This window comes from Mucilaginibacter sp. SJ (assembly GCF_028993635.1).
GTDB lineage: Bacteria > Bacteroidota > Bacteroidia > Sphingobacteriales > Sphingobacteriaceae > Mucilaginibacter.
The window spans coordinates 6167932-6225602 of the sequence record NZ_CP118631.1; the positions used below are offsets into that span (position 1 = coordinate 6167932).

The 57671-nt window shown below is 42.3% G+C and carries 52 protein-coding genes (2 of these 52 only partly in view); 27 read left to right on the plus strand and 25 right to left on the minus strand.

The features are described from left to right. On the plus strand, positions 1-627 hold the 3' portion of the coding sequence (locus MusilaSJ_RS25335; RefSeq protein ID WP_274987544.1) for an SDR family oxidoreductase. It extends 189 nt beyond the left edge of the window; the window shows 627 of its 816 coding nt (coding positions 190-816); its start codon lies beyond the left edge, outside the window; the stop codon is at positions 625-627. A gap of 62 nt (positions 628-689) precedes the next feature. Here the strand turns inward: MusilaSJ_RS25335 and MusilaSJ_RS25340 are convergent, their stop codons facing one another. Beyond that, a complete protein-coding gene (locus tag MusilaSJ_RS25340) occupies positions 690-1637 on the minus strand; it encodes an ion channel (protein WP_274987545.1) in 948 nt (315 codons plus the stop codon). Between the two features lie 475 nt (positions 1638-2112). Between MusilaSJ_RS25340 and trpD the strand changes: the two genes are divergently transcribed. The 3 genes from trpD to trpA all read left to right on the plus strand — a co-directional run bounded on the left by trpD (position 2113) and on the right by trpA (position 5794). Beyond that, positions 2113-3102: an anthranilate phosphoribosyltransferase gene (trpD, locus tag MusilaSJ_RS25345; RefSeq protein ID WP_274987546.1), complete on the plus strand. Its 990-nt coding sequence runs from the start codon at positions 2113-2115 to the stop codon at positions 3100-3102. Positions 3103-3105: 3 nt separating this feature from the next. Beyond that, complete coding sequence (locus MusilaSJ_RS25350; protein ID WP_274987547.1) at positions 3106-4914, plus strand: bifunctional phosphoribosylanthranilate isomerase/tryptophan synthase subunit beta; 1809 nt, start codon at positions 3106-3108, stop codon at positions 4912-4914. Positions 4915-5023: 109 nt separating this feature from the next. Beyond that, positions 5024-5794, plus strand: coding sequence for a tryptophan synthase subunit alpha (trpA, locus tag MusilaSJ_RS25355; RefSeq protein ID WP_274987548.1), 771 nt, complete (start codon positions 5024-5026; stop codon positions 5792-5794). A gap of 258 nt (positions 5795-6052) precedes the next feature. Here trpA and MusilaSJ_RS25360 read toward each other — a convergent pair whose 3' ends face one another. Both MusilaSJ_RS25360 and MusilaSJ_RS25365 read right to left on the minus strand, forming a co-directional pair. After that, positions 6053-6673 carry an L-threonylcarbamoyladenylate synthase gene (locus MusilaSJ_RS25360; protein WP_090533076.1) on the minus strand — a complete coding sequence of 207 codons (621 nt, stop codon included), beginning with the start codon at positions 6671-6673 and terminating at the stop codon, positions 6053-6055. 455 nt (positions 6674-7128) lie between these two features. Next, on the minus strand, positions 7129-7671 hold the full coding sequence (locus tag MusilaSJ_RS25365; RefSeq protein WP_090533071.1) for a YceI family protein: 543 nt from the start codon (positions 7669-7671) through the stop codon (positions 7129-7131). A 185-nt stretch (positions 7672-7856) separates the two neighbouring features. Here MusilaSJ_RS25365 and MusilaSJ_RS25370 point away from each other — a divergent pair, with 185 nt between their 5' ends. Further along, positions 7857-9491 (plus strand): FMN-binding glutamate synthase family protein, encoded by a 1635-nt coding sequence (locus tag MusilaSJ_RS25370; protein ID WP_274987549.1) that lies wholly within the window; start codon positions 7857-7859, stop codon positions 9489-9491. 147 nt (positions 9492-9638) lie between these two features. Here MusilaSJ_RS25370 and MusilaSJ_RS25375 read toward each other — a convergent pair whose 3' ends face one another. Continuing rightward, the gene (locus MusilaSJ_RS25375) at positions 9639-10124 is read right to left on the minus strand and encodes a nuclear transport factor 2 family protein (RefSeq protein ID WP_274987550.1); all 486 of its coding nucleotides are present in this window, start codon (positions 10122-10124) and stop codon (positions 9639-9641) included. A gap of 318 nt (positions 10125-10442) precedes the next feature. Here MusilaSJ_RS25375 and MusilaSJ_RS25380 point away from each other — a divergent pair, with 318 nt between their 5' ends. The 3 genes from MusilaSJ_RS25380 (at position 10443) to MusilaSJ_RS25390 (ending at position 12992) form a co-directional block, all read left to right on the plus strand. Then, on the plus strand, positions 10443-10859 hold the full coding sequence (locus tag MusilaSJ_RS25380) for a hypothetical protein (protein WP_274987551.1): 417 nt from the start codon (positions 10443-10445) through the stop codon (positions 10857-10859). 51 nt (positions 10860-10910) lie between these two features. Then, entirely contained in the window at positions 10911-11504 is a 594-nt protein-coding gene (locus MusilaSJ_RS25385; protein WP_090533063.1) for a penicillin-binding protein activator LpoB, read from the plus strand. Between the two features lie 63 nt (positions 11505-11567). After that, positions 11568-12992: a COG3014 family protein gene (locus tag MusilaSJ_RS25390; protein WP_274987552.1), complete on the plus strand. Its 1425-nt coding sequence runs from the start codon at positions 11568-11570 to the stop codon at positions 12990-12992. Between the two features lie 341 nt (positions 12993-13333). Here MusilaSJ_RS25390 and phnN read toward each other — a convergent pair whose 3' ends face one another. Genes phnN through MusilaSJ_RS25405 form a run of 3 tightly spaced genes read right to left on the minus strand, consistent with a single transcriptional unit; the run spans position 13334 to position 14968 of the window. Continuing rightward, on the minus strand, positions 13334-13891 hold the full coding sequence (gene phnN, locus MusilaSJ_RS25395; RefSeq protein ID WP_274987553.1) for a phosphonate metabolism protein/1,5-bisphosphokinase (PRPP-forming) PhnN: 558 nt from the start codon (positions 13889-13891) through the stop codon (positions 13334-13336). A 57-nt stretch (positions 13892-13948) separates the two neighbouring features. Beyond that, on the minus strand, positions 13949-14746 hold the full coding sequence (locus MusilaSJ_RS25400; RefSeq protein WP_274987554.1) for an endonuclease/exonuclease/phosphatase family protein: 798 nt from the start codon (positions 14744-14746) through the stop codon (positions 13949-13951). 48 nt (positions 14747-14794) lie between these two features. Beyond that, a complete protein-coding gene (locus MusilaSJ_RS25405; protein WP_274987555.1) occupies positions 14795-14968 on the minus strand; it encodes a hypothetical protein in 174 nt (57 codons plus the stop codon). A gap of 68 nt (positions 14969-15036) precedes the next feature. On the opposite strand from MusilaSJ_RS25405, the gene MusilaSJ_RS25410 reads away from it, so the two are divergent. From MusilaSJ_RS25410 to MusilaSJ_RS25420, 3 genes are all read left to right on the plus strand, one after another. After that, entirely contained in the window at positions 15037-15702 is a 666-nt protein-coding gene (locus tag MusilaSJ_RS25410; RefSeq protein ID WP_274987556.1) for an O-methyltransferase, read from the plus strand. A gap of 204 nt (positions 15703-15906) precedes the next feature. After that, positions 15907-16413 carry a GbsR/MarR family transcriptional regulator gene (locus MusilaSJ_RS25415; RefSeq protein WP_274987557.1) on the plus strand — a complete coding sequence of 169 codons (507 nt, stop codon included), beginning with the start codon at positions 15907-15909 and terminating at the stop codon, positions 16411-16413. 72 nt (positions 16414-16485) lie between these two features. Beyond that, positions 16486-16857, plus strand: a complete 372-nt coding sequence (locus MusilaSJ_RS25420; protein WP_274987558.1) for a hypothetical protein — start codon at positions 16486-16488, stop codon at positions 16855-16857. Positions 16858-16935: 78 nt separating this feature from the next. Here MusilaSJ_RS25420 and MusilaSJ_RS25425 read toward each other — a convergent pair whose 3' ends face one another. Further along, positions 16936-17298 carry a response regulator gene (locus tag MusilaSJ_RS25425; protein ID WP_274987559.1) on the minus strand — a complete coding sequence of 121 codons (363 nt, stop codon included), beginning with the start codon at positions 17296-17298 and terminating at the stop codon, positions 16936-16938. A 1064-nt stretch (positions 17299-18362) separates the two neighbouring features. Continuing rightward, positions 18363-18719 carry a response regulator gene (locus MusilaSJ_RS25430; protein WP_274987560.1) on the minus strand — a complete coding sequence of 119 codons (357 nt, stop codon included), beginning with the start codon at positions 18717-18719 and terminating at the stop codon, positions 18363-18365. Positions 18720-19080: 361 nt separating this feature from the next. Here MusilaSJ_RS25430 and MusilaSJ_RS25435 point away from each other — a divergent pair, with 361 nt between their 5' ends. From MusilaSJ_RS25435 to MusilaSJ_RS25455, 5 genes are all read left to right on the plus strand, one after another. After that, entirely contained in the window at positions 19081-20397 is a 1317-nt protein-coding gene (locus MusilaSJ_RS25435; protein ID WP_274987561.1) for a gluconate:H+ symporter, read from the plus strand. Between the two features lie 5 nt (positions 20398-20402). Then, positions 20403-21224 carry an alpha/beta fold hydrolase gene (locus MusilaSJ_RS25440; RefSeq protein ID WP_274987562.1) on the plus strand — a complete coding sequence of 274 codons (822 nt, stop codon included), beginning with the start codon at positions 20403-20405 and terminating at the stop codon, positions 21222-21224. A 106-nt stretch (positions 21225-21330) separates the two neighbouring features. Further along, positions 21331-21681, plus strand: coding sequence for a YMGG-like glycine zipper-containing protein (locus MusilaSJ_RS25445; protein WP_274987563.1), 351 nt, complete (start codon positions 21331-21333; stop codon positions 21679-21681). A 157-nt stretch (positions 21682-21838) separates the two neighbouring features. Further along, positions 21839-23053: a BamA/TamA family outer membrane protein gene (locus MusilaSJ_RS25450; RefSeq protein WP_274987564.1), complete on the plus strand. Its 1215-nt coding sequence runs from the start codon at positions 21839-21841 to the stop codon at positions 23051-23053. A gap of 123 nt (positions 23054-23176) precedes the next feature. Further along, positions 23177-24400, plus strand: coding sequence for a multidrug effflux MFS transporter (locus MusilaSJ_RS25455; RefSeq protein ID WP_274987565.1), 1224 nt, complete (start codon positions 23177-23179; stop codon positions 24398-24400). Positions 24401-24502: 102 nt separating this feature from the next. Here the strand turns inward: MusilaSJ_RS25455 and MusilaSJ_RS25460 are convergent, their stop codons facing one another. Together MusilaSJ_RS25460 and MusilaSJ_RS25465 are read right to left on the minus strand one after the other, a co-directional pair. After that, a complete protein-coding gene (locus tag MusilaSJ_RS25460) occupies positions 24503-24910 on the minus strand; it encodes a hypothetical protein (RefSeq protein ID WP_274987566.1) in 408 nt (135 codons plus the stop codon). Between the two features lie 147 nt (positions 24911-25057). Then, the gene (locus MusilaSJ_RS25465) at positions 25058-25216 is read right to left on the minus strand and encodes a hypothetical protein (protein WP_274987567.1); all 159 of its coding nucleotides are present in this window, start codon (positions 25214-25216) and stop codon (positions 25058-25060) included. 286 nt (positions 25217-25502) lie between these two features. Between MusilaSJ_RS25465 and MusilaSJ_RS25470 the strand changes: the two genes are divergently transcribed. Continuing rightward, positions 25503-27392 (plus strand): SPFH domain-containing protein, encoded by a 1890-nt coding sequence (locus MusilaSJ_RS25470; protein ID WP_176628347.1) that lies wholly within the window; start codon positions 25503-25505, stop codon positions 27390-27392. A 406-nt stretch (positions 27393-27798) separates the two neighbouring features. Here MusilaSJ_RS25470 and MusilaSJ_RS25475 read toward each other — a convergent pair whose 3' ends face one another. Both MusilaSJ_RS25475 and lpdA read right to left on the minus strand, forming a co-directional pair. Next, positions 27799-28638, minus strand: a complete 840-nt coding sequence (locus tag MusilaSJ_RS25475) for an MBL fold metallo-hydrolase (protein ID WP_274987568.1) — start codon at positions 28636-28638, stop codon at positions 27799-27801. Positions 28639-28891: 253 nt separating this feature from the next. Next, positions 28892-30283, minus strand: coding sequence for a dihydrolipoyl dehydrogenase (gene lpdA / locus MusilaSJ_RS25480; protein ID WP_274987569.1), 1392 nt, complete (start codon positions 30281-30283; stop codon positions 28892-28894). Between the two features lie 398 nt (positions 30284-30681). Here lpdA and MusilaSJ_RS25485 point away from each other — a divergent pair, with 398 nt between their 5' ends. Then, on the plus strand, positions 30682-34011 hold the full coding sequence (locus MusilaSJ_RS25485) for a TonB-dependent receptor (RefSeq protein WP_274987570.1): 3330 nt from the start codon (positions 30682-30684) through the stop codon (positions 34009-34011). A 188-nt stretch (positions 34012-34199) separates the two neighbouring features. On the opposite strand, the gene MusilaSJ_RS25490 is transcribed toward MusilaSJ_RS25485, so the two are convergent. Beyond that, positions 34200-34889 carry a sterol desaturase family protein gene (locus MusilaSJ_RS25490; RefSeq protein WP_274987571.1) on the minus strand — a complete coding sequence of 230 codons (690 nt, stop codon included), beginning with the start codon at positions 34887-34889 and terminating at the stop codon, positions 34200-34202. Positions 34890-34907: 18 nt separating this feature from the next. After that, positions 34908-36089 (minus strand): AIR synthase related protein, encoded by a 1182-nt coding sequence (locus tag MusilaSJ_RS25495; protein ID WP_274987572.1) that lies wholly within the window; start codon positions 36087-36089, stop codon positions 34908-34910. 500 nt (positions 36090-36589) lie between these two features. Between MusilaSJ_RS25495 and MusilaSJ_RS25500 the strand changes: the two genes are divergently transcribed. Continuing rightward, positions 36590-38284: a chloride channel protein gene (locus MusilaSJ_RS25500; protein ID WP_274987573.1), complete on the plus strand. Its 1695-nt coding sequence runs from the start codon at positions 36590-36592 to the stop codon at positions 38282-38284. A 346-nt stretch (positions 38285-38630) separates the two neighbouring features. Here the strand turns inward: MusilaSJ_RS25500 and MusilaSJ_RS25505 are convergent, their stop codons facing one another. Beyond that, positions 38631-40805, minus strand: coding sequence for a glutamine synthetase III family protein (locus tag MusilaSJ_RS25505; protein ID WP_274987574.1), 2175 nt, complete (start codon positions 40803-40805; stop codon positions 38631-38633). Between the two features lie 599 nt (positions 40806-41404). Here MusilaSJ_RS25505 and MusilaSJ_RS25510 point away from each other — a divergent pair. From MusilaSJ_RS25510 to MusilaSJ_RS25520, 3 genes are all read left to right on the plus strand, one after another. Further along, on the plus strand, positions 41405-43012 hold the full coding sequence (locus MusilaSJ_RS25510; protein ID WP_274987575.1) for an ammonium transporter: 1608 nt from the start codon (positions 41405-41407) through the stop codon (positions 43010-43012). Positions 43013-43307: 295 nt separating this feature from the next. Then, a complete protein-coding gene (locus MusilaSJ_RS25515; RefSeq protein WP_274987576.1) occupies positions 43308-44348 on the plus strand; it encodes an outer membrane beta-barrel protein in 1041 nt (346 codons plus the stop codon). A gap of 72 nt (positions 44349-44420) precedes the next feature. Next, positions 44421-45020: a DUF4468 domain-containing protein gene (locus MusilaSJ_RS25520; protein ID WP_274987577.1), complete on the plus strand. Its 600-nt coding sequence runs from the start codon at positions 44421-44423 to the stop codon at positions 45018-45020. A gap of 136 nt (positions 45021-45156) precedes the next feature. Here MusilaSJ_RS25520 and MusilaSJ_RS25525 read toward each other — a convergent pair whose 3' ends face one another. After that, positions 45157-46467: an ammonium transporter gene (locus MusilaSJ_RS25525; RefSeq protein ID WP_274987578.1), complete on the minus strand. Its 1311-nt coding sequence runs from the start codon at positions 46465-46467 to the stop codon at positions 45157-45159. 153 nt (positions 46468-46620) lie between these two features. After that, positions 46621-46977 carry a hypothetical protein gene (locus MusilaSJ_RS25530; RefSeq protein WP_274987579.1) on the minus strand — a complete coding sequence of 119 codons (357 nt, stop codon included), beginning with the start codon at positions 46975-46977 and terminating at the stop codon, positions 46621-46623. Between the two features lie 296 nt (positions 46978-47273). Between MusilaSJ_RS25530 and MusilaSJ_RS25535 the strand changes: the two genes are divergently transcribed. Then, on the plus strand, positions 47274-48113 hold the full coding sequence (locus tag MusilaSJ_RS25535; protein WP_274987580.1) for an energy transducer TonB: 840 nt from the start codon (positions 47274-47276) through the stop codon (positions 48111-48113). A 524-nt stretch (positions 48114-48637) separates the two neighbouring features. Here the strand turns inward: MusilaSJ_RS25535 and MusilaSJ_RS25540 are convergent. The 5 genes from MusilaSJ_RS25540 to MusilaSJ_RS25560 form a co-directional block, all read right to left on the minus strand. After that, positions 48638-49678, minus strand: a complete 1041-nt coding sequence (locus MusilaSJ_RS25540) for a hypothetical protein (RefSeq protein ID WP_274987581.1) — start codon at positions 49676-49678, stop codon at positions 48638-48640. Between the two features lie 184 nt (positions 49679-49862). Continuing rightward, positions 49863-50345, minus strand: coding sequence for a YybH family protein (locus MusilaSJ_RS25545; RefSeq protein WP_274987582.1), 483 nt, complete (start codon positions 50343-50345; stop codon positions 49863-49865). A gap of 276 nt (positions 50346-50621) precedes the next feature. Next, positions 50622-51491 carry a subclass B3 metallo-beta-lactamase gene (bla, locus tag MusilaSJ_RS25550; protein ID WP_274987583.1) on the minus strand — a complete coding sequence of 290 codons (870 nt, stop codon included), beginning with the start codon at positions 51489-51491 and terminating at the stop codon, positions 50622-50624. A gap of 287 nt (positions 51492-51778) precedes the next feature. Beyond that, positions 51779-52420, minus strand: a complete 642-nt coding sequence (locus tag MusilaSJ_RS25555; RefSeq protein ID WP_274987584.1) for a hypothetical protein — start codon at positions 52418-52420, stop codon at positions 51779-51781. A gap of 12 nt (positions 52421-52432) precedes the next feature. Beyond that, positions 52433-52606 (minus strand): hypothetical protein, encoded by a 174-nt coding sequence (locus MusilaSJ_RS25560; protein WP_274987585.1) that lies wholly within the window; start codon positions 52604-52606, stop codon positions 52433-52435. Positions 52607-52754: 148 nt separating this feature from the next. Here MusilaSJ_RS25560 and MusilaSJ_RS25565 point away from each other — a divergent pair, with 148 nt between their 5' ends. Beyond that, on the plus strand, positions 52755-53492 hold the full coding sequence (locus MusilaSJ_RS25565) for a hypothetical protein (protein WP_274987586.1): 738 nt from the start codon (positions 52755-52757) through the stop codon (positions 53490-53492). Positions 53493-53585: 93 nt separating this feature from the next. Here MusilaSJ_RS25565 and MusilaSJ_RS25570 read toward each other — a convergent pair whose 3' ends face one another. Then, positions 53586-53795, minus strand: a complete 210-nt coding sequence (locus MusilaSJ_RS25570) for a hypothetical protein (RefSeq protein WP_274987587.1) — start codon at positions 53793-53795, stop codon at positions 53586-53588. Positions 53796-53828: 33 nt separating this feature from the next. Then, positions 53829-54239 carry a hypothetical protein gene (locus MusilaSJ_RS25575; RefSeq protein WP_274987588.1) on the minus strand — a complete coding sequence of 137 codons (411 nt, stop codon included), beginning with the start codon at positions 54237-54239 and terminating at the stop codon, positions 53829-53831. 799 nt (positions 54240-55038) lie between these two features. Between MusilaSJ_RS25575 and purL the strand changes: the two genes are divergently transcribed. The 3 genes in view from purL to MusilaSJ_RS25590 are tightly spaced (at most 11 nt apart) and all read left to right on the plus strand, a layout consistent with a single transcriptional unit that may run on beyond the window. Beyond that, on the plus strand, positions 55039-57261 hold the full coding sequence (gene purL, locus MusilaSJ_RS25580; RefSeq protein WP_274987589.1) for a phosphoribosylformylglycinamidine synthase subunit PurL: 2223 nt from the start codon (positions 55039-55041) through the stop codon (positions 57259-57261). Continuing rightward, on the plus strand, positions 57261-57650 hold the full coding sequence (gloA2, locus tag MusilaSJ_RS25585) for an SMU1112c/YaeR family gloxylase I-like metalloprotein (RefSeq protein WP_274987590.1): 390 nt from the start codon (positions 57261-57263) through the stop codon (positions 57648-57650). The genes purL and gloA2 overlap by 1 nt, the downstream gene beginning before the upstream one ends. A gap of 11 nt (positions 57651-57661) precedes the next feature. Continuing rightward, positions 57662-57671, plus strand: the 5' end (the start) of a protein-coding gene (locus tag MusilaSJ_RS25590; protein ID WP_274987591.1) for a hypothetical protein. Its footprint extends 425 nt past the window's final position; only the first 10 of its 435 coding nucleotides appear in the window; it begins with the start codon at positions 57662-57664; its stop codon lies off the right edge, out of view.

Below are 57671 nucleotides of genomic sequence, written 5' to 3' on the forward strand. Positions count from 1 at the left end.
GTAACCAATGAAGATGATTGCGCTCAGCTTATTAAACAAACCCTTATTACTTTTGGTAAAATTGATGTATTGATCAACAACGCGGGCATCACTATGCGCGCCCTGTTTAAGGATGTAAAAGTGGATGTGCTAAAACAGGTGATGGACGTTAATTTTTGGGGAATGGTTAACTGCGTCAAATATGCCCTGCCCGAAATTACTAAAACCAAAGGCAGTATAGTAGGTATATCATCTATAGCAGGGTATAAAGGTTTGCCCGGCCGTTCAGGTTACTCGGCATCGAAATTTGCCATGAACGGGTTTTTAGATTCATTAAGGATCGAAAACCTTAAAACAGGGGTACATGTATTAACAGCCTGCCCCGGCTTTACGGCATCAAACATACGCAATACCGCTTTGAACAGCGAAGGCAAACAGCAAGGCGAGAGCACCCTTGAAGAACAAAAAATGATGAGCAGTGATGAGGTGGCCAAACATATTGTTGATGGCATTGAAAACCGGGCCCGCACATTAACCCTCACCGGCCAGGGCAAACTTACCGTAGCCCTGAGTAAATTTATCCCGGCATTTTTAGATAAAATGGTTTATAAGCATTTTACCAAAGAACGGGATCCGTTACTTCGTTAGTCATTTTTTCATTAGGTCATTAAGTCATTTTTTGTTCGTCGAGCGATAAAATGACTAATGACTTAATGACCGACCATATCAAATGCGCTTATCTTGCTCAAATCCAATACAACGCGGCCTGTTTCATCGCGCTCAAAGGCTGGTTTAAATTTAGCGTCCCATACAAAATCGTCGTACTGGTATGACGTACGGGAATGGATGGTTTGCGAAAAGGTATCGTCGAAAGTTTTCAGGATTACCGAAAGGCCGGCTTGCCTGCGTTCAAGCTCCTCAGGTGTGATATCTTTAATCGGGCTGTTTTCATCAAGCGGGTGAACTACTGTCCAGTTCAGGGTTAAAATACTAACGCGGGTTCGTTCCAGTTCGAGCTGGAAGAATTTACGTACGGTTTTGCCGTTTTCCTCGTCGTTATAGCTGAAAACAACTTCCATTTCCAGGTCGATGAGGATGTTTCTGCGTTCGTTGGCCAGGCGAAACATCAAACCTTTACCGCCATCGCGATAGGGTGCGATAAGCACATTGCGGCTATACATGATCTTGGCCGAGGGACGCGAAAAACGGCCATAAAGTAAACCTGTTGCTAAAGCAAAGGCCAGCAGTCCCATCATTGATTCGAGGGCCGCGATAGTATTGGGGATTATTCCCCTCGGGCTAATATGGCCATAGCCTACCGTAGATATCGTTTGCGCGGAAAAAAAGAAGGAATCCATAAAACGGTCAAAATCGGTATGACCGCTTTTACCGTCAAGCACATCGGGCCCCAACGAAAAATAAATGAGCGCGAAAATAATGTTTACTATAAAATAGCAGCTAAAAACAATGAACCAAAACTTGCGCCAGCTCATGGTAATGAGCGAGTGGTAGTTGTTTGATGTAGTAAAAAACGGAAGGCCGGTACGTTTTACATTGATAGTGCCATCCTTATTTATGACCGGCTGGCTTTTAATAACCGGCTGGGTACCAAAACCAAGATCATCTTCGGGATTAATTTTCTCTTTATGTATAGACATGAGGCCAATTAGTGAATTATTGAATTAGTGAGTTAGTGAATTTTTGATCGAACACGGGCAATACCGCGAACCCGATAAATCAACAGCTAAAATATAAATTTAAGTAATCTGGGGGGCTTTCCAGATTAATTCACTAATTCGCTAACTCATTATTTCATTAACTGATCTTAAATCACTAATTCAATAATTCACTAATTGATTTCACTATCTGTTTGTTTTTATAAAAACTATTTACATATTTGTGCCAACAAGTAACAATGACAAAATTAAACAACAATTGGTGGTGGCTTAACGAGTAATCGTAAGGCAATTCCATGTTTGTTTAAAAGATATATTCAAAAAGGGTTGCCATACGGCAACCCTTTTTTTATGCTTCGCCCCCTAACCCCCTAAAGGGGGAACGATTAGCGCGGGGCACGATAAATTATAATTAAACTATACCAACTCCCCCTTTAGGGGGCCGGGGGGCGAGCAAATGAAACAGATACTTAATCATCTTTTTGAACACAAAACCTTTAGCAGGGAACAATCAAAAGGCATTTTGATAAACATTGCGCAGGGTAGGTACAATAACGCGCAAATGGCGGCCTTCATGACAGCCTATTGTATGCGAAGCATTACCGTTGAAGAACTGGAAGGCTTTCGTGATGCCATGCTGGAGCTTTGCCTGCCTGTTAACCTGGAAACCGATGGCCTCATTGACCTTTGCGGTACCGGAGGCGATGGTAAGGATACTTTTAACATTTCAACGCTTGCTTCATTTGTTGTAGCAGGCGCGGGGTATAAGGTGGCCAAGCATGGTAACTATGGGGTATCATCGGGCTGCGGTTCATCAAATGTGATGGAGTACCTGGGTTATCAGTTTACCAACGATATTGACAAGCTGAAACGGAGTGCCGAGGAAGCTAATATCTGTTTTCTGCACGCGCCATTGTTTCACCCGGCTATGAAAACCGTTGCGCCTATCCGCAGGGAACTGGGTGTTAAAACTTTCTTTAATATGTTAGGGCCAATGGTTAACCCGGCGAAGCCAGATAATCAATTGGTAGGGGTGTTTAACCTGGAGCTTGCCCGGGTATACGCTTACCTTTACCAAAAATCAACTACAAAATATACCATCATAAACGCCCTGGAAGGCTATGACGAAATTTCATTAACCTGCGATTTTAAGACCTTTTCGGCAGATGGTGAAAAGATCAACAGTGTGGAAGACCTCGGTTTTGAAAAGCTCGATCCTAAAGAGATCATTGGTGGTGACACTGTTGAGGCTTCTGCAGTTATATTCAGCAATGTGCTTAAAGGCAATGGCACCCCAGCCCAAAATAACGTGGTACTGGCTAACGCCGCGCTGGCCATTAAAACCATCGGCCCTGAAAAAACTTTTGGTGATTGTTTTTATGAAGCCGAAGAAGCATTGTTAAGCAAAAAAGCGCTGAGGAGTTTTAATACTTTATTACAAAACTAAAGCATGAAAATAAAGGTTTGCGGTTTAAAACATCCTGAAAATATTAATGCGGTTGCTGCTTTACAGCCCGACTATGTAGGCTTTATTTTATATGGCAAATCGCCACGCTATATGGCAAACCTGGCGACAGATGCGTTGCAAACTATACCCGCCTCTATCCAAAAAACGGGTGTTTTCGTAAATGAAAGCTCTGAAAATATTGATCGCCTGGTCACTGAATATGGCTTTAACGCGGTTCAGCTGCATGGCGATGAAAGTCCGGAATTTTGCGCTGCTTTTAAAGGTAGGGTAACCGTGATCAAAGCTTTTGGTATTAACGAAGATTTTGATTTTGAACAGTTAAAAGATTATGCCAACAATATTGATCTTTTCCTGTTCGATACCAAAACAAAGGAATACGGCGGCTCGGGTAAAACTTTTGACTGGGCCATCCTTGACCAATACAAACTGGACATTCCCTTCTTTTTATCAGGAGGGGTGGGGCTTGAAAATATAAAAGAGGTTAAAAACATCACACACCCTCAATTTTATGGGGTTGACCTTAACAGCAGGTTTGAAATTGAGCCGGGTTTAAAGAATATCGAAAAATTAAAAGAGGCATTTAAAATCATCAAAAATAAAACACAACAAATGAAATACGGAGTTAACGAACAAGGTTATTATGGCGATTTTGGGGGAGCATATATCCCCGAAATGTTATATCCTAACGTAGAGGAATTAAGGGAGCAATACCTTAATATCATAAATGATGATGATTTTAAAGCCGAGTTTGACGATCTGCTTAAAAACTACGTCGGCCGGCCTTCTCCATTGTATCATGCCAAAAGGTATTCGGAGAAATATGGCGCTAACATCTTCTTTAAACGCGAAGACCTCAACCATACCGGCTCGCATAAGATCAATAACGCCATAGGGCAAATCCTGTTAGCAAAACGGCTGGGCAAAAAGCGTATCATTGCCGAAACCGGCGCAGGCCAGCATGGGGTGGCAACCGCTACCGTATGCGCGCTCATGAATATTGAATGCGTTGTGTACATGGGCGAAATTGACATGGTGAGGCAGGCGCCAAACGTGGCCCGTATGAAAATGCTTGGCGCTAAGGTTGTACCCGCCACATCTGGCAGTAAAACACTTAAAGACGCTACCAACGAGGCCCTGCGCGATTGGATAGGCAACCCGGTTGATACACATTATATCATCGGTTCTGTAGTTGGCCCGTATCCTTATCCGGATATTGTGGCCCGTTTTCAGGCTATCATATCGCAGGAAACAAAGGCCCAGTTGCTTGAGCAAACCGGCAAGGAGTTACCGCAATATGTGATGGCTTGTGTAGGCGGGGGCAGCAACGCTATGGGGATGTTTTATCATTTTATAGAGGATGAGGCTGTAAAACTGGTTGCTGTTGAAGCGGCAGGTAAAGGCGTAAATAGTGGTGAATCGGCCGCCACAACAGCTTTGGGCGATGAAGGGGTGCTGCATGGCAGCCGTACCATATTGATGCAAACCGAAGACGGACAGGTGGTTGAGCCTTATTCAATTTCGGCGGGACTGGATTATCCGGGTATAGGGCCGCAGCACGCACATTTGTTTAAAACCGGCCGCGGGCAATATGTAAGTATTACCGATGAGGAGGCTTTGCAGGCAGGTTTACTTTGCTGTCAGCTGGAAGGGATTATCCCGGCTATTGAAACAGCCCATGCTTTGGCCCAGTTAGAGAAAATGAAGTTTGAGGCCAACGATAATGTGGTGATCTGCATTTCGGGCAGGGGAGATAAGGACCTGGATACGTATATTAATTATTTCGGGTACTAATTGGTTCATAGTTGATGGTCCATAGACCATAGCTGATCCGTGAAAAAAATCAACAATAAAAAATAAAACCATGGACTATGGTCTATCGTCCATAGACAAATAAAATACAATGAACCGTTTAAACAAACTTTTTGCATCAAAAAACAATAACCTGTTATCTATATACTTTACCGCCGGTTACCCAGCGCTGAACACTACAGTTGATATTGCCGAAGCCCTTGAAAAATCAGGTGCCGATTTCCTGGAGATCGGTTTCCCTTATTCTGATCCGGTGGCTGATGGCCCAACTATTCAGCATAGTTCAGAGTGTGCTCTGGAAAATGGCATGAGCCTTAAAGTTTTGTTTGAAGAGCTTGCCGAACTACGCAGCAGGGTAAGTATTCCTATTTTGCTTATGGGCTATTTTAATCCCATTGCACAGTATGGTGTTGAACGGTTTTGTAAAAAAGCTGCCGAAGTAGGTGTTGACGGCATTATTGTACCCGATCTGCCGATCTATGAATATGAAAAAATGTACTCGTCATATTTTATCGATAACGGCCTGAGCAACATATTCCTGGTAACTCCGCAAACATCTGAAGAGCGCATCCGCAAAATTGATGAACTGAGCAACAGCTTTATCTACCTGCTGTCGTCATCAACAATAACGGGCTATAACCTGAAACTGAGTGATAGCGTTGAAGAATATTACAAACGCATTACCGCGATGAAGCTAAAGAATCCAACCATTATTGGTTTTGGTATTACCGATAGCAGCAGCTTTGCCAAAGCATGTAATTATGCCAATGGGGCAATTATAGGAAGCAAATTTGTGAAGCTTTTAGGCGAGGAAGGTTATATGGATAAGATTGATGGATTTGTGAGGGGGATAAGGCCGTAAAAAAATATACACCGGTCGATGAATATTAATGAATAAAACCGAATGTCATTTCGACGAACCGGTTGTGGAAAATGTGTGAAGGGGGGAGGAGAAATCTTATACGCCTTGATCTAAAACATGTGTACGGCTCTACAGGGCGTAGGAGATTTCTCTTTCGCCCCAGCGCCGATGCCCAGCTGCTCAATCGAAATGACATTTTCTTTTAGTTAAAGATGTGTTCACATAGTAGTGCAATGCCCTGTAATATTTAAGGCTTTTCTACAAATACAACTCCAAATCGCCTTTACCTTCACGAACAATATCAAAGTCGCCGGTAGTGCAATCAACTATGGTTGATGGGATGTTGTCGCCATAACCGCCATCAATTACAATATCCACCAGGTCTTCATATTTTTCGTGGATCAGCTCCGGATCGGTTGAGTACTCGATAATATCGTCGTCATCCCTGATAGATGTAGAAAGTATCGGATTACCTAACACACGCACAATTTCGCGGGCTATATTATTGTCGGGCACCCTGATACCAACCGTTTTTTTGTTGGAGCTGAGCATTTTGGGAACCATATGACTGGCATTGAATATGAATGTAAATGGCCCCGGCAACGCCTTTTTTAGTACGCGGAAAGTAGTATTGTCAATCGGTTTGATGTAATCAGAAATATGGCTCAGATCATAGCAAATGAATGAGAAGTTGGCCTTTTCGGGTTTGATATTCCTGATCTTACAAATGGCTTCAATAGCACGGTGGTTGGTAATATCGCAGCCCAAACCATAAATGGTATCGGTGGGGTATATAATCAGGCCGCCTTTTTTTAACACCTCAACCACCTGCTCAATAGCCTTTGGATTAGGGTTTTCGGGATATATTTTAATTAGCATAAGTATAAGAACAAATATAGCGCTACTTGGTTTAAAAACAGCGGCAAAACGTGCTTTAAATCACGTTATTATGATCGAAGAGACACGGTGGAATTTCAGATAGTAGATAGGAGGCACCTACGGAGCCAGCATTGTTTTATCTTATCACCTACAAACACGATACTCCTACGGAGTGCTTTGTTAAGTTTTTAACACTCCGTGGGAGTATCGTGTTTGTAGCAAAATAATAGATCAATTTATGGCTCCGTAGGTGCCACCTGTAATAAAAGCGATGCTTTTCGAATAATCTTGCTGTATTTAAAGATCGTTAAAAACCCAAAAAGCCATTCGCGTTAAACGAATGGCTTTGTTATTTGAATTTAACCTGCTTGCTGCTTCAATAATGCCGTGTTGTTTGGATCCTTTAACAACAGCGGCATTTTAAAAGTTAAAACACAGCAACAGTATTAAAACAATTAAGCTTGTTTAGTGAACTGTATGTTGATTAACAATTTAATGTCTTCGCCAACTACAATTGAACCGGCTTCAGTTACGCCGTCCCAGGTTAAACCGAAATCTTTACGGTTAATTTTACCGCTGATTTCGAAACCAGCTTTGGTATTGCCATAAAAGTCGGCAGCCGAACCACCAAATTCTACGTCGAGCGTTACCGGTTTGGTTTGATCTTTAATGGTAAGGTTGCCTTTCAATTCATATTCTTCATCATCAGTTTTGGTGAATGAAGTTGATTTGAAAGTGATCTGAGGATATTTTTCGGCGTCAAAAAATTCGGCCGATTTCAAGTGCTCGTCGCGTTGTGTCTGGTTGGTATCAATGCTGTTGATATCTAAAGAGAAATCAATTTCAGCATTTTCAAAATCATCATTATCAGTTAATAACTCACCGTTAAAGCTTTTGAAAAAACCACTCACGGTTGAAATAACCAGGTGTTTAACTTTAAATTGTACTTCTGAGTGCATAGGGTCAATAACCCATTTTGTTGCTGTTTCTGTTGCCATGATTTTTATTTCTTTTTTGTTGATACAAAGATAAGTACAAAAATAGATGTTTAAACATGTATTTTTACTTTGTGACTTTAAAACGACATTGAGTAAGTTTCTTAACCACAAATTTGCCCTATTGTTTAAATTATAAATCTATTTTTATCAAACTTAATAGCCGCTTCATATAAAATTAACTATCCATGAGAAAGCTCTTCGTTGTTTCGTTCTTTATCATATTCAGTATGCTTGCTTTGTGGACTGTCATCTGGCCACCCGCTGCATGGTCGTTTCTGTTCATGGGGCCTGTATATCTTATCGGCTTTTATGATATGGTACAGCCCAAACACAGTATTGTGCGTAATTACCCGGTGTTTGGCCACCTGAGGTATTTGATGGAAGAACTTAGGCCTAAAATATACCAGTACTTTATTGAAAGCGATACCAACGGTACGCCTTTTAACCGTCAAAACAGGAGTGTAATTTACCAGCGAGCCAAAAAAGTTGATGACACCCGTCCCTTTGGTACCGAGCTTGATGTTTATGATAATGGCTACGAATGGCTTAACCATAGCATAGCGGCAATTGATCACCATAAATTAAATATGGATCCCCGTGTAAAGGTCGGCGGGGCGGCCTGTACGCAGCCTTATATGGCCAGCGTATTCAATATTTCGGCTATGAGCTTTGGTTCGTTGAGTATGAACGCCATACTGGCCCTTAACGGCGGTGCAAAACTGGATAACTTTGCCCATAACACCGGCGAGGGGGGATTAAGCGATTACCACTTGCAACCAGGCGGCGATATCATTTGGCAAATAGGCACCGGCTATTTCAGTTGCCGCCATAAGGATGGTACTATGAACTACGATGCCTTTGCCGAACGCGCAGTGCTTCCACAAGTGAAAATGATCGAGATCAAGCTGTCGCAAGGAGCAAAGCCTGGTCATGGGGGGATATTGCCCGCTGCCAAGGTAACACCTGAAATTGCGCGGATCAGGCTGGTGGAGATGGGGAAGGATGTGGTTTCGCCACCGTACCATACCGCGTTCACCAATCCATTGGAGCTGATGGTATTTATTCAAAAGCTTCGGGATCTTTCAGGCGGCAAGCCAGTCGGGTTTAAATTGTGCGTTGGTCATAAAAGCGAGTTTTTAGCTATTTGCAAGGCTATGGTCAAAACAGGCATTACTCCCGATTTTATTACTGTTGATGGGGGCGAAGGCGGCACCGGCGCTGCCCCGCTTGAGTTCAGTAACTCGGTAGGGATGCCGCTGCGCGAGGCTTTGGCTTTTGTTTATGACGCGCTGACCGGGTTCGATCTTAAAAAACATATCAAGCTTATAGCATCGGGAAAAGTAGCCACGGGTTTTGACCTGGTCAAAAATTTTGCCCTCGGTGCCGATATGTGTAACAGCGCCCGTGGCATGATGTTCGCCCTGGGATGTATCCAGGCGCTTGAGTGTAACAGCAATACCTGCCCTACCGGCGTGGCCACACAGGATAAAAGCCTGATGAAGGGCCTGGTAGTGGATGATAAAAAAGTACGTGTGGCTAATTTCCACCGGCAAACGGTGAGCAGCGCCATTCAGATGATAGGTGCCGCGGGTTTAAGCAAACCGTGCGACCTGCACCGCATGTATATTTATCGCCGTGTTAACCACAGCCAGATCCTCACTTATGGCGAGCTGTTCCCTTACATCCCCAAAGGCAGTTTGTTAAATACACCTTATCCGGCATCGTTTGAGTTTGACATGGCCATCAGCAGCGAAAATACGTTTGTGCCTGATTATAGCGGGATTACAAATGTTGACTACAGCAATGTGAGTTCGTATTGAAGAAATTTTAAGGTTGATGATCAGAGGTTAATTAAAAACGGTGCAATTGCAGCTTTAAGCACGAACGCTTTAACCGGCTATAGTTAAATTCAACAGCCCTGCGCTTGAGAGGGGAATTGAAAACTCTTAACGGATCTGTTAGCATAACTAATGTCCGACACTCACCACCCTTGTCACTTTCCACAGCCCATCCTTATACTGCCAAATGTGTACAAATTTCATCAGGCCGATTACTGGTTGTCCGTTTTCGGTATGTGTGAAACGATGTGTACCCATTTCAATAGCGCCAAAGCCGGGCATGGGGTAAACCTCAAGCGTTTCTTTAAGCAGGTCGCGGCGCAGGTCGGCGGCTTGTTTGTTCTCGAAAATTCCTTTAAAGCCGGCCATGGTGCCGTCATAACCAGTTACGCCCTTACCATCGTTATAGAATTCAACATCGGGCGCAAACAGCGTTTTCATCACTTCTAAATTACGGCTGTTAAAGGCGTTGAACATTACACTATCCATGTGTGCGATGGTGTTAAATAACTGCTGGTCTTTTGGTTTAAACGCCTTGGTTTGCGCGTTGGCAACCGAGGCAGACAGTATCGCAGCAAAGCCAATAATGAACAGGGTATAGGTTGATTTTTTCATGATATGATAGAGCGTCTAATAATTAATTCACATAAAATAATTATATAATGTTAATAAACAGAATGTTAAGTTTTCGGCTTTGTGCGTTCAGTTTTTAGCTTTATATAAATGTATTAAATATATCATCATGACGCGCCACCATGGCCGATAGTGACAGTAGTACCGACCATTTTCATGGTGAAAAAAACTGTATAATGCTACTGCAATTCATAATTAAGTAAAAATGCTCCCGATTAACATAATTTAACGGTTTATGCCCGGCGCCGGTGTAATATTTGGACTGCATTTTACGTAACTTTACTTATTAAATTAAGCGCAATGAAAAGGAATATCTTTATGATAGGCTTGATGCTTTTAGGCGGTTTGTTTAGCGGCGCCCTAAAAGCCCAGGAAACAGCATCGCTGGTTGCCGATCAAAATCCACGCTACATGGAAAGCCAGGCAAAATATATCAGGGTTGCCGATACCCTGAACAGCCTGCACGGGGTAACCATACAAAATACTTACAAAGCTTACGATTGGTATGAAGCCAAACTGGAACGCCGCCGTCAAAACCGCGCGTGGCGGCATGAGGAACGCATGAACGGATATTATGATTATTCACCGTCATGGGGCTTATATGGCGGCTACTCTTATTCTCCATTTTTAAACTATGGATGGGGCAATCGCTGGGGCGGCTATTATGGTGGCCGCTGGGGTGGCCGTACAAGCATCGGTATCGGTTTTGGCTGGTAACAAATTAAGCGGCAATCAATCTAACACATCATAATTTATAATATACTACAAATGAAATTTAACAGGATTTTAACAGTTGCTGCAATAGCAGTTTCAGGGATTTTTATAGCCTCATGTTCAAGGCAGGTTACACGCGTTAGCACGGATCAAACTATTGATGTTAGCGGCAACTGGAATAACAGTGACGCACGAATGGCAGCCGATGAGCTTACCGGCAAAATTTTAGGTGCTAACTGGATAGATACTCACCTTAACGAGCACCAGGGTAAACGCCCGGTAGTTATAGTTGGCTTTGTACAAAATAAAAGCCACGAGCATATCGATGCCGAAACATTCTTAACCGATATTGAGAGCTCATTCATCCAATCGCAAAAAGTACGTTTAGTGCAGGGCGGTAAAAAACGTGATGAGTTACGCGCCGAAAAGGCCGATCAGCAAACAAACGCTACGGTATCAAGCATGAAAAAATTTGGCCTGGAAAATGGTGCCGATTATATACTGCAGGGTTCAATCAATTCAATAGTTGATTCGCATAAACGCCAAAAAGTTGTTTACTACCAGGTAAATCTGGAGCTTACCAACATTCAAACAAATGAAGTGGTTTGGATAGGCGAAAAGAAAATTGCCAAATACGTTAAAAACTAAAGCTGGTAAACATCATTGCCCTGAACATGGTACGCCCGTGTTCGGGGCAGTTTGCATTTAATAATGATCAACTTACGTACGCATATTCTCCGGGTATTTTCTTTTATCGGGCTGATGCTTTTTTTATCGGCGTGTTCAACCTATAATCAAAGCGTTGCGCCTTATTATAAAAATGTATCGGCCGGTAATTATCCCCAGGCCGAGAAGGAGCTCGATAATAACAGCCTCATTCAAAAGCCCCGAAATAAGCTCCTTTACCTGATGGAGAAGGGGAGGATCTGCCATTTGAAAGGCGAGTACGAAAATAGTAACAACTACTTTAACCAGGCCGATCAGTTGCTTGATGAAGGTTTGACCAGCGCGTCTGACGCCGCTGTTGGCGTTTTGCTTAATTCAGCATCGCAAAGGTATAAAGGAGAGGATTTTGAAAAGTTCATGATCCATTATTATAAGGCGCTCAATTATTTGTACCTGAATAAAACAGAGGATGCTATTGTTGAAGCCCGTCGTATTACTCTACAGGCTCAGGAACAGGGCGATAAGTATAACAATAAAGACAGCCGTTACTCAAACGACGCGTTTTCGCTGACGTTGCAGGGGATGTTGTATGAAAGCAACAACGATGTAAACAATGCATTTATATCATACAGGAACGCGGCGGAGATCTATCTTAAAAGTCCTGATAAAACTTATTACGGTACCCCGATGCCCGTTGAACTGGAAGAAGACGTGATCCGCACGGCCAAGCTAAACGGCTTCACAACTGAAGCTGACCAGTTTGAAACAACCTTTGGCATTAAATATGAACCTGTAAAACCATCGGAAGGCGGTGAGCTGATATTTTTTTGGGAGAACGGCCTTGCCCCGGTAAAAACGCAGGTCGACCTGTTTTTTAGCCTGATCCGTAATAGCAACGGCGACTTGTTTTTTACGGATGCTGCCGGAGGCCTGGTAATTCCCTTTAATTACGACGGTGACAGGAACAGGGTAAACACCAAGTCGGTTGAAAGTCTACGGGTCGCATTTCCTAAATATGTTGCGCAAACACCATATTATTCAAGCGCAAGTATTTCGGTTAATAACCAGGATGCGTCATTGGTAAAAGCTGAAGATATTAATGAGCTGGCATTTAAAACTTTGCAGCAGCGTGCATTAAAAGAGATGAGCGGGATCCTGTCGCGCCTTGCGGTGAAGAAGATAGCCGAATATTCGATACGTGCTGCTGCCAAAAGTGATGGCAAAACCAACGGGTTATTAGAAGGACTTGGTTATGGCATTCAGCTTTACAGCTTACTATCTGAAAAAGCCGATACCCGTAACTGGCAAAGCTTGCCTGCTTATATTTCTTATGCACGGATCCCTTTGCAAAAAGGAGATAACCAGGTACGTGTTACCCTCAAAAATGCCCAGGGCGCAACTGAAACCAAAACCATTACCATCCAGGGGAATGGCAGGTTGCAGTTTTATAATTATGCTACCTTGCGATAGCTGGCAACAATTATTGAGATTTGTATATAAACAAAAAAGCCATTTGCTGTTCAGGGCAGATGGCTAAGTTATATATTGATAGGGTTTAGGTTCAATATTTAAATACTTTTCTAAATATTTTTTAAAAATAACTTTAATATTTTCTCCTTGAAATACCCCTTTTTCAGTATATTTCAGTGTTTTATGAGTCGCGTTCAAAAAAACTAAAATATCTATTGCAATTAACAGCGCAGTAATCTCGCGTTCGGAGTATTGAACCATCAATAGTTTTCATCCACATATAAGAATGCCAAACCGGGCAGAGATTATTTGATCCGCTCTCGAGGCTTCGTAAAGCAGGTTTAAGCCAGTTGTTTTTCCGTTACCGAGATGAGGTTTACCAGTTGGTTCCCGGCAAGTTCAACAGCGCCGTCATTCTGTATTTCGATGCAGTTTTCGAGATTGGTATTGAGTTCGACAGTGCGGGCTATACGATTGGCTATTTCTTTAGCGTTTTCTCGTCCGCGCCCAACCAGGCGACTTACAATAACTTCGGGGCTCGCAGTTACTAATATTACTATCAGATCGGGGTAGAGCCGCTGTGCAACAGGCAGGTATTCGCGCGAGCCATTAACTACCACATTAAAGCCTTTATTAAGCCAGCTGTTTATTTCCTGCCCTATGCCATAGTATTTATCATGGCTCCCCCAGCTTAAAGCAAACATACCGGCTTTGCTCCTCAATGCGAATTCCTCATTGGTTAAGCTAACGTGATTCTCATTACCCGAAAATGGCGGACGGGTAATATACCGGTGCGCAAATACCACATTTTCCGATCCGTTTATTCGGGTACGGGCGTAATTCATCAGGGTATCTTTGCCGGCGCCGGACGCGCCAATAACATAAAATAACTTGCTCATAATTGGGTGCAAAAACTTTATTGCGAAAGTATCAGGTTGTTTTAATTATAACGTAGGCTAAGGGATTAAAAGTGTAGTGGTGATACCGAAATGATCGCTCGGGTATAAGCCGGTTTCTTCATCAGGCACATTTAATACCACTGCCGAATCAATAAACCGCGGATAATTATCCGTACCAGGTAAGGGCAAAGTAAAGATCTGATCAACACATACCTGTTTGTTGGCTTTGTAATAGGCATCCGTAAGGCTGTATCTCGGCTCTGTACCGTTGCCTTCGGTATAACAATCAGCAGCTTTAGATAATTCACGGAAAGCCATCACCGCTTCCGAATCTGGTGTGGCATTAAAGTCGCCGCAAATAATGTGGTATGGCTTTGGGGTTTCCTCAATAACAAAACCCGCAAGGGCTTCGGCCTGGGCTTTTTTTAGGCTTTTATGCTGTCCCAGGTGTGTAAGATGGGTAGTAGTAACAGTAACTGTTTTTCCCGATGGCAGGTTTACGTTTGTCCGGAACGCTTTACGGTCGTTATCTTCAGCTACTACGGGTAAATCAAAACTCCCGGTTTCGGTAACCGGGTAAACTGATAATATGCCCAGGCCCGATGTACTTTTAACCATCCTGCCTTCAAACAGGCGTTTTTTTGATCGGCCGGGTAAAAAACAGTAATGCATATTTAATTCGGCAGCCAAAAACTTCAAGGTATCGGCATTTGCCTCTTCGCTGTAAAAACATTCCTGGCAAGCTATAACATGGGGTTTTAGTTGTTTAAGTTGTTTGGCAAGTATGCCCATGCGCAGCCGGTACTCACCATCACATTTCCATGTATTTATGGTGACAATTTTAACATTTTCCACTCGGGCAATATCAGCAATCTAAATTATACAATCAACATTCGGTAATTATTAGCTGATAACATCGGCCTGGCGATGCTGATCAGGAGTCTGCCGGTTAACCCATGTAAAATCTACAGTATAAAAGTTATAATTGAGTGTGGCAAGAGGCAAGGTGTTTTCGGTAAACAGGTTTATAAAATCTATTAATTTCACATATAGCAATTTAAATTTAAACCAGTTCATTAGCTTTAGGCTTTGTGCGTCTTGCTTTTAGCCCGTGTATAATTTTATCATAATAAAAAATTAGCGTTATGGATACTTCACTTTTTGAATCGGTTGATCGGTATATAAGTAATTTGTTTGAGGATGAAGACGCGGTGCTGAAAGGTACTTTGAAATCTATGGAAGATGCCGGTATTCCGGGCATCAATGTGTCGGCTAACCAGGGTAAATTTTTACAGGTACTGGCCCGTTTATGCGGTGCAAAAAAGATTTTGGAAATAGGTACGCTTGGCGGTTACAGTACCATTTGGCTGGCCCGCGCGCTGCCTGCCGATGGTTTGCTCATTACGCTTGAACTGGAGCAGGCTTATGCTGATGTTGCCCGCCGGAATATCATCAAAGCCGGTTTGGGCCCTGTGGTTGAAATTAAGGTAGGCAGAGCCATGGAGAGCCTCGCAGCCCTTGATGCCGATGATGATGGCCCGTTTGATATGATCTTTATTGATGCCGATAAACCGCCTTATACCGAATACTTTGAATGGGCGCTTAAGCTTTCCAGGCCAGGTACCCTTATTGTTGCGGACAACGTGATCCGCGAAGGCAAAGTACTTGATGATAACTGTGATGATGAGCGCGTTAGCGGGGTGCAGCGTTTTAATAAAGCGCTTGCTGCTAACCCGCAGGTAACCGCCACCATTATCCAAACGGTAGGTACCAAGGAACATGACGGCATGGCTATAGCTGTTGTGAAGTAATTTAATACCACTTTGGCGGGGCTGTTTCGGTAAACGGAGTGCTCTGCAAACCGTTGGCCCCTTTGCTACAGCTGTGTTTGGACGTACAGAATGTGGTGCATATTTATTTTACATTTTTTAAAACAAAGCAAGTGAAAGCGCATTGCCCTCTCACCTAAATTTTCATTTTTTTTTGAAAGTTTAAAAACTTGTTTATATTTGTGCATGGAATTGGCAGAGGCAAAGTTAAAGTTCATTGAGGCCTGGGGTAAGCTGGGGTCGGAGTGGGGGATTAACCGTACCATGGCCCAGGTACACGCTTTGCTGATGGTCTCGCCGGAGGCTTTAACTACTGAAGAGGTGATGGCCGAGTTAAGCATATCACGCGGTAATGCCAATATGACCCTGCGCGATCTGATTGACTGGGGCCTGGTTGAAAAGCAGCATAAAACCGGTGAGCGTAAGGAGTTTTTTTACGCAGAAAAAGATGTGTGGACTATTGCCCGCCGTGTTGCCGAAGAACGTAAAAAGCGCGAGCTTACCCCTATCATTAAAATACTTGATCAACTGGCAGGGGTGGATGGCGATGCAAAAGATCCGGCTTATAAAACATTTAAAACCACGGTTACTGATATAAATAAACTGGCTAACAATGTGAACAAAACACTTGATACCATGCTCAAGGCCGAAGAAAACTGGTTTTTTGGTTCGATATTGAAAGTATTTAAATAAATTTTTTTACAAATAATTTTCAATTTTTATTGAAAATTCTAAATAATTAATAATAACTAAATCTTTAACATTATGAACTACTTTATTTTAACCTATATTATTTACCTGTTGGCAAGCATAGCATTAACAGTATGGGTGGCCAAAGTGCTGTTTAAAAACGGGCGTATATTTTTAGTGGATATTTTTCACGGCAACAGTGAACTGGCCGATTCTGTGAATAAGCTGCTTGTAGTAGGCTTTTACCTGGTAAATATAGGCTATATGAGCCTGGCCTTAAAGGAGTATGGCAGTATTGCCAGTATGCAGGTAGTGGTTGAAGTACTGAGTTATAAAGTGGGCTGGATAATTTTAATATTGGGCGGTATGCATTTCCTAAACCTTGTCATTTTCTTTAAGCTGCGTAACCGCGCTAAACGGGAAAATGCATTTACTATAAATGCTTAGTTTTCAGTTTTGTTTTGATTTGACGGGGTAGGCGAATATTTGCCTGCTCCGTTTTTTTGCGAAGACGTGTACTGTATATTAGGCGGCACTTCTTAACTGCCTGTTTATACTGTTCAGCAAAACATCAATATCAAAGGGCTTGGCTATAAAATCATCAGGCGAACCCTGGCTGAGCGTACCCGGATTATGGCTTGCCGAAATTAATATAACAGGTATGTTTTTAGTTTCCTGTTGGTTTTTAAGGGTCTTGCAAAGTTCACGGCCATCTAAATTGCCAAGCATAATGTCAAGCAAAATTAAATCGGGTTCATGTTGCTTTATCCGGTCAAACAAATTTCTGCCTTCAGTTAAGGTATCAACCTCATAGCCTGAATCTTCCAGTATATATTTTATGATTTCTAAAATATCTTTGTCGTCGTCCACCGCTAAAATCCGTCGCATAAGTAATCTGTTAAAAAATGTATCAGCAAAAAAAATAAATGGCGATATGGCTTTATACAATATCAGAGAACGTTAAGCAATTTTTATACCAAGTATTATGCGTAACTATCTTAATCCAAATTTGGATTTTATGCGGTTTTATAAGTAAGGCTCTGCAATTCTGTAGTTATGACGATATACAACAGGAGTTTTATTGTATACAAATAAGGTCGGGGTTTTAAAATAACAGTATAAGAGGGATATAAACGCAGGTTACCTGCATTTTTTGAAGTAATAGGGCATCAATACACCCAGTAAAATTGGTTAATTGAAATTATTTGATGAAAACGTGAGCCGACTTTTTACACTTTGCGCAAAAATATTTCCTGACCGGTATAAAAAACAGGACATTTTTCAAAAACCAATTTCTTCGCATCTGGAAGTGGTAAGGGTTTCCGCATTTTGAACAATAATATTTCTTTTTTGACTTGGCTTCGTTTTCTTCCACAAACTTAAAATAACAGGCAGCCAAAATACAATATCTATATTATTGGTGAAGAAGAAAAAAAAGAAAAATACTTTTAGGTAAGTGCTAATTTCTTTTTATGAAATTAATTATCGTAGTACATAGCGTTTGCGCTGGCATTTGTAGCACATGTATCTCTTTAAAGGCAGAAAAAACAAAACTTTTTTCACAAAAAAGCCTCTGGGTACGCGGTTGTCAAGCTCTGATTTACACCTTGGGCATACCGGCGCCTTTTTTACTTCCGTTTTCTCGTGTTCGTTTATTGATAGTACCATAATACAATCAGGGGCTTATTGTATTTAATTAATTGTTTTGCATTAACCTACAAAACAAAGTTAAAATAATTGCTAATATTTTAACTATACTGTTGAAGTATTGATAATTAATCAATTTATACCTTGAAAATGTACCGTATTTGTAAAGCTGAATGCTTTAAGGCGCTTTCTTTGCTTTTTTTATAATTATTACCCCGGTTTGGCAGAAGAAAAAAATGAAATAAAGGTTAAATGGATAATGCAAGGGGGAGGTAAATTGACAGTTGAGGGTGGGACCGCGTTTTTTAAAGCAGGTTATTAACCTTTTCAACAAGTTCGGTCAAATCAAATGGTTTGTTGATTATCGCGTCGCACCCGTAGCTGATGAGCTCATTTTCATTATTCACATAGGCCGAGAATATAATAACAGGGGTATTGCCAAATTTAGGATGTACTTTTATGTTTCGGCAAATTTCGCCGCCATTGGTACCCGCTACCCGGTAATCGAGTATAACAAGATCCGGTTCAAAGCTCTCAATCAGCGGAAGCACATCGGTGCTTATTGATGTGCTTTTAACTTCAAATTGTTCATAAGTAAGGGTTTCATGAACAATATCAAGTATGTCTTGATTGTCATCCAATACTAAAATACGCTTTACCATAATAAAAGTTAAAGAAATAAATGCCGAAAAGGTATTAAAGTATGCGTTAAAATTACAATATCCCGTAAAATAGTGGTTTGGGTTTAATCTTAATCGGATAAAACTTTAATGCAAAATTAAAACTATTTTTTATAAAATTAATAAAACAATGTTATAAATAGCAACATGTTAGTTACACAAACCGCTTGTTTTTAAGTGCAAATGATAACATTAAAAGGCTTATTGATGATTGAGGCCGGGTTATCAAAGCTTTTACCATATAAAAATCCTAAACTCAAATTTTGTTATTACTTTAGTTGGCAGCAGCAGGTGCCCTATACTCAGGTTACACGCCCGCTGGCCACACATAACCTATAACTTAATGGTACTGCTAACTATCTTTTTTTGTATTGTTTTACTGGTGTTGCTGGTGAGCCTGGTAAAAATAAACCCTTTTATTGCCTTCCTCATTGTTTCGATAATTGCGGGTTTGTTGCTTGGCATACCCATTAATAAGGTAACCGCCTCCATTCAAAAAGGCATGGGGGATATTTTAGGTCAGCTGCTCATCATTATTTGCCTGGGTGCTATGCTTGGCAAACTGGTTGCCGTTAGCGGGGCCGCGCAAAAAATAGCGGGTGTACTTGTTGCCGCCGTAGGCGAAAAATATATTCAATGGGCACTTGTTGCAGCCGGGTTTATTATAGGCATTCCGCTGTTTTATGGTATTGGCTTTGTGCTGATGGTGCCGCTTATATTTTCGGTAGTTTATAAATATAAACTGCCTGCTGTTTATATAGGTTTGCCTATGCTGGCCTCGCTATCGGTAACGCATGGTTTTTTGCCCCCGCATCCATCGCCATCGGCATTAGTGGCCTTGTTTCATGCTAATATGGCAACTACCTTTATTTATGGGCTTATGATAGCGGTTCCGGCTATTATACTGGCAGGGCCGGTGTTTGCACAATTCCTTAAAAAAATCCCGTCGGAGCCGCTGGCTACTTTCAGGGCTGAAGAATTACCTGCCGAAAAATTGCCCGGCGCGTTCAATAGCTTTTTTACAGCTTTATTGCCGGTTTTGCTTTTAATGCTTACCGCGTTTTTTCCATACCTTAACATACAGGATCAGGGTGTAGCAAAGTTTATCACATTTCTTGGCGATCCCTCAATTGTTATGCTGATAGCGCTTATGGTTGCCACTTATACTTTAGGTATAAAACAAGGTAAAAGCATGGGGCAGCTTGCGGGCAATTTTACTGATGCGGTGAAGGATGTGGCCTTGATATTATTGATTATAGCAGGGTCGGGCGCGTTTAAAGAAGTTTTAACTGCCAGCGGTGTAAGCGGCCAGATAGCATCGCAACTGCAATCGTTCAATTTGCCGCCGCTGTTATTAGGCTGGGTGATAGCAGCTATTATCCGCGTTAGTTTAGGCTCGGCAACAGTTGCCGGACTAACAGCGGCGGGCATTGTTGCGCCGCTGGTTTTACAAAACCATATTAATCCTAATTTAATGGTATTATCTATCGGTGCCGGCAGTCTGGCATTTTCGCACGTAAATGATTCGGGTTTTTGGCTGTATAAAGAGTATTTTAATTTAAGTATTAAGGATACTATAAAATCATGGTCGTTAATGGAAACGCTTGTTTCTGTTATAGGGCTTGCGGGAGTAACTGTTATTAACCTGTTTGTTAAATAAAAAATATGCTTGTTACTAAAAAACTATCGGTAGGTTTAGCCCTGTTAATTTTTATGCTGATTACCGGCAATGGTGTGTTAGCGCAGCCGGTTACTGCTCCGGGCAGCTATTATACTTCGTTTGATGGTGTTAAAATTCATTATGAAGTAAAAGGCGATGGCTTCCCGGTGATACTGGTACATGGTTTTTCGGGCACGGGCGAAGGCTGGAAAAAAGGACAGCTTTATAATGATCTGTTAACAGCTGGTTATAAAGTGATCATATTAGATCAGCGGGGCAACGGACTGTCGGACAAGCCCCACGATGATGCGGGTTATGCTAACGATGCCGAAGCCAAAGACATTATGGGCCTGGCTACAAGCCTGGGGCTGAAGCGATATGATATTGTTGGATATTCGCGCGGATCGATCATTACTTCGCGCGTGTTTGTGTTGGATAAACGGGTTCAAAAGGCAGTGATGGGTGGCATGGGCGATGCTTATACCAACCCCGAATGGCCGCGAAGGATTCATGCTTATAAGGCTTTAATGGGCGATACCAGCTTTCATGATGTTGATGGGATGATCAAATATATCCACAGTAACCCTTTTGATGAACTTGCTTTAGCCTATCAGCAAAAGTGGCAGCCATCAACCAGCAAACAGGAATTAGCCAGGGTGAAAATCCCGGTACTGCTCATTGACGGAATCGAAGACCATGATAACGGCGACGAGGTTGCCCTTCATAAAATCATTCCCGGCTCAAAGCTTGTTCACGTTCCTGGCGATCATAACAGCGCCAGTCGCACTGCCGAATTTTCAAAAGCTGTAATGACTTTCCTGAAATAACATTGTCAGTTTATATTCAGTTGTTGAATTTTTGAGCTGTTATTTTTGATAGCGGTCTGCTATTTGCATGAGTGTTTGTGTTAACACTTATTAAATACATACCATTATGAAAAAGCTAATGATATATATGTGCGTTTTAATTGGCCTGATGCTATCCATCAGTATTACAGCCAGCGCACAAACCACAAAGAAAAAAGGAATAAGTAAACAAGGTAAAGGTGCAATTATAGGCGGAGCCGGCGGTGCAATTGCCGGTGGCCTTATTACGCATAGTGCAGGCGGCGCTTTAGTTGGCGGCGCGCTTGGTGCCGGAGGCGGTTATATCATAGGTAACGAAGCCCGCCGGCGCGAAGAAAAAAGAAAACGTGCTGCCCGCATTGCCTGGCGCAGGGCCCATCCACATCACCATTATACTACAACTAAAACAACGGTAACTAAGCAAACAACCTATCATTAATTTAAATGGTTGTTATAAAGGCCTGTAGGTTTCAATACTTACAGGCCTTTTTTATTTAAATTAAAATTTAGCTAAATTGAAGCGATTGACCTGTTTTATCCGTTATTAAACTTATTAACGGCCAAACAGCAGGGCAATATTTTCCGTTTAAAGCACGATGGTAAAAAGAGTATCTGTAATAGTTTTATGTTTGATTCCGGCAATGATGCTGGCTCAGGAGCCGGTTACAGATACCATTAGCATAAAAAAAGATACAGTACCTCAGCGGGATGTTATTGACATTGTACGTTCGCTTTTTAAAATAAAACCCCGGCACCAGGCAACTGAACGAAAGAAGATCTACTTTTCTGTTTTTCCCACGTCTACAACTGACGGGCGAAGTGGAGGAAAAGCATTGTTTACTTCAACAACAGCAGGGTTCTACCTCGGCGATGAGGCTACTACCAATTTATCAAGCTTTACTTTTACTCCTTATTTTAATTTGAAAGGAAGGTATGGTTTGCCTATCCGGTCAAATATCTGGCTTAATAATAACGAGTGGAATATACAGGGCGATACCCGGCTGATGGTTTATCCGCAATATACCTGGGGCTTAGGTGGTAATCAGGGTCAGGAAGATAAGTTTTTAGTAAACTACAATTACCTCCGCTTTTATCAAAGTGTATTAAAACAGGTTAAGCCGTACTTTTATGCTGGTTTGGGTTATAATTTGGATTATTATATGGATATTGAAAGCAACGGCGATCAAAACCTGCGTAAGTTCACCGGCTATAAATATGGCACCGCTGCCGATCAGGATGCTTTTTCATCGGGTATAACACTCAATTTATTATACGATTCGCGCAAAAACTCTATTAATCCATTGCCCGGGGCTTATGCCAACGTAGTTTACCGGGTTAACGCCAAGGCTTTTGGAAGCCATACCGACTGGCGGTCATTATATATCGACATGCGTAAATATGTGCAGTTAACCAACTCGGGGCCTAAAAACGTGCTGGCTTTCTGGGCCTATTACTGGACAACACTTACCCCTCGTACACCATATCTTAACCTGCCAAGCCTTGGCTGGGAGCCTTATCAGCGATCGGGCAGGGGCTTTCCGCAAAGCCGTTACCGCGGCGACAGGCTGGTATATTTTGAAACTGAATACCGCCGTGATATCACCCGCAATGGTTTATTGGGCTTTGTGGTATTTGCCAATGTAAACTCCGTTACCGAGCCCGAAAACCATGCCTTTGTATACTGGCACCCGGCCGCCGGCACAGGCCTGCGTTTTAAGTTCAATAAAAAAGCGGGAACCAATATCAGTCTTGATTATGGCGTAAGCAAAAACTTCTCATCAATAAGTCTTAATTTAGGCGAGGCGTTTTGATGCTTCGGTTCATAGATTATGGATCATGGTTCATAGAATTTTAGCATGACCATTATATATTGTGTGCCCCATTCACAGCTATGAACTATCAACCATGAACCATCAACTAACTAACACACACGTATGACCAAACAAAAATATATAGTACTGATCCTCATATTGGGTTCACTTACGGCGCTTGGCCCTTTTTCTATCGATATGTACCTGCCAGGCTTTAAAGCCATAGCTAAATACCTGCATACAAGTACCGATGAGGTAGCGCTATCATTATCGAGCTATTTTATCGGCATCGCCGCCGGGCAATTGCTTTATGGACCTTTGCTCGACAGGTTTGGCCGTAAAAACCCCTTATACTGGGGGCTTGGACTTTACATCGTGTCATCAATGGGATGTTTTTTCTCTTCATCGCTCGAAATGCTTATTGCACTGCGTTTTTTTCAGGCGGTGGGCAGCTGTGCGGCAAGTGTAGCCGCCATGGCCATGGTGCGCGATTTGTTCCCGGTTGAGGATAATGCCAAAGTATTTTCGTTGCTGATCCTGGTACTTGGTGCATCGCCAATGCTGGCCCCTACCGTAGGCAGTTATATCACCGCGGCTTTTGAATGGCAGATCATTTTCCTGGTGTTAACTATTATAGCGGTGCTGATATTATTGGCCGTCATATTCTGGCTCCCCGAAAGCTATCAGCCCGATCCTGCTTATTCTTTAAAGCCAGGGCCAATTATTGGTCATTTTATAACGGTTTTAAAGGATGCGCAGTTCGTCACTTATGCCATAGGCGGCGCGTTCGCTTTCGCGGGCTTGTTTGCCTATGTTTCGTCATCGCCTATCGTGTTTATTGAGGGCTTTAAAGTAAGCGAAACACAGTTCGGCTGGATCTTTGCCGGGCTTTCGGTAGGGTTTATCGGTTCAAGTCAGCTAAACAGCGTACTGATAAAAAAATACAAAAGCGAACAAATGATAGGCGCATCGCTTATTTTAATGGTGATCATCTCCACGGTGTTTTTGGCGGGTTCATTAAATCATTGGTTCGGGATAGGTGGTACTATAGCCATGATATTTGGAGTGTTATGCTGTGTTGGCATTTGCGCCCCAAACACATCGGCATTATCCCTTGCTCCCTTCACTAAAAATGCCGGTTCGGCTTCTGCAATATTAGGCGCATCGCAAATGGCCGTGGGGGCCTTGTCATCCATCGGTATTTCAGTAATAAAACAACATAGTTCGCTGCCCATGGCGGCGGTTATGGCGGCCTCATCAATTTTGGCACTCCTGATTGTATTTATTGGCAAGCGGTTTATAAAAAACAAGGTTGAAGCCGGTGGAGATGTTGTTGCGGCACATTGAACCTTGATTTTTAGGATTGAAGGATTCGCATGCTTTTAAATTACTTGTAAGTGCAGGCCGCAAGGCTGTACCTTGTGGCCTGCAAGCAAAGAATTAACTGATTTAAAATTTGCTTGCCCGCAAAGCCGTAACCTTTGAGCCTTCGGGGCCGGTACTTTCAAAAACTATCTTATTTTCGGTTAGTTCCGAAACGTAAAAAACGAAATTACGGGTTTTGCCATCAGGGAGTTTCTCGGTTACATTCATGTTGCTTCCATTCAGCGTAAAACTACCGTGCGATAGGAATTTGCCGCCCCATACAATCAGGAATTTCATTTCGGGCGTAAACTGGATATAAGGTACGTTGGCATCCAGCTCGGCCTGTTTTACGGTATCTGGCGGACTGGCATTTGGATGCTCGATTTTTATATATTTCCATTTGCCGGTAAGGGTCCTAACCGAAACTTCGGGTTTACATGATGCTATAAAAAGCAACACAACAGCAAACAATAAAAAGCCTTGTTTTATCATAACAGAAAAATGTTTGGATAAAACTATACAATTGCTTTTAAAATTGAAAGCGAAGGCTTAGTCTTTAGTCTAAAGCCGTAAGTCTTAAATTCAAAATATAAAGAAGAAAGAAACTTCGAACTTCTGACTTCGAACTTCCGACTAAACCTATTTCTTCGTGGCTTTCCTGGTACGCTCTTCGGCTTGCTTCACTTCGTCTTTTTCACTTAGCGGGCCCTCGGTTTTGATCTCTTTGGCTTTCTGTCCACCCGCTTTTGCCGGACTTATCCTGGTACCTTCTTTTTTGATGTCTTTGGGGATACTCATAGCGGTAATGTTAAGTATTCATTAAATAATAGGATACTTATTTAACTACACCTGTTGTAAAATGTTTCCTGAAAATCATTTTAAAATTTACTTTCTGTGTATCAATTAATTACATGTACTTGACGTTGGACGTAAAATATTTTTAAGATTTTTCGTAACAAAGCATAGTTGCAACTGTCTTAATGACACTATATAGCCAAGGTACTCTTCCAGGTAAGCTATAAGTATTGTGAGGGCCCGCACCTTAAGGGTTCCGTTAAAAAAATCAAAAACAATCTTTAAAAAAATGGACAATCTAATTGTTAGTCTGTGGTGGGTTATACCCGTCATAGTGTTATTGCTGATGTACAAATTTGTTTTGCGCGTGTTTTGCGGCATGGTTATCGTTCCGGACGACCGTATCGGACTGGTGATCAAAAAGTTTGCCCTTACAGGTAATAGCCGCCTGCCCGACGGCCGTATCATAGCCACCCAGGGCGAAGCCGGTATGCAGGCTAAAGCGCTTGCTCCGGGCTTATACTGGAAAATGTGGCCATGGCAATACACCATAGTCATGCAACCTTTTACCATCATTGAGCAGGGCAAGCTTGGCCTTGTGAAAGCTAAAGACGGAGCTCCGTTTGATACCGGTCGTGTACTGGGTAAACCGGTTGAGTGTGATAAGTTTCAGGATGCTATTGCCTTTTTAAATAATAATGGCCAGAAAGGCCCGCAGGCCGCTTTTCTTACACCGGGTAGCTACCGTATCAATGCCTTTTTGTTTGATATTGAGATGGTGCCTATCACGCAGATCCACGAAAACAAGGTAGGTATTATTACCACTTTGGATGGTGAACCATTGAATAAAGGTGAGATAGCCGGCGAATCGGTACATGGACACAAAAACTACCAGGACCCGATAGCTTTTATCAACGCAGGTGGCCGTAAAGGTTTGCAGGAGGATGTGATCCTGGCCGGTACCTATTACCTTAACCCCTGGTTTGTGAGCGTTGAGCAGGTAGATATGATCTACATACCTATTGGTTATGTGGGGGTTGTGAACTCGTTCGTAGGCCCCGAAGGTAAGGATACCAGCGGTGATAACTTTAAGCATGGTAATATTGTTAAACGCAACGAAAAAGGTGTTTGGGACGAACCGCTCGACCCCGGTAAGCACCCGGTAAACATCTATACCCACGCCGTTGAAATTGTACCCACAACCAACATCGTATTAAACTGGGCCGATAGCCGTACCGAATCGCACGAACTGGATAAGAACCTGTGTACCATTACGGTAAGATCAAGTGATGGTTTTACTTTTAATCTGGATGTGTCACAGATCATTCACGTGCCACGTAACGAAGCACCAAAAGTGATAGCAAGGTTTGGTAAAATGAAAAACCTGGTATCGCAGGTACTGGAACCAACCATTGCCAACTACTTCCGTAACTCGGCCCAAAAAAGTGATGTGATCGGCTTCCTGGCCAATCGTATCCAAAGGCAAACTGATGCCCGCGAACATATTGGCCGGGTACTGGAAACCTACAACGTAATTGGGGTGGACACCCTGATAGGTGACATAGTACCTCCTGCCGCCCTGATGAAAACCCTTACCGACCGTAAGCTGGCCGAAGAGGAAAAGGTTACTTACGAGATACAGCGCCACGCGCAAATTGAGCGTAAGGAGTTTGAAAGCGCCCGTGCCGGTGCCGATATGCAACCTGAAGTAGTAAAATCAACCCGCCAGGTTGAGATTAACACCCAGATGGCCGCTTCAAGGGTTGCCGCATCAAAAGGTGAGGCCGAAGCTAAAACCATCAACGCCAAAGCCGATGCTGAGGTAAGGATTACGATAGCCAAGGCCGATGCCGAAGCCAAAACCGTGAATGCTAAGGCTGACGCTAATGCTACCGAAGTAAATGGTATGGCCGAAGGTGCCAAGATCAAAGCCATAGGTTTATCAGAAGCCGAGGTTACCAAACAAAAAACCGAAGCCATGGGTACCGAACAATATGCTATAGTACGTGTAGCCGAAGCTTTGGCTGCTGCAGGTATCAGGTTAGTGCCTGAGATATTGGTAAGCGGCAAAGAGGGCGGCAGCGGCGGTATGATTGATGCCCTGATAGGCACCGAAATGCTCAAAAAACTACAGATCGAAAACCAGGGTAAAGGCGGTGCCACCACTAAAGGCGAATAATTAAAATAGATGCATAAAAATTAAAGGTTGATTATGTAATCCCTTCAAATTATGCATCATGACAAAGGTTTGTGATGAGAGATTTTTAAGGAAGAGTACAAAAAACTCAAAATCCTAAACCTTTTTATTGAAGAGATCAGTGGTTGGAGGTTGGTAATTAAATGCCACCACCGGCCAAAGATAATACGTTCTTTATACCTAAACCTTTTTTAAGTGATCAGAGGTTGGAGATTATGGATTGGTTGCTGTGATAGTATCTGGCTTTATGATTCAACCGCTCTGATTTAATTGACGAGGCTTTTAACCTAAACCGATCAATGAGCAAAGGCATCCCGCGAGGGGATGCCTTTTGTGTTTTTATAAGGTAAAGAATCAACGGAATTATAGAAATCAAACCAATCAACGGTTACAGGTCGCTTAGTTTAAATGTGTCCTTAACCCTGATGCCTTTTTCTGTTTGCTGTAAAGTGCAGCATTCATTAACCGGGTCGTGCTCAAAGTATAGTATGTATTCTTTTTCCAGTGCCTCGTTTAAAAAAAGCTTTTTCTCAGTCAGCGTTTGGAGCGGGAACATATCATAAGCCATTACGTAGGGGATAGGCAGGTGCCCGACAGATGGCAGCAGATCGGCCATGTACAGGATCTGTTTCCCTTTATAATTAATGAGCGGCAGCATCATTGATTCGGTATGGCCGGATACAAAGCGGATCTCAAAATCTTTCATAAAGTTGATACCATCTTTTGCATCAACAAATTTTAGCTGACCGCTTTCCTGTATCGGAATGATGTTTTCTCTGAAAAAAGAAGCTTTTTCCCGTTCATTAGGGTGTACGGCCCAATCCCAGTGTTTTGGGTTACTCCAGTAGGTAGCGTTTTTAAAGGCAGGGAGCAGGTCTTCGCCATCGCGTACAACGGCACCGCCAACATGGTCAAAGTGCAGGTGGGTTAAAAATACGTCGGTAATATCACCGCGATGAAAACCGAGCGAAGCCAATGAACTATCCAGGCTTGCATTACCGTGAAGATAGTAGTGGCTAAAAAACTTTTCGCTTTGCTTGTTGCCTATTCCGGTATCGACCAATATCAACCTGTTTTCATGTTCAACCAGCAGGCAGCGCATGGCCCAGGTGCAAAGGTTGTTTTCATCGGCAGGATTGGTTTTGTTCCAGATGGTTTTTGGAACAACGCCAAACATAGCTCCGCCGTCTAATTTAAAAAAGCCGGTATCGATGGTGTGTAGTTTCATTTTAGTTCATGGTTGATGGTTCATAGTCTATAGTCGATGGTCCATAGTCGATGGTCCATAGATAATGGGCGTGACTTATAATGTGCTGATAGGGCTAAATTAGAATAATATTTTAAAGATAAGTTGTAGTTATAAGGTATGAAACTAAAAAGCCTCAAACCAAATGCAATGCATTTAATTTGAGACTTTAAATATGTATTGTAGCTGTAACTATCAACCATGGTCTATGGTCTATCGACCATGGGCCAGAATACTACAAATGGATACACTCGCCGTAAGCTTCGGCAGCGGCTTCCATTACAGCTTCGCTCATGGTTGGGTGAGGGTGTACCGATTTGATGATCTCATGACCGGTAGCTTCCAGCTTGCGGGCGGTAACTACTTCGGCAATCATTTCGGTAACGTTGTAGCCAAGCATGTGAGCTCCCAAGAACTCGCCGTATTTGGCATCAAATATCACTTTTACAAAGCCATCTTTAGCACCGGCAGCACTTGCCTTACCTGATGCCGAGAATGGGAATTTACCAACTTTAACTTCATACCCAGCCTCTTTAGCTGCTTTTTCGGTATAACCAACAGAAGCAACTTCTGGGGAGCAATAGGTACAGCCCGGAATGTTGTTATAATCAAGCGGGTGAGGGTTTTGACCGGCAATTTTTTCAACGCAGATGATACCTTCGGCAGATGCTACGTGAGCAAGGGCCTGGCCTTTAACAATATCGCCAATGGCGTAAACACCCTCAACATTGGTACGATAGAAATCATCAACCAACACTTTGCCGCGCTCGGTTTTAACGCCGTTTTCTTCAAGGCCGATGCCTTCGAGGTTAGTGGCGATACCTACTGCAGAAAGAACGATCTCGGCTTCAAGGGTTTCGGTACCGGTAGCTGTTTTTACAGTTACTTTGCACAGATCGCCGCTGGTATCAACCGACTCCACATTGGAGCTGGTCATGATATTAATGCCCTGTTTTTTAAGAATGCGGTTTAATCCTTTTGATACATCCTCATCCTCTAACGGAACAATATTATCTAAAAACTCAACTACGGTAACTTTTGTACCTATTGAGTTATAAAAATAAGCAAACTCGATACCGATAGCGCCCGAACCAACTACAACCATTGATTTGGGTTGCTGAGGCAATACCATGGCCTGGCGGTAACCGATAACTTTTTTACCATCCTGTTTCAGGTTAGGTAACTCGCGCGAGCGGCCACCTGTAGCTAATATTATGTGTTTTGCACTGTAGGTTTTAGCTGAGCCATCGGCAGCTTTAACTTCAACAGCGCCTTTGCTTTTCAGTTTACCAAAGCCAACAAGAACATCTATCTTGTTTTTCTTCATCAAAAACTGAACACCTTTGCTCATGCCATCGGCAACGTTACGGCTTCTTTTAACAACCGCGGCAAAATCAACTTCGCCGGCGCCGTTAATTTTAATACCGTAATCGGCACTGTGGTTAAGGTATTCAAAAACCTGGGCGCTTTTTAATAAAGCCTTGGTTGGGATACAACCCCAGTTCAAACAGATACCGCCTAATGATTCTTTTTCGACAATGGCGGTTTTTAAACCAAGCTGGGAAGCGCGGATAGCAGCAACGTAGCCACCCGGACCAGACCCAATAACAATTACATCGTAATCCATATTATTATTGATATACTTTAATTTCGTTTCAAAGGTAAATAAGCTGCGCGGATTTTTGTGGTTTTTCCGCAGGCCCCTATTTTTTGAATGCCAAAGCTAAGGAAAAGGGCTGAAACCAAAAAATGTACTGCAGGTATATATCACCTGCCGGGTGTTATTTATATCTGCGCTGTGTCATAAAAGCAAAGGGTGTAAGGTAACCGTTATGCCCGGATATGATTTAAACCATATTATTTGTAATATTTTCATTGTTTTTGACGGTTGTTTTATGGTTTTTATACTTATAATGTAAAATGTTGATAAATATATAATAATTGTTAACGTTAACTTAACATTGGTAATTAGTTCATTAATTATCTTTGCGCCAATTAATTAAACGTATAATAAAAAAGCAATTTATGAGGAAGCATTACCTTCTCTTATTACTTCTCATCGGCTTTTCGTTCTTCACTGGTAAGAGCGTATTAGCCCAGGGTGTAACCACCGCCAGCATTAACGGTACCGTTACCGATGCTAAAGGTGCTATTCCCGGTGCAACCGTAACAATTACACACATCCCAACAGGTACTGTGTATTCAACTGTAACCCGTGCCGACGGTCGTTACAACATCCCTAACTTAAGGGTAGGCGGCCCCTACACTTTCAAAGTAACTTTTATTGGTTACGCAAATTATGTTCAGGAAGGTATTACGCTTTCAATTGGTCAGGATCAAAGATTAACTGCCGTGCTTAAAGACAATACCACTACTTTGAATGAAGTTAAAGTGGTAGGCACACAAGGTAAAGTGATCAACTCATCACGTACCGGCGCCCGCGAAACTATCAGTCGTCAGCAAATTGAAAACCTGCCTACTGTAGCCCGTTCATTATCTGATTTCACCAAATTAACTCCATCTGCCAACGGTTTAAGCTTTGGCGGTCGTTCAAGTACTTTCAACAACATTACAGTTGACGGTGCTTTGTTCAACAATTCATTTGGTTTATCAGGTACTTTAGGTGGCCAGACAAGCTCTCAGCCTATTTCGTTAGACGCGATCGACCAGATCCAGGTTGATATCGCTCCTTACGACGTACGTCAGGGTAACTTTACCGGCGCCGGTGTAAACACAGTAGTAAAATCTGGTACCAACGAAGTAAAAGGTACTGCTTACTACTTTGCACGTGGTTCAAAACTGCAAGGTTACCACGTTGGCCCAACCAACCTTAATGTAACTGATGTAAACTACCATACAGACGGTGTTGCCGTGGGGGGCCCTATCATCAAAAATAAATTGTTCTTATTTGTATCGGGCGAGCAGGAAAGGATCACTACTCCACCATCTGCAGTTTACGTTGCAGGCCGGACTGGTTTAAGTGGTGCTAACGTATCTAACGTACAGGCTTCAACACTTGATCTGATCAAAACTAAACTTGCCGGTTTAGGTTACAATCCAGGCGATTACGAAGGTTACAACTATCGTACATCAAGCAACAAGTTAACCGCTAAATTGGATTGGAATATCGACAAGAACAACACTTTAAGCGCTAAGTACTTCTACCTGAAATCGTTTAAAGATCAGCCTGCAAGTAACTCAGGTATCAGCAATGGTGGTGTTGGTTACGGTACAACACGTGCCCCAGGTATCAATACTTTACCTTTCTACGGTTCTGGTTATACCATCAACAATAACTTTAATATTGGTATTGTTGAGTTAGATACCCGTTTCAGCAATAAAGTTTCAAACAAATTTACTGTTGGTTACTCTGCTTTAAGAGATTTCCGTAGCTTCCTTGGTAGTTCATCAATCCCTATGGTTGATATAGGTAACGGTACGAGCGATGCTGACGGTAACGTATTAACTCCGGCTTCTGCAACTGCCACCAGCTTTGGTTCTGAACTTTACACAGCTGGTAACTTATTGAATACTAACATCTTCCAGATTTCTGATGATGTAACTATTTTCGCCGGCAAACACGAGATCACTATCGGTACAAACAACCAGATCCAGAGCTACACCAACGGTTTCGCTCCTGATTACAATGGTTTATATACTTACAACTCTGCATCTGATTTCTTGAACGACAAACCAGCTGCTGCTTATACTTTACGTTACTCGGCTGTAGGCAATGGTTTCCCTTACGCTAAAATTAAAGCTTCTATTTACAGCGCTTACGTACAGGATAAACTGCACTTAACTGATAACTTCAGGTTAACTTACGGCTTAAGGGCTGATTATGATCAATTTCCTACCACTTTAGCTGCTAACCCCAACGCTGCTGCTTTAACCTTCCAGGGGGGCACTCATGTTGATGTATCTAAATTGCCTAAAAACAGGATCCAGCTTTCACCACGCGTTGGTTTTAACTGGGATGTTAACGGTGATGGTTCAACCCAGTTACGCGGTGGTTCGGGCTTATTTACCGGTTCGGTACCATTTGTATGGATCTCAAACCAGGCATCAAACAACGGTTTATTATTTGGTTCGTACACCATTACCAGGGCAAATGCCACCGATGCTAATAAAGGTCAGTTAATATTTAGCCCGAATATTGATAAAAACAGGCCGGCAAACGCTGCAGCAAATACTTCGTATGAGCTTGACGTTGCCGACCCGAACCTGAAATATCCAAAGATTTGGAGAACCAACTTGGCTGTTGACCAAAAATTACCTGGCGGTATCATCGCTACTATCGAAGGTGCTTACACTAAAGATATCCGTGCTATTTACCACCAAAACTTAGTATTATCTGACGGTTTTACAACTCTTCCGGGTGTTGAAGGTCAAATTCAGTACAATTCAAAAAACACAACCCCGGCAGCTTCTGCAGCTACCGCAGCAAACCCATCTATCACTGGTTTATACTATATGAGAAACACTAAAAAAGGTTTTTCATACTTCATTACCGGTCAATTGCAAAAAAGCTTTACTAACGGCTTTGCAGCAAGCTTTGCTTATACTTACACCAAATCGAAAGACGTTAACGACGGCGGTTCAACCGCAAGCACTATCTGGAGCACCAGGTATGTTGCCGGTAACCCTAACCTTGATAACCTTTCAAACAGCTCATACGTACAGCCAAACCGTATCATTGCTACAGTATCATACCGTAAACAATACGCTAAAAACTTAGCTACTACAGTTGGCCTGGTATTTGAAGCTGCTAACAGCGGCGCTATCTCTTACATCACCGCTAACGACCCTAATAACGACGGTGCTACCAACGATTTGATGTTCATTCCTAAAAATCAGAGCGACATTATCTTAGTTAAAGCTCCTGCCGGTACTAACGGTGTTGCTGACCCACGTACTCCTGCACAAATCTGGAACCAGTTGAACAACTTCATCAACCAGGATTCGTATTTAAGCGCACACAGAGGTCAGTATGCTCAAAGAAATGGTACTATATTGCCAACTTACAAAAGGTTAGATTTACACTTTGCTCAGGATTTCATGATCAAAGCTGGCAAAACTAAAAATACTTTAGAGTTCACTTTCGACGTAATCAACTTTACTAACTTATTGAACCGCAACTGGGGTACCTACCAGGTATCATACAGCGGCTTCAACAATGGTGCAACCACTGTGTTAAGGTATATGGGTAAAGATGCCACCACTGGTCAGGCAACTTATTCATTCCCTTATCTTGATGCTAATAACCAGATCCCTGTTACCAAATCATTCCAAAACGATATCAGCTTAGCTTCTCGTTTCCAGGGACAAATTGGTGTAAGGTATATCTTCAACTAAGAATAACTTATATGTTATATAAAAGTCCCGGTCAATTGGCCGGGACTTTTTTGCTTTTAGCTATCGGTGTTTTGTGCAGAGCTCTTATTGTAAATTTCAACACACAGCAATTAGGAGCAACTAATATTTCTATAAGTAAAGGTGAACTGAAAGATTTGGGATAGATAGTGAGATCAATTATCTGCCTGTCAAGGTTTATACGTTTTGAAGAGTTTATCCCAGATGTTGGTATAAAAACCAAAATTATGATTAATATCAAGGTGATGGCGATGATGAAATGAAGGGGTTCCAAGATACCTGAATGGGAATAGTTTCCGTATGGCTGCGGGTACCGGTTCGACACCCAAATGACCGGTTGTGCCAAAAAACACATTAACGGTAAGGTATATGAGTACGGCATAAAAGTTAAAGCCATACAGCATTAACATAGCAATCCAAAGCGAACCGAAGCTAATAGTTTCGAGCGGATGAAGTACAAACAGATCAATAGGGATAGGATCTGCATAATAATGATGAAATCTGTGCACCACTTTATATACTGCCGAATGATGGATCATGTAGTGGAAAACGAACATAGCGAGATCCATCAGCAGAAAAAGCAGTATGAAATCAAAAATAATAGCCCAGTTTATTTCAAAAGTGAGCTGTAGATACCCATGCTTAAAAAGCCAGAACCCGGCATACGTGATAACTGTATTAATAACGTTGGTAAGCAGGCATATCAATACCTCGTTCCTGCTGGCGGGCTTTATCGGCTTTTTACTTATTTTTAATATAAGCCAACCAAATAGTAGGGCCAAAGCCGTAACAAGCAGGTTTTCGGCCAAAAATATCATCCATAAGTTTATTGATGATAATGCGGCCAAAAAACTAAGCATAAGCGTTACATGATGTTATTATTTGTACTCAAATACCCCAAACTCCGATGTCACGGTCACTTTCTTAATATCCGCCTTTTCCACACGGCCAATGATCTGCGCATCAACACCAAAACTTTTTGAAATATTGATCAGGTCAGCAGCTATAGCTTCAGGTACATAAAGCTCCATACGGTGCCCCATGTTAAATACTTTATACATTTCCTGCCAGCTGGTTTTTGATTCTTCGTGAATGAGTTTAAACAGTGGTGGTACAGGGAACAGATTGTTTTTTATGATATGAAGGCCTTCTACAAAGTGCAATACTTTGGTTTGCGCCCCGCCGCTGCAATGTACCATGCCATGAACCTGGCTGCGGTAGCCATCTAAAATTTGCTTAATGATTGGCGCGTAGGTGCGGGTCGCGCTTAAAACGAGCTTGCCTGCTGTTACGGTTTCACCATTGCCAATGTCAATAGCATCGGTAAGGTTTTTGCTGCCCGAAAAGATCAGCTCGTAAGGGATGGCCGCGTCATAGCTTTCAGGGAATTTATCAGCGATGGTTTTATTGAACACATCATGGCGGGCAGATGTAAGGCCGTTTGAGCCCATGCCGCCGTTGTATTCTTTTTCATAAGTAGCCTGACCGTATGAGGCAAGCCCTACAATTACATCGCCGGGTTCAATGCGGTGGTTTGATATTACATCTTCACGCTTCATACGACAGGTAACCGTCGAATCAACAATGATGGTACGTACCAGGTCACCCACATCAGCAGTTTCACCGCCGGTGGAGTAGATGCCTATGCCGGCTTCGCGCAGTTCGGCTAAAATTTCTTCGGTACCATTAATGATAGCGGCAATAACTTCACCGGGAATGAGGCCTTTATTGCGGCCGATGGTTGATGACAGCAGGATATTATCAGTAGCGCCAACACAAAGCAAATCATCAAGGTTCATGATGATGGCATCCTGGGCTATGCCGCGCCATACCGAGATATCGCCTGTCTCTTTCCAGTAGGTATAAGCCAGGGACGATTTGGTACCGGCACCATCGGCATGCATAATATTGCAGTACTCAGGATCGTTGGTTAAGATATCGGGTACTATTTTGCAGAAAGCTTTTGGGAAAATGCCTTTGTCGATATTTTTTATGGCATTATGAACGTCATCTTTGGAGGCTGATACGCCACGCTGATCATATCTTTGCGAAGAAATCATGGGCAAATATAAGGCAATTAACCCTAATTTTACGAATTGCTGCTATTCAATACAGGGAAATCGCGTTTAAAATAATTCGATCTGTTTTACTAATCTCATACTAAAAAATTTCTACACAAATGCTTTGTAAGCTCTCCACAATTAATCGAATTACACGAATCTTAAATTGATTGAATTCGTGAAATTCGATTAATACGTAAAAATTAGTGTAAAAATTTTTCATTTATTGTTTTTCAATCCGCATGTGGTTAAAAGCGATTGCCCTGCTATTCAATATGCGATTTATATAAACTGCCCGAAATTGTGTTTCTTTGTAAGAAAATAGATCGATGTTTATAATCAGTCTGTTTAATCAGGTTAATCGAAAAACAATTCGCGCTGATAATACTTCATCAGCAGGGTTAGTATGATACTTCTTTATGTTAAAAACGCTTTCTTACAAAATAAACCGCTGGCGGCTAAAACGCAATAGTCAACGTAATTTTTTAATTTATTGCAGCGTGTTTGTAGGTTTTATGGGCGGGCTGGCCGCCGTAGCCCTTAAGTTTTTAGTGCATTTAATGGAAGAGCTAAGCCGGAATATCTCCTCACACTTATATTATCATATAGCTTATGTGTTTTTACCTGCAATAGGCATTTTGGGTACGGTGCTGTATCAGCACCTGATTAACCGCGATAAGATTGAAAAAGGGATAGGTAAGGTACTCATCAATATCAAAAAGAACCGCTCAAACATCAAAGCCAATAATATTTATTCGCATTTAATAACAAGCTCATTAACCATAGGCTTCGGCGGCTCGGCAGGGTTGGAGGCGCCTATTGTTTGTACAGGTACAGCCATCGGTTCAAACGTAGGTAAGTTTTTTAAGCTTACACCCTATGAAAAAACGGTATTGTTAGCTGCTGGCTGTTCGGCGGGTATAGCGGCGGTGTTTAATAGCCCTATTGCCGGGGTGCTTTTTTCGCTGGAGATATTAATAGGAGAGATCACTATTCCTACTTTTATCCCTCTGTTAATAGCCTCTGCTACGGGAGTTGTGGTCTCCAAATTATTGTACTCGGGCCAATTGTTCCATTTGGTTACCGAAGGCTGGGCAATGAACGCCCTTCCATTTTACGTGCTGCTTGGCATATTAAGCGGATGGATAGCTATTTATATATCCAAAGTAGGAGGGAAGCTTGAAGGCGGGATCCTTAAAAAACAAAACCGATATATACGAGCAATTGGCGGCGGCGTGATATTAGGGCTGATCATTGCTGTGTTTCCTCAATTATTTGGCGAGGGGTATCATTATCTCACCGAAATTTTAAATGGTAATATCAGTGTATTAAAGGAAGAAAGCTTTTTTGCCGACTGGCTTTCTGAGCCGCTTGTCATGCTGTTATTTATAGGGGCACTTGTGTTTACAAAGATCATTGCTGCGGGTATTACCATTGGTGCCGGTGGCAATGGTGGTACATTTGCACCTACGGTGTTTACAGGCGCTTTCCTGGGCTTGTTTGTTGCTTATGGGGTTAATCAAACCGGGCTGATACATTTAAATACGGTTAATTTTATTGCGGTGGGTATGGCGGGGGCCCTGGCTGGCGTATTGCATGCGCCCTTAACTGCTATATTCTTGATAGCCGAAATTACCGGTGGATATGTGCTGTTTATTCCGCTCATGATCGTATCGGCTATGTCATACATCATATCGCGTTATTCATCGCCCCATAATATGTACTGGAGCCAGCTGATCCATCATAACAATATTCATCCCGGGCAGGATTACGGCATGCTTAACAGTATAATGCTTGATAGCATCATTAACCGCAAATATACCCCCGTTGATAAACAAATGCCGGTTGGCGAATTTTACCAGGTACTGGCTAAAACCGATGCCAATATTTTCCCGGTGCTTAAAGGGAACGGAAGCCTTGAAGGTGTTGTATTGATAGATGATATTCGCCGGCGCTTGTTCAATAAAGATATCGCGGATGAAAATATAGCCGATATCATGATTGAACCGCCGGCTATAATTGATTATGATCAACCGGCCAGCAGCGTTATGGACACCTTTGATGCCATTGACGTATGGCAGTTACCGGTGGTAAAAGATGAGGTTTTTATCGGCTTTATATCCAAATCAGCATTGCTATCAAAATACAGGGCTGTGATTATTGAACAGCATAAGGCGAGTGATTTGTTTGCGTAGGGATGGATTTTTCAAAAAAAGCATTATTGCGAGGCACGAAGCAATCCCAAACTACACAGGCAGACCTGCTAATCGGGGATTGCTTCGTCATTCCTCCTGCCCATGACATAATTAAAAAATGGGTGTCATGCTGAGCCTGTCGAAGCATAGCGGGGTGGGCTTCTGCGCGCGTCCTTCGACAAGCTCAGGATGACAGCCCATCCACACCTATTGTCATCTCACCTTCAAAGGCCTTCGGATTTACCTCCTCGCAACGACGCTTTTTATATTTTAGAATAGTTGACCAAATAAAAATGCCACTAACTATAAAATTAGTGGCATTCGTATCAATTCGTAAAATTCGCGCTTATTTTATAAACAACAACTCCCTGAATTTAGGCAGCGGCCACTGGCGGTCATCAACCAGTTGCTCCAGTTTATCAACGTGGTAACGGATAGGCTGGAAGAATGATTTTACCTTTTCATCATAATCAATAGCGCGCTGACGAAGGTCGTCGATAACGTTAGCTTTTTTGCGCTCGTCAACCATTTGCTCGGTATTGGTTTTAATGAAGTTCACATGCTCGGAGATCCTGTTAATGATATCAAGCTGCGAGGCATATGTTGCTTTATCCAGGCCAATGTCTTTTAGTCCTTTTACGTTTTCAATCAGTTTGCTTTGATAAGCAATAGCTGCCGGGATAATCACATTCATCACCATTTCGCCAATTACGCGGGCTTCTATCTGCAGCTTTTTGTAGAAAGCATCAAGCAAGATCTCGTGACGTGCATGCGCTTCACGCACGGTGAATACGCCGGTTTCGGCAAAAAGATGTTCCGACTTATCGTTTATTAAAGCATCCAGCGCTTTTGGTGTGGTTTTAACATTGGGTAAACCTCTTAGCGCAGCTTCTTTTTCCCATTCTTCGCTATAACCATTTCCCTCAAAGCGGATGTTTTTTGATTCTTTGATGTACTTTTTGATCACCATTAATAAAGCAAGGTCTTTTTTCTCGCCTTTTTTCATCAGCTTATCTACATCGTATTTGAATTTTTTAAGCTGATCGGCAACGATAAGGTTAAGAATGGTCATCGGGCTGGCCGAGTTGGCTGATGACCCTACTGCGCGCAGCTCAAACTTGTTACCGGTAAAGGCGAAAGGTGAGGTACGGTTACGGTCGGTATTGTCGGGCAAAATTTGCGGGATCTTAGGGATGCCCTGCCATAACAGGTTTTCTTCTTTGATTTTTTTGCTGATGCGGGATGTTTCTATCTCATCAAGCACGTCGCTAAGCTGGCTGCCCAAAAATATAGATATAATGGCCGGAGGGGCTTCATTGGCACCTAAACGGTGGTCGTTATTAACTGATGCAATGGATGCTCTTAACAGATCAGCATGCTCGTGTACCGCTTTTATGGTATTCACAAAAAAGGCAAGGAACATGAGGTTGTTTTTTGGCGTTTTGCCCGGCGATAACAGGTTTTTGCCTGTATTGGTTATCAGGGACCAATTATTGTGTTTGCCCGAACCATTAAGGCCCGCATACGGTTTTTCATGGAGTAATACCTTAAAGTTATGGCGCCTGGCAACACGGTCCATCAAATCCATTAACAGTTGGTTATGGTCGATAGCGAGGTTGATCTCTTCATATATCGGTGCACACTCAAACTGGGATGGAGCAACCTCATTATGGCGGGTTTTAAGCGGGATGCCTAATTGCAATGCTTCGGCTTCCATATCCTGCATGTAAGCATACACACGCTCAGGTATTGAGCCAAAATAATGATCTTCCAACTGCTGGTTTTTGGCCGACATATGGCCGAATAAAGTACGACCGGTTAAATAAAGATCGGGACGGGCATTAAATAAGGCCAGGTCGACCAAAAAGTATTCCTGCTCAATACCTAATGATGCATTTACCTTTTCAATGCCTTTATCAAAATAATGGCAAACATCAACGGCTGCTTTGTCAAGCACGTTCAGTGCCTTTAATAAAGGTACTTTATAATCAAGCGCTTCGCCGGTGTACGATACGAACACTGTAGGGATACATAAGGTACGCGCCATTAAAAAGGCAGGCGAGGAAGGATCCCAGGCGGTATAACCGCGGGCTTCAAAAGTATTGCGGATGCCGCCGCTCGGGAAGCTTGAGGCATCAGGCTCCTGCTGTGCAAGGGCATCGCCCGAAAAACGCTCTATAGCGCCGCCATCTGCAGTGGGCTCAAAAAAAGCGTCATGTTTTTCGGCAGTGGTGCCGGTAAGCGGTTGAAACCAGTGTGTATAATGGGTTGCGCCTTTGCCTAAAGCCCAGGCTTTCATTGCCGAAGCGATCTGTTCTGCCAAATCACGAGGGATCGGCTCACCTTTTTCAATTGAATTTACTATTCCCTGGTAGGCCTCTGATGAAAGGTATTCCTTCATCTTCTTTTTATCAAAAACATTCGATCCGAAATAATCGGAAATTTTTGGTGAAGGCGGTTTTACTTCAGGGATAGTTCTTGAAAGTACATCCTGTAAGGCTTTAAAACGAATATTGGACATATTTTATGAGGTTTAAATAAAGGTTAGTGTTCAAAAATATAACTATCCTTTAAAATATCGGGCAAAATTAAGTGAAATATAACATACCACCTAATGATTAAGAAACGGAAAGAATTTAAAGGAAAATCTTAAATAGCTTGAAATTTTTATCTAAAATGAATAAAACTTTGCTTTTTTAATGTATTTATCCGGGTTTTTTATTTTAAATTGGTGTAAATTGAAATTTAAATCGTAAAAAAATCAAATTTTAGATTTTTTTAATGATGAAATCGAATTTATATTGAAAATAACATTTTTAAATAATCAAAAAATGACATTGCAAAGGCCTTGTTTTTGCAATTTTCATAATTTTTTGATTTTTTACCATTAATTTATCGTTAATAATTTGTTATTCTTAAAAATACTACCTAATTTCAGAAAATAATTTACGAAAACACACCAATTATTATGCTTTTTATAAAAAAATGAAAGAAGTTATAGGCAGGATGAGGGATTTGGAGAAGAAAAGTGGTTTGTAATTCAGGATAGCAATCAAACTAAATTTAAATACAACAATCAAACTAATTAATTTTTAAAAAACAATCAAACTAAATTAAACGATGAAAGTAGGTTCTACAAAACACAACTTCCTAAGTGCAGTCCGACAGCTGACACGTGAAAAATGGGCGCTGGGAGCAACCATTTTTACAGGGAAAATGATTGGCTTATTGCTGGTGTTTGCCGCGATGATGGTTTTGCCGGGTGTATTTGGCACAAAAGCTAACGCTGCCGAAACGTACACCGCCCATGAAACAGCATTAATTAACACAGTTAATACTGTTTGGACACTGGTTGCTGCCTTTTTGGTATTTGGTATGCAGGCTGGTTTCGTTATGCTCGAGGCCGGTTTCGCCCGTAAGCGCGAAACAGTGAACGTGCTGATGGAGTGTATTTTTGATACTTGTCTTTGTGGTTTGCTATTTTACGCTATAGGTTATGCCTTTATGTTTGGCAATGGCAACGGCTTTATTGGCTGGGGCGGTGCTGATGGTAAAACCTGGTTCTTCCTTCAAAATACGCCTGAAACTTATGGTTCAACCGGTATCCCGGTATTGGCACACTGGATTTTCCAGTACGCTTTTGCTGATACCTGCTCAACCATTGTATCGGGTGCTATGATCGGCCGTACCAGTTTCCGTGGCGATATCCTTTACAGTATCGGTATTACCGGCTTTATTTATCCTATCATCGGTCACTGGGCATGGGGTCCGGATGGTTTCCTTGCTACTATGGGAACTTCAGGTTTCTTCAAATCAATAAGCGCTCAGCCTTTCCGCGACTTTGCAGGTTCAACGGTAGTACACACTATTGGTGGCGTAGCTTCCCTGGCTGGTGCAATGGTGTTAGGCCCACGCTTAGGCCGCATATTTGCTCGCGATGATAAAGAAAAAGGCGGTTTACCTGCAGGTCATAACTTATTGGTTGCTGCTGTAGGTGGTTTCTTACTTTGGTTTGGTTGGTATGGTTTTAACCCTGGTTCAACTTTATCGGCAATGGATATGCAGGGTATCGGCCGCGTTGCTGCAAACACTACGCTTGCTGCCTGCGCCGGCGGTTTTACCGCTATGCTTGCTGCTTTATGGTTTGGCCCAACAAAAGGCAAATTTGATTTAGCCTTTACTATTAATGGTTTCCTTGCAGGTTTAGTTGCTATTACCTGCCCTTGTTACTGGGTTAGTCCGTTTGGCGCTATCATGCTTGGTGCTATTTCAGGCTTCATTATCTTCGGCGGTGTTTACCTCATTGAGTGGTTCCGTATCGATGATCCGGTTGGTGCAGTATCGGTACACGGCTTTAACGGTATCTGGGGTACTATTTCTTTAGGTTTATTCGCTTCTGGTCAATATGGTGCTACAGGCCCAACAGGTGCTGATAATTCTGCCCCGGTAACTGGTTTATTTTACGGCGGTGGCTTTGATGTATTAAAAGCTCAGCTAATCGGTAGCCTTACTATTACCCTTGCAGTATTCGTGGTTTCTTATGTGATGATGTTTGTGATCAATAAATTAGGTCATCCATGGAAATTACGTATCGAAGAGCATGGTGAAACAGGTGCAGGTGGTATCGACGTGTTCGACCATGGTATCGAGGTTTACCCTGTTCAGGATGATGAAATCAGCTTAAGCGGCCTTTTTGATAATGGCGCCAAGGTTGCTTCTGAAGCCTGATCATATAGGAGCTTAACAGCTTAAACAGAGATATTGATGCCTTGTGCGGTTGGAGAGTGGTAGTACTAAGTCAGTAGTACTGAGTTTAAAGTCAAAAAGTTCATTTTTTGACTTTAAACTAAAAACTGATGACTTAAAACTTTAAATGAACGTTGCCAACCGTACAGGGATTTTTTATGCCGGCACATAAACTATCCTTTTAACTGCAAGGTGTTGATAATCAAATAATAACAGTGTATTTCCCAAAAAACAACAATTAACAAATAGTTTATCAATTCACAATTAAATCGTTATCATGAAAAAAGTATTTCTACTCTTCTCATTTTTTTCAATTGCGGCCTTTACGGTTAAGGCTCAGGACACGGTTAAAACAACCTCGGATGCCCCTCTGGTGATCTACGGTTCGGTAGATACCTATTATAAATATGATTTTGCTGACAAAGGCTCACAAATCCCTACCAGCTTTGCAAGTGATCATAATTCAGTATCAATTGGTATGATTGACCTGGGTTTGAAGAAAAAAGTAGGTAAAGCTGCATTTGTGGGCGAGCTTTCATTTGGTCCGCGTGGACAAAGCCAGTCGATCCCTAATGGTCCCGACGGCGATTCATTCCACATTCAGAATTTATACGTGTCATATGATCTTACCGATAAATTAAACCTTACCGGTGGTTATATGGCTACCTTTATTGGTTATGAGGTTATCAGCCCGGTAGGTAACTTTAACTACTCTACTTCGTATTTATTCACCAACGGCCCGTTCCAAAATCCTGGTGTTAAATTAACTTACGCGTTTAGCGATAAGGTAAGTTTAATGGCCGGTATTTTTAATGATACCTGGAACTACTATACTTCAACCAAAAAAGTAAATACTTTCGGCTCACAGTTGTTTGTGTCTCCTGTAAAAGGATGGACTGCTTATCTTAACCTTGCTACCGGAAGTACTTCAGGTACTGAAGTTGATTTGACAACAGCTTATCAAATTACCGACGCCTTTAAACTGGGCTTAAACGGTGCCACTTACTCTGCCCCTGATAATGGCGGCGGTTTTAGCGGCGTTGCTTTGTATCCGCAGTTAGCAGTGTCAAAAACTGTAACTTTGGGCTTAAGGGGCGAGTATTTTAAAACTAAAAAAGGTGCATTGCAAACTTTTGGTCCTCCTCCGGGCGAAAATGTTAAAGCATTTACCTTTACTGCAAATATTAAATCAGGTCCGCTTACTTTCATTCCCGAAATCAGGTTAGATCATGGCTCATCTACTTCATTCCTTAACCATTCCGGCGATCCTTCAAAATCAGCCGGTCAGTTTGCTGTAGCGGCTGTGTACGCTTTCTAAAAAAAAATAATTTAATCTATTTTTATCATGAGCCGTTCCGGAATTATCCGGAGCGGCTTTTATATTTGTTACATGAAAAAGATACTATTAGGCTTTGTCGGTCTCCTTTTTTCATTAGGCGCTCTTGCGCAGAAGGATTCGCTGGCTTTTGATGAGAATAATAAATACATTTATTATAAAACGGTTGATCAGCCTGGCTTTATTGCAGATTCGCTTTACAGCAGGGGATTGTATTTTTTAACCAAGGCCTATCCTAAAAAGATGCTGAAACTGGCAAAGGCTGATAAGGCTGGCAATGCACTCGCCGGTACGGGTATTTTTTTGGTTAACAAAAAAGGGCTGATGGGTAATAGTGAAGGCGGCGAGCTAAGCTACACGCTTAAAGTAGAGGTAAAGGATGGTAAATACCGTTATTGGTTAACGGATTTTGTTTATCAGCCATATCAGCGTAATCGTTATGGTAATGTGGAACATATGCATGGCAAGGATGTTGCCCTGGAAAAGGCGTCTGAAAAATTATCAAAGGCCGATTTTACCGCCTGTTTAAACCAGGTGCTGAGCAACAGCAAGCATGTAGGTGATAATTTAAAGGCTTATATGCTTAAAACGTCGTCGCTTGAAAAGCCGGCAGAAGTTAAAAAAGTGAAAAGAGTATCGACTAAAGAATGGTAGTTTTCTTGAGTTTGCAGTTGCAGGTTTGCAGTTGGCAGTAAATAATGCCCATGAAATAAAAGAGCCGCACGCTGTAAAGGGTGCGGCTTATTTTTATGTTGTTAATTGGGTTTAATCAGGTAGGGGTAGGATCTGGTTACAGTTCCTCGTCGTGCTGGCTGATGTCCAGGCCTGCAAGCTCTTCTTCTGGTGTTACACGCAGTGTGCTGATCATGTCGGTGATCTTTAATAAGATGAATGAGCCGAAGAAAGCGAAGGCCGATACACCTACAAGTGTAATTAAGTGAACGATGAAAAGGTGTGTTTCGCCGTAAAATAAACCATTGCCGGTTGTGTTGGCTGAGTTTACGTTTTGGTGTGCAAATACACCGGTTAATAACATACCTACCATACCGCCTACACCATGGCATGGGAATACGTCGAGGGTATCATCAATGCTGGTTTTTGTTCTCCAGATCACAACCAGGTTACTTACCACTGCTGCTACGATACCGATAATTAATGAGTGAGGGATAGTTACATAGCCCGCTGCCGGAGTGATAGCCACCAAACCTACAACCGCACCGATACAGGCACCCAATACACCTGGTTTTTTTCCGCGAAGGATATCAAAGAACATCCAGGCCATAGCAGCTGCAGCTGATGCTGTAGTGGTTGTTGCCAAAGCGGTTGCTGCCAGTGTGCCCGAACCCAGGGCCGAACCTGCATTAAAGCCAAACCAGCCAAACCACAATAAGCCTGTGCCTAATAACACATAACTGATACGGGCGGGATTATGAGATGTTTCATTACGGCCTTTTAAATATATGGCTGATGCTAAAGCTGCCCAGCCTGCACTCATGTGCACCACGGTGCCGCCGGCAAAGTCAAGTACGCCTTTTCCGAAAAGGAAGCCTTTTGGATGCCAGGTAGCGTGTGCCAAGGGTGCATATATAAACACCATGAACAGGCAAAGGAAGATAACGTAAGAGTTGAAGCGGATCCTTTCGGCAAACGCGCCGGTGATGAGGGCCGGGGTGATAACCGCGAATTTTAACTGGAACATAGCAAACAGTATCAGCGGGATAGTTGGAGCAAGTTCCCAGGTGGCATTGCCTAATGTGCCTTTCATCATAAAGAAAGTGCCGGGATTGCCGATAAAGCCACCAAACTCATCTTCGCCAAAGGCAAGGCTAAAGCCGAATATTACCCATATAACAGTAATTACACCCATACAAACAAAGCTTTGCAGCATGGTTGACAGTACGTTTTTTTTGCTCACCATACCGCCATAAAAAAATGCCAGGCCAGGAGTCATGATCAGTACAAGGGCGGTGCTTACTAATAGCCAGGCGGTATCACCTGTATCAATTTTGCTGTCTTTAATGGTTGTAAGAGTAACTGAAGGGTATAGAAGGGCTAATACAATTACAATTAAAAGTATGCCGAAGGGTATGAATTTTTTCATGTTTTGGGTTTAAGGGAGGAAAAATGAAAATTTGAATAATACTGCCCGGTATCCAATCAAAAATACCGGACAGCATTAAAACTAAATTTTTTTAAAAAACAATAAATCCTGCATGCTTAATCAGAGCATGAGGGTTGGTTTATTGTTTTTTGCCTACCAAAAATCGTGAAACGGAAAAAGGATGAGCTTGCGGAACCTGGAGAGCTTACTCGTATCCAGCCCGCAAATAAAATCAAGGTATTTAAATTTAATGGCGTAGCCGCCGGGCGTTGTTACAAAGGCTTGTAAAGAATGTGCGCCCCTATGCTGCTGTACATTAATAGCGGGCGTGAGTGCATTATTGAGTGCGAATTCAAAATTTAACGGGCGATGATGCGGTATAGCCGCGGATACCGTGGTTTTTTTTGTGGTTTTATGGTAATAATGGTATAATCCACCCTTGGCGGATGCAGTGAAGCCGCTAAAGAGTAAAAAAAATAAGGCGATAAGTTTATAAAGCCTGTTAACCATATCTAAAAGTAATAAAAAAATAAAATAACTGCACTTTTTTTTAAAATATTTTAAGATTTTGATGATTTATGTATTAAAATTAAGTTTAAATGAATGTTTTTGTGATGTTTTTATTTAATTGATAATAAAAACGGGCTTTGTTGTTGATTTTTAAAACAGGTTATTATGATTTGATGGTTTTTATTCGAAGATGAAAATTTGATGAAGAATTAAACGAAATTATTTTTGATAAATTTGATTTTGCACAAAATATAATATAAGTATGGTCGTTATAATTAAAATTTAATTCCGAAACTATGCTTATCACCAAATTTGATTTGTACAATGCCGAGTGGCTCGACCTTGTATTTGACCATCGCAACAAAAATTACGGCGCTTATGAATTAAGACAAAGCTATGGGCGTACCATGGCAAAATCCATGGGAATCGCCTTTGCAGCAGTAGCCCTTTTATCGGCTGCAGCCATTATTTTTAAGGCAAAGCCGAAGCCAATTGATAATAGCCGGACAATTGAAGTGACACTTGATCCTTCCATCCCTAAACCACCTGTTGAGGCTAAACCCAAGCAACCGGATGCTCCCGCCCCAATCGAGCATCAAAAACCAGCTGTTCCGGTTGAAACAAAAGGTTTCACCACGCCGCACCTGGTAACAACAGAGCCGCCGACAGAGCCGCCTACCATAGATCAACTAAAGGATGTTGCCATTGGGCCGGTGGATGTAGCGGGGAAGAGTGGAACAGATAATGTAACCAAAACGGACGGAGGAACGCCCGGAGGAACCGGAACTGCCAAAGTTGATGAGGGTGTTCATACACTTGGCGAAGTACTTGAAGTGATGCCCGAACCTGTTGGCGGGGCTGCAGCATGGGCAAAGTTTCTGCAGAAAAACCTACGCTTTCCGGGAGCCGCACAAGATGCGGGCGTTTCGGGCAGGGTATTTATGAGCTTTATTATTGAAAAAGATGGTACGCTTTCAAATATCAAGGTTGACCGTGGGGCCGGTTATGGTTTTGATGAAGAGGCAACCCGTGTACTAAAACTAGCCAAAGCCTGGAAACCGGGTGTGCAAAACGGCCAGAATGTGCGGGTAAGGTACAGCATCCCAATAAGCTTTCAGTTAGCGACAGAAGAATAGGTAATAATTTGCTGTGTGTTTTTAATTAAATGTGTGTTATATAGTAGCTAACTGTTTCGGCCCCGCTTACGCGGGGCTTTTTGTTATCCATCATGCCTCCCGGAAGTTGTTTATGAACAGGTAAAACATTTTTAGTAGAGACGTATCACATGCGTTTTTCATTGGGCAAGCTGCTTTTAAAGCGTTCTAATCCGTCTTAAATTGCACACTGGAGACGCATGTGATGCGTCTCTACAATAAAAAACAATAAAAAGGCATTGTTTCGGATAACCACCTGGAGAACCCGGAAAAAGTTGTGAAGATGTTTAAAATATAACTTAGGATTGGTGCGCGTGGGCGCGTTAGTGATAGGAGCGGATACAGGCCAATGAGCATAAGGCCTGCAGGCGTATGAGCGGATAGCACGGCCGCAGGCAACGCCCATATTATACTATTGATCGGGAAGATACATTTCCTGATCAGTACCTTACAGTCGCGTTATTATAAGTAATGAAGCAATCGCGCCTTTTTTAATAAAATTTTCATCAGGCTGTTTTCAAATAGCCCCTTAATACCTCATTATATAAAGACTGTGCCGAAACTATCGCCGAGTATTTCCCACTTTCTGTTATCACGATAAAAGGGTCTTCATTAGCGAACAGCGCGTTTGTTTGCTGCTCATTATCCCAGTTTTTGTCTATCTGTTTTTTTATCAGTACCGGCTTAAATAAACTATCAAGGTGCACGGTGCTGATGTGCTTTGCGCCGCCTGTGCTTTCAATAATTTGGCCAAGTTCGTTCTGTAAAAGTTGCTCGGTTAATAATTCGTTAGGTAAACCGGTGGTGGTTGAAAACGCCATCCAGGCGTGGCCCAGGGCAAGTGCACCCTGCATCCAGGGCGGTGGTGGCGGAGCATTATAATAACTGCCGGGCGGCAAGACGGCTAAGGGGCTTAATAATGCCCATTGCGCGGCAGCCGCACGGGCGGCATAAAAGGTTCTTAAATATCGCGGGTCTTCTTTTAGCAGCTGTTCCAGCAGGTCGCCGGGACGGGCCCAGCCTAAATAAGTTTGCTCTCTTGCTTCAGCAGTTGCTACAAAAACAATTTTATCGGGCTTTTTAAGGCGGTCGGCGCCGGCCAGTAAAACTAACAACCGGGTTTCCCACCAGGCGTGCCCATCTTCAAGGTCAATCACGGCAACGCCCGAAGAAGTAGCCGCGCGCAGTGTTTCGAGGATATTGGAGGTGCCGCTGTCGGCAACATACTGGCCGCGTACCCCGATATTGGCGGGCACAGTAAAGCCCGAATTTGACAGTTGCTGGATTTTTGAAAAGTCGATCTTGAGGTCGCCATAGCCTATGCTGCCCCCGCGCTCAATAACTACATTGAGAATTGCGAGGACGATAGGGAGCAGGCTAAGGATAAAAATGCCAATTAAAACGGTGTTATTGGCCGAATCGGCAGGCCAGCCTGTATAAGTACGGAGCACTGCGGTGAGCAGCAGGAGCACGAATAAAACAACAACGGCAGTAATGATACTTACCTTTGGCGTAAAGGGCCAAAAACTATGATCGCGCGGTTTCATTTATTTCGCCAATTGTGCTTGTGTAAATGCTAATTGCTGGTTGGTATGGTTTTATTGCTGTTAGATGAATGAAATTAAATATAAATTATTGAAAAGCAATGCGTTGAACCACGTTTTGCGTGTGCGGTTTTTACGCGAATGTAAAAAGCGGCGTTATTTTACTGACAGCTGAGCCTGAACAGAATTATTTTGCAACTTCAGGAGCGGCCTGGGCCATTTCCCTTATAGAAACCCAGCCATAAGGGCTGTCTTTATATCTAACAAAGACGGTCATTGACCGACCCCGGCCTACAGACGACTTGCCGCCATTTACCGGTGTTGCCCTAAACGCGAATATGCAGGTTTCGATAATGGTGTTGCCATTAAACGCGGTACTTTCAACCTGGTTCTGAATTAATTCCATCCTGGATGTACGGAACATGGCCGTTAACTGCCGGGCCAGCTGCGCGCGACCGGTAACCACATTGCTGCCTCCAAAATATTTAACAATATCGGGATGGTGCAGCGCTACTATAGCCTTTACGTCACTGTGAGCAAAAGCCGCGGTAAAAGCGGCCTTGGTTTTTTGAAGGGCAACTTTGTCGGCGGCAAGGTTATCGCTTTGGGGTGCTGACGAGCAGCCGCAAAATATTAAAACGATGAAAATAAGGTAGCGTGATGTTTTCATACCGGCTATTGGTTTTTGATAACAAAATAGGGAATGTTAACGGGATGGGTTTGATGAATTGATGATTGTGTTGGTATAATTGACGAGATGCGGGCTGGGCGGGATGAAGGGAGCGGGGGGGGGGGAGGTATCGTTTTGGTTGAAGTTTAGTGATAGCGTAAATTGGACCTAAAACAATGTAAGCATCCTGCTTGCGGGTTTAAGTTGATATTATTTTAGGTCGAAGTTACGCCTTCGCTAACCTTCGACCTGTAAACGAACGATGTGCCTGATCTCTCAATATTTTACCGCCATTTTCTTATCGTACTCTTCCTGCAGTTCATTTATTTCATCGTAATAATTCTTCTTATCTGCAAAAACTGTCGGATTATAGGGGCTGCCAGGCTTATGCTTGCGGAGGAGACTAAATTGGGAACTGTGGGATGCTAACCAAATATCAAATTTTAAACCCTTCATTGCGTTAAGTGTATAAGCATAGTCTTTAGCGATGTTAGGGTAAGAAGGGATATCTGAAAACTTTTTATCGGTAACGATAGTGGGCATGTTGGCGATCAAAACCCTGTAGTTTCGTTTATTGTCTTTTACATCAAATAAATAGCTGCAAGAACCTTTGGTATGGCCCGGATGGTGAAGTATGGTTAGTTTCATGTTACCCAGCTTAATACTATCGCCGTTATGTAAAATACGGTCTGCTTTTACAGGCCTGAATGTGCGTACATCTCCTTTAAGATCATAATCGGAAAGCCCCCCGTCGGCTGCTACCGCCGCGTCGCCTTCATCTACCATCATTTTGGCTTTTGTGATCTTCTTTATTGCCGCCATCGCACCCATGTGATCAAAGTGTGCCTGCGTTGTTAAAAGAATTTTTGTGTCTGAAATCCTGAAGCCCAGGGTCTTGATATTTGCTGTGATTTGTGGTTCGGATGAAGCCAGTCCGGTATTGATCAGGATATTGCCCGCTGAAGTGGTGATGAGATAACAAGCCAGATCAGCAGTGCCCACATAATAAAGATTGCCTGCGATCTGAAATGGGGGAAACGGTCGGGTCCATTCAGGGTGTTTTTCTGCAGATGGCTCCAGTACCCTTTGGGCCTGTACAATTAAAACATTGCTGAGAAAAAATAACAGGAATAGTGCTCGTTTCATTTGGCTAATCTTTAAAGGACAAAGAACGTATTTTATTTTTTCAGATAGGGACATTATGTTTTACAGGCCTGCACAATTTCTCAAACCTGGCTTTGGCCGAAGTTTAGCGATAGCGCAACTTCGACCTGAAATAAGGCAGGCATCCTGCTTTTTGGTTGCCGGAAGCGTCCTCACTTGTGGATGTCATTTAGATATGTGGTTTGTGTCTTGTCATGTTTATGACCTAAACGCGGGCCACAAGCGAGGACGCTTGCGGCAGCGAGGGGCTATGTTTTACCGGTCGGGTTTTAACTAATTGCTGGAAAGGGTATTTCTTCCCGTGGAATAAAAAAACCTTTGATGCAATTCATGTTTCTGATACAAACTTGTATATGGCTTTTACGGGCAATTCCGGCTCCGTTGAAGGCTGGGCCTCCTTCCGAAAACGCCCCCCTGGTAGAGTCAAATACTACTGTATCGCTAAATCCGTTACTTGCTAACTCTTCTTTATAAGTATTAAGAATTGTTTTATGCATATGCTCTATTGTTGCACAATCTAATTTTCTAACAAGCTTATCCTCGTACGGGTCATCTGGAGAATCGATGTTTTTGGGCAGTGGTTTTCCGGCTTTTGCGTATTCACTTTCCATTAATAAATAATAAGAATTAATCAGGTTAGTGAATTTTGAGTCGAGAAAATCGCAACATTGCCCTAATTGCAAAATGGCTCCAAGTACGGCCGGTGTTTTGATCTTTCCTTCAGCAGCTCTTTTTGCTGCCCATTCCATGGCGCGGGTATAATTGTTTTCCCAGAAGTACATGCCATGACCGAGCCAATCGTAAGGCTTTTTACTAATTTCTATATTATCAGGATTGTTAACTAATTTATTACGGATATCCAAATCACAGCCATGAAAGCCAACGATGATATTAGGGCGGAAATCGTACATGAAGTAATAAGATTAGCTGTTAACCAGTTCTTCAAGTTCGGCGTAAGCTTTAGTAAATTCGCCTTTCTTGGTTAAGATACCAGAATCGTTAAGAGATAAAATAGCCTCCTTTTTGGTCATGTCTTTGACATCTTGCAGCTTAGTTTTCGCAAGTTCGAGTAGTTTTGCTATGTCTTTATCGCTCATCTTGAAGAAGTTTACATTCAAATATACGAGTATTATTTCGAAACATCAATTACTCTTTTGGTTTGAACTTGGCTGGCGCTTGCGGCAGCGGGGGAATTAGTTAACGTATTCTTACACATGTCCCACTGCGTTTATTAAATTTGTCTTGATGAGAGCTTATTTAGATACAAACATTATAGCATCGATAGAAAATCAGGATTTTAGTTTAGAAAAAATTATTGATATAGATAAAAAGATTGTAAAGTTTCCTTATTCAGCAGCTCATATACAAGAAGCAAGTAATATAGTTGGAACTGAAAGAATAAAACTTCGGCTTGATATTATCCGGCAAGTTTCTAAATGTAATTATATCTATGAGGATGCTGAAACGAGAAACATGATAGAAGTCCAGACTGACCCTTTAGAGGTGTGGGATTTAATTCATCTTGTTCCACAAGCAAAATCGGCTATCAATATGTTCACCAATTTGTTTTCACATGACTTAAAAAATCAGTTATTAATTGATCTCGGAATCGAAATAAATAAAATTAATAACTACACTCCTACAGAAGTTATAGATCATTTGAATTGCAAAATAAAATTGTTTCAAAATACGAGCATGATTGGTTTAGTTGAACAAGCTGTATCTTTTTTTCCAAATGGTAATAGTTTTGGATTACACAATAGAATGGCAGCGATGATTGAGTTTATAGATATGTTGGGATATTGGCGAGACAAGCAAACCGACAAATCTAATACTGCGAGATTTTGGGATGCCAATCACGCCTTCTATGCGTCTTATTGCGATTATTTTATATCAGATGACAAGAGGAATCGTAACAAGTGTAGAGTGGTATATGAGATTTATGGTATTGATACTAAGATTTATTCTTCTAATGGCATTTAATGCTCGTTATTGGTGCCGTTGTGTTCACTTAAGCATAACTCAACTGGAATGAGCAATGCAGCCTGCCTTTGGCACACACGAGCCAGCAAAAGGTTAATTTTCTTTCGCTGTAAATCCTTGGTCAGTAATTATACTCCAAATTTCGGCCTTGTGCTTCTCTGGTACTTTGAAAATAATTACTGTTTTTGCATCTGCATTTATTGAATAATCAAAATCGGCCTGTAGTTTTTCTTTTATATTTCTTAAAAGAGTTTCAATTGCCAGCAGTGGAAAGCCGTCGATAAATTCATTAATAGTTGTCATCTTTTTTTGATAAGATCTACGTCTATAGTTATTCTAAGATACGTATTTAATAAATAGAATAGTTTCTACTATTGTGGATACTAATGAAAGTAACGAAAGCAAATTGGTGTGATCTCCTTTTCGAGAGTGTATATTGGCCAGTTCCAAAGTCATACTGCCTTTGTTGGCCATTCTTCGGCTACTTTCCATCAAGCGCCAATCTATATAAATCAGTAATCCCATATTTAGCATTGGCACCCAAAGCAAATTATGTGGCACGTCTTTCTTAAAAGCAATTAAAGCTAAATAAGCAGCTATAAAAATATTATTCACCGACAATAGCTTATCGTGCATTCGATCAAAGTATTTTACAATATCCTGAATACCTTGCTTTTCGTCTTCTTTTAGCTGGTTGTTTCTCTCTTCAATGTCTCTTTCCAAGTCATCCAAATTAAATTCGTTCACGTTTTTTGCTTTGATTGAAGATACGCAAAAATGTTACTGCAATTACCCCGCTGCCGCAAGCAAATTCAAGGCATAGCACAATGGCCGCAAGGCTGTGCCTTGTGGCTCACATGCAAGGTATAATCCAGAAATGATTAAATACCTAAAAAAACGGTACTATAATTTAATGATCTCAGCCTCAATAATGGTGGCACTATGTTGTCAGTACCCCCTCAAGCCGCAAAGCCAGATTTCAAAAAATCTCAAAAAAACATAAAAACAAGCGAAATAAATGGCGGATAAAAACACTGCATTTTAATACTGTTTCTATATTCCTAATAGTTTTAAGTGCTGATTATTAGTAATTTACTTATGTTTTAGGTAAAAAGTCAATTGATTGATTATCAACGTGTTTCAATAAAAAGGTGTTTCGCGTTTTTACACTCAAAATTTGGAACACGCTCATTTTTAAAAAAAGGACACCGGAGATTTTTTTATTTTTTTTTGGGAATCAAAAAATTGGGACAGCCGTTTTGTTACAATTAAACCGGGGATTGGCATTGCCGGAAACATATAAGGCCTCCCCCAAAAACTTACGAAGTTTCCGAAACTTCGTAAGTTTACTCTGCGCCGGTCCTCTTCCATACCTTTCGCCTTTCAGCTTTTACCTTTAACCTAAACTGCATCGCTTCTGCAAACCTCCCGGCTTGTGGCCGCTGATAGGTACACAACTTGCAAATCAAACCTTTCACCTTTAGCCTTTAACCTTTCCGCCTTTTTTCATACTTTTGCACATCCTTTCAAACAAAACAATATTACATTGGAGCACCAGGAATTAACCACCGTTGAAACCGCTAAAGATCTGGGCCTTTTACCCGAAGAATTTGCACGAATAAATGAAATATTAGGGCGTGTGCCCAACTTTACCGAGCTTTCTATTTTCTCGGTTATGTGGAGCGAGCACTGCTCATACAAAAACTCAATTACATGGCTTAAAACTTTACCAAAGGATAGTCCGCGGATGCTGGCTAAGGCAGGTGAAGAAAATGCCGGTCTTGTTGACCTTGGCGACGGCATTGGCTGCGCCTTCAAAATTGAATCGCACAATCACCCTTCGGCCCTTGAACCATACCAGGGTGCCGCGACAGGGGTAGGCGGTATTAACCGTGATATATTTACCATGGGCGCAAGGCCAATCGCACAGCTTAACTCATTACGGTTTGGCGATTTAACCCTCGACAAAACCAAATGGTTGGTTAAAGGTGTGGTTAAAGGCATCAGCCACTATGGTAATGCTTTCGGCATCCCAACTGTAGGCGGTGAATTATTTTTTGACGATTGCTATAATGTTAATCCGCTGGTTAACGCTATGTCGGCCGGTATTGTTAAGGCCGGCGAAACGGTTTCTGCTACATCATACGGTGTGGGCAACCCGGTTTATATAGTTGGTTCGGCTACAGGTAAAGACGGGATCCATGGTGCCGCCTTTGCTTCTAAAGATATTACCGAAGACTCGGTGAACGACCTTCCTGCCGTACAGGTAGGCGACCCTTTCCAGGAAAAACTATTGCTGGAAGCTACCCTGGAGGTTATTAAAACCGGTGCCGTTGTAGGTATGCAGGATATGGGCGCTGCCGGCATCATCTGCTCAAACTCGGAAATGAGTGCCAAAGGCGAGCACGGTATGCGGATCGACCTGGACAAAGTGCCAACCCGCCAGGATAACATGAAACCTTACGAGATCCTGCTTTCTGAATCACAGGAGCGTATGCTGATCGTGGTTCACAAAGGCCGCGAAAAAGAGGTTGAAGCTATTTTTGATAAATGGGACCTTAACTGCGCCATTATTGGTGAGGTTACCGATACCAAACGTTTAGAATACTTTATGCACAGCGAAAAAGTTGCCGATGTGCCTGCCGATGACCTTGTATTAGGTGGTGGTGCCCCGGTTTACCAACGCGAATACCGCGAGCCTGCATACTTTGCCGAAAACCAGAAATTCAATATCGACGACGTTGCAGAACCTGCAAACCTTGTTGAGGTTGCCGAGCATTTGGTAGGTCACCCTAATATTGCTTCAAAACGCTGGGTAACCGACCAATACGATAGTATGGTAGGTGTACAAACCATGACTGCTAACCGTTCATGTGATGCCGCCGTTGTCGCCGTTAAAGACACCGACAAAGCTATCGTGTTAACTACCGACTGTAACTCGCGCTACGTATATGCCGACCCTTATAAAGGTACTGCCATTGCCGTTGCCGAAGCCGCACGTAACATTACCTGTGCCGGTGGTGAGCCTGTGGCCATTACCAATTGCTTGAACTTTGGTAACCCTTACATCCCCGAAGTTTACTGGCAGTTTGTGAGCGCCATTAAAGGTATGGGCGATGCCTGCCGTAAGTTTGAAACCCCTGTTACCGGTGGTAATGTGAGCTTCTATAATCAGTCTGCTGATGGTGGTTCGGTATTCCCTACGCCAACTATCGGTATGCTGGGTGTGATGGATAACGTTGATAACATCATGACTGCCGACTTTAAACAGCCCGGCGACCTGATTTATCTGATTGGCGAATCGGTTAATGATATCGCGTCATCACAATACCTTGCTTCATGGCATAAAATAACCAAAGCACCTGCACCGCATTTTGATATTGATAAAGAATACGATATGCAGCAAACCGTTAAGGAACTGATCAAACACAAAGTGGTTGAATCGGCCCATGACGTTGCTGACGGTGGTTTATACATTGCCCTGTTAGAGTCGGCAATGCCTAACGGACTTGGTTTTGATATAGCTACTGATGACAGTATCCGTAAAGATGCTTTCCTATTTGGCGAAGCACAAGGCAGGGTAGTGGTAAGCGTTGCACCAGAAGAGGAGGAACGTTTTGTTGAGGTAATGGCTACGAGCGAGGTTGAATTTACCTTATTGGGCACTGTAACCAATGGCGCTTTAACTGTTGATGAAGAAGCCTTTGGTCACGTTACCGACCTAAAAATGGTTCATGCAAACATCCTTCACGGTATTTTAGGCGAATAATGTTAAAACTTAACCGGGTACATCATATAGCCATCATCTGTTCGGATTACGCAAAATCCAAACAGTTTTATACTGAGGTACTCGGCTTAAAAATAGTTCGCGAGGTTTACCGCGAACAACGACAATCATACAAGCTTGATCTGGAAGTGGGCGACCTTTACCAGATCGAGCTTTTTTCTTTTCCCAATCCGCCTGCACGTCCATCGCGCCCCGAAGCAGCTGGTTTACGTCACTTAGCTTTTGAGGTTCATGATTTGGATGAGGCGGTAGCTCATATTTCTTCTTTTGGTGTGAATATCGAACCTATCCGTGTAGATGAGTGCACTGATAAACGCTTTACTTTTTTTGCAGATCCGAACGGTTTGCCGTTAGAGTTGTATGAGATCTAATTTAGGTCGTCGTGCCGAATT

Excerpts from the sequence above, each read along its gene's own strand:
- MusilaSJ_RS25340 (WP_274987545.1), bottom strand. The coding sequence starts at position 1,637 with ATGTCTATACATAAAGAGAAAATTAATCCCGAAGATGATCTTGGTTTT.
- trpD (WP_274987546.1), top strand. The coding sequence starts at position 2,113 with ATGAAACAGATACTTAATCATCTTTTTGAACACAAAACCTTTAGCAGG.
- MusilaSJ_RS25350 (WP_274987547.1), top strand. The coding sequence starts at position 3,106 with ATGAAAATAAAGGTTTGCGGTTTAAAACATCCTGAAAATATTAATGCG.
- trpA (WP_274987548.1), top strand. The coding sequence starts at position 5,024 with ATGAACCGTTTAAACAAACTTTTTGCATCAAAAAACAATAACCTGTTA.
- MusilaSJ_RS25360 (WP_090533076.1), bottom strand. The coding sequence starts at position 6,673 with ATGCTAATTAAAATATATCCCGAAAACCCTAATCCAAAGGCTATTGAG.
- MusilaSJ_RS25365 (WP_090533071.1), bottom strand. The coding sequence starts at position 7,671 with ATGGCAACAGAAACAGCAACAAAATGGGTTATTGACCCTATGCACTCA.
- MusilaSJ_RS25370 (WP_274987549.1), top strand. The coding sequence starts at position 7,857 with ATGAGAAAGCTCTTCGTTGTTTCGTTCTTTATCATATTCAGTATGCTT.
- MusilaSJ_RS25375 (WP_274987550.1), bottom strand. The coding sequence starts at position 10,124 with ATGAAAAAATCAACCTATACCCTGTTCATTATTGGCTTTGCTGCGATA.
- MusilaSJ_RS25380 (WP_274987551.1), top strand. The coding sequence starts at position 10,443 with ATGAAAAGGAATATCTTTATGATAGGCTTGATGCTTTTAGGCGGTTTG.
- MusilaSJ_RS25385 (WP_090533063.1), top strand. The coding sequence starts at position 10,911 with ATGAAATTTAACAGGATTTTAACAGTTGCTGCAATAGCAGTTTCAGGG.
- MusilaSJ_RS25390 (WP_274987552.1), top strand. The coding sequence starts at position 11,568 with ATGATCAACTTACGTACGCATATTCTCCGGGTATTTTCTTTTATCGGG.
- phnN (WP_274987553.1), bottom strand. The coding sequence starts at position 13,891 with ATGAGCAAGTTATTTTATGTTATTGGCGCGTCCGGCGCCGGCAAAGAT.
- MusilaSJ_RS25405 (WP_274987555.1), bottom strand. The coding sequence starts at position 14,968 with ATGAACTGGTTTAAATTTAAATTGCTATATGTGAAATTAATAGATTTT.
- MusilaSJ_RS25410 (WP_274987556.1), top strand. The coding sequence starts at position 15,037 with ATGGATACTTCACTTTTTGAATCGGTTGATCGGTATATAAGTAATTTG.
- MusilaSJ_RS25415 (WP_274987557.1), top strand. The coding sequence starts at position 15,907 with ATGGAATTGGCAGAGGCAAAGTTAAAGTTCATTGAGGCCTGGGGTAAG.
- MusilaSJ_RS25420 (WP_274987558.1), top strand. The coding sequence starts at position 16,486 with ATGAACTACTTTATTTTAACCTATATTATTTACCTGTTGGCAAGCATA.
- MusilaSJ_RS25425 (WP_274987559.1), bottom strand. The coding sequence starts at position 17,298 with ATGCGACGGATTTTAGCGGTGGACGACGACAAAGATATTTTAGAAATC.
- MusilaSJ_RS25430 (WP_274987560.1), bottom strand. The coding sequence starts at position 18,719 with ATGGTAAAGCGTATTTTAGTATTGGATGACAATCAAGACATACTTGAT.
- MusilaSJ_RS25435 (WP_274987561.1), top strand. The coding sequence starts at position 19,081 with ATGGTACTGCTAACTATCTTTTTTTGTATTGTTTTACTGGTGTTGCTG.
- MusilaSJ_RS25440 (WP_274987562.1), top strand. The coding sequence starts at position 20,403 with ATGCTTGTTACTAAAAAACTATCGGTAGGTTTAGCCCTGTTAATTTTT.
- MusilaSJ_RS25445 (WP_274987563.1), top strand. The coding sequence starts at position 21,331 with ATGAAAAAGCTAATGATATATATGTGCGTTTTAATTGGCCTGATGCTA.
- MusilaSJ_RS25450 (WP_274987564.1), top strand. The coding sequence starts at position 21,839 with ATGGTAAAAAGAGTATCTGTAATAGTTTTATGTTTGATTCCGGCAATG.
- MusilaSJ_RS25455 (WP_274987565.1), top strand. The coding sequence starts at position 23,177 with ATGACCAAACAAAAATATATAGTACTGATCCTCATATTGGGTTCACTT.
- MusilaSJ_RS25460 (WP_274987566.1), bottom strand. The coding sequence starts at position 24,910 with ATGATAAAACAAGGCTTTTTATTGTTTGCTGTTGTGTTGCTTTTTATA.
- MusilaSJ_RS25465 (WP_274987567.1), bottom strand. The coding sequence starts at position 25,216 with ATGAGTATCCCCAAAGACATCAAAAAAGAAGGTACCAGGATAAGTCCG.
- MusilaSJ_RS25470 (WP_176628347.1), top strand. The coding sequence starts at position 25,503 with ATGGACAATCTAATTGTTAGTCTGTGGTGGGTTATACCCGTCATAGTG.
- MusilaSJ_RS25475 (WP_274987568.1), bottom strand. The coding sequence starts at position 28,638 with ATGAAACTACACACCATCGATACCGGCTTTTTTAAATTAGACGGCGGA.
- lpdA (WP_274987569.1), bottom strand. The coding sequence starts at position 30,283 with ATGGATTACGATGTAATTGTTATTGGGTCTGGTCCGGGTGGCTACGTT.
- MusilaSJ_RS25485 (WP_274987570.1), top strand. The coding sequence starts at position 30,682 with ATGAGGAAGCATTACCTTCTCTTATTACTTCTCATCGGCTTTTCGTTC.
- MusilaSJ_RS25490 (WP_274987571.1), bottom strand. The coding sequence starts at position 34,889 with ATGCTTAGTTTTTTGGCCGCATTATCATCAATAAACTTATGGATGATA.
- MusilaSJ_RS25495 (WP_274987572.1), bottom strand. The coding sequence starts at position 36,089 with ATGATTTCTTCGCAAAGATATGATCAGCGTGGCGTATCAGCCTCCAAA.
- MusilaSJ_RS25505 (WP_274987574.1), bottom strand. The coding sequence starts at position 40,805 with ATGTCCAATATTCGTTTTAAAGCCTTACAGGATGTACTTTCAAGAACT.
- MusilaSJ_RS25510 (WP_274987575.1), top strand. The coding sequence starts at position 41,405 with ATGAAAGTAGGTTCTACAAAACACAACTTCCTAAGTGCAGTCCGACAG.
- MusilaSJ_RS25515 (WP_274987576.1), top strand. The coding sequence starts at position 43,308 with ATGAAAAAAGTATTTCTACTCTTCTCATTTTTTTCAATTGCGGCCTTT.
- MusilaSJ_RS25520 (WP_274987577.1), top strand. The coding sequence starts at position 44,421 with ATGAAAAAGATACTATTAGGCTTTGTCGGTCTCCTTTTTTCATTAGGC.
- MusilaSJ_RS25525 (WP_274987578.1), bottom strand. The coding sequence starts at position 46,467 with ATGAAAAAATTCATACCCTTCGGCATACTTTTAATTGTAATTGTATTA.
- MusilaSJ_RS25530 (WP_274987579.1), bottom strand. The coding sequence starts at position 46,977 with ATGGTTAACAGGCTTTATAAACTTATCGCCTTATTTTTTTTACTCTTT.
- MusilaSJ_RS25535 (WP_274987580.1), top strand. The coding sequence starts at position 47,274 with ATGCTTATCACCAAATTTGATTTGTACAATGCCGAGTGGCTCGACCTT.
- MusilaSJ_RS25540 (WP_274987581.1), bottom strand. The coding sequence starts at position 49,678 with ATGAAACCGCGCGATCATAGTTTTTGGCCCTTTACGCCAAAGGTAAGT.
- MusilaSJ_RS25545 (WP_274987582.1), bottom strand. The coding sequence starts at position 50,345 with ATGAAAACATCACGCTACCTTATTTTCATCGTTTTAATATTTTGCGGC.
- bla (WP_274987583.1), bottom strand. The coding sequence starts at position 51,491 with ATGAAACGAGCACTATTCCTGTTATTTTTTCTCAGCAATGTTTTAATT.
- MusilaSJ_RS25555 (WP_274987584.1), bottom strand. The coding sequence starts at position 52,420 with ATGTACGATTTCCGCCCTAATATCATCGTTGGCTTTCATGGCTGTGAT.
- MusilaSJ_RS25560 (WP_274987585.1), bottom strand. The coding sequence starts at position 52,606 with ATGAGCGATAAAGACATAGCAAAACTACTCGAACTTGCGAAAACTAAG.
- MusilaSJ_RS25565 (WP_274987586.1), top strand. The coding sequence starts at position 52,755 with ATGAGAGCTTATTTAGATACAAACATTATAGCATCGATAGAAAATCAG.
- MusilaSJ_RS25570 (WP_274987587.1), bottom strand. The coding sequence starts at position 53,795 with ATGACAACTATTAATGAATTTATCGACGGCTTTCCACTGCTGGCAATT.
- gloA2 (WP_274987590.1), top strand. The coding sequence starts at position 57,261 with ATGTTAAAACTTAACCGGGTACATCATATAGCCATCATCTGTTCGGAT.